General features: G+C 67.0%; 54 protein-coding genes (1 of these 54 running past the window's edge). 31 read left to right on the top strand and 23 right to left on the bottom strand.

The genetic code is table 11. The features are described from left to right. Positions 1-157 precede the first annotated feature (157 nt). Together ACX40P_RS09250 and ACX40P_RS09255 are read left to right on the top strand one after the other, a co-directional pair. Positions 158-481 (top strand): hypothetical protein, encoded by a 324-nt coding sequence (locus ACX40P_RS09250; RefSeq protein ID WP_459126052.1) that lies wholly within the window; start codon positions 158-160, stop codon positions 479-481. Further along, on the top strand, positions 460-798 hold the full coding sequence (locus tag ACX40P_RS09255; protein WP_459126053.1) for a hypothetical protein: 339 nt from the start codon (positions 460-462) through the stop codon (positions 796-798). Before ACX40P_RS09250 ends, ACX40P_RS09255 begins: the two co-directional genes overlap by 22 nt. Positions 799-834: 36 nt before the next feature. On the opposite strand, the gene ACX40P_RS09260 is transcribed toward ACX40P_RS09255, so the two are convergent. The 3 genes from ACX40P_RS09260 to ACX40P_RS09270 form a co-directional block, all read right to left on the bottom strand. Next, the gene (locus tag ACX40P_RS09260; RefSeq protein ID WP_459126054.1) at positions 835-1,329 is read right to left on the bottom strand and encodes an Imm8 family immunity protein; all 495 of its coding nucleotides are present in this window, start codon (positions 1,327-1,329) and stop codon (positions 835-837) included. Between the two features lie 590 nt (positions 1,330-1,919). Further along, a complete protein-coding gene (locus ACX40P_RS09265) occupies positions 1,920-2,318 on the bottom strand; it encodes a VOC family protein (protein ID WP_459126055.1) in 399 nt (132 codons plus the stop codon). A 183-nt stretch (positions 2,319-2,501) separates the two neighbouring features. Further along, positions 2,502-2,846: a hypothetical protein gene (locus ACX40P_RS09270; RefSeq protein WP_459126056.1), complete on the bottom strand. Its 345-nt coding sequence runs from the start codon at positions 2,844-2,846 to the stop codon at positions 2,502-2,504. A 166-nt stretch (positions 2,847-3,012) separates the two neighbouring features. On the opposite strand from ACX40P_RS09270, the gene ACX40P_RS09275 reads away from it, so the two are divergent. Beyond that, positions 3,013-3,246, top strand: coding sequence for a hypothetical protein (locus tag ACX40P_RS09275; protein WP_459126057.1), 234 nt, complete (start codon positions 3,013-3,015; stop codon positions 3,244-3,246). 1,547 nt (positions 3,247-4,793) lie between these two features. Here the strand turns inward: ACX40P_RS09275 and ACX40P_RS09280 are convergent. After that, positions 4,794-5,333, bottom strand: coding sequence for a PEPxxWA-CTERM sorting domain-containing protein (locus ACX40P_RS09280; protein WP_459126058.1), 540 nt, complete (start codon positions 5,331-5,333; stop codon positions 4,794-4,796). Positions 5,334-5,619: 286 nt separating this feature from the next. Here ACX40P_RS09280 and ACX40P_RS09285 point away from each other — a divergent pair, with 286 nt between their 5' ends. Continuing rightward, the gene (locus tag ACX40P_RS09285; RefSeq protein ID WP_459126059.1) at positions 5,620-5,805 is read left to right on the top strand and encodes a hypothetical protein; all 186 of its coding nucleotides are present in this window, start codon (positions 5,620-5,622) and stop codon (positions 5,803-5,805) included. A 615-nt stretch (positions 5,806-6,420) separates the two neighbouring features. On the opposite strand, the gene ACX40P_RS09290 is transcribed toward ACX40P_RS09285, so the two are convergent. The 3 genes from ACX40P_RS09290 to ACX40P_RS09300 are packed head-to-tail and all read right to left on the bottom strand — an operon-like array spanning position 6,421 to position 9,844. Beyond that, a complete protein-coding gene (locus tag ACX40P_RS09290; RefSeq protein WP_459126060.1) occupies positions 6,421-7,680 on the bottom strand; it encodes a DUF3526 domain-containing protein in 1,260 nt (419 codons plus the stop codon). After that, positions 7,677-9,116: an ABC transporter permease gene (locus tag ACX40P_RS09295; protein ID WP_459126061.1), complete on the bottom strand. Its 1,440-nt coding sequence runs from the start codon at positions 9,114-9,116 to the stop codon at positions 7,677-7,679. Before ACX40P_RS09295 ends, ACX40P_RS09290 begins: the two co-directional genes overlap by 4 nt. Continuing rightward, positions 9,113-9,844, bottom strand: a complete 732-nt coding sequence (locus ACX40P_RS09300; protein WP_459126062.1) for an ABC transporter ATP-binding protein — start codon at positions 9,842-9,844, stop codon at positions 9,113-9,115. Before ACX40P_RS09300 ends, ACX40P_RS09295 begins: the two co-directional genes overlap by 4 nt. A 154-nt stretch (positions 9,845-9,998) precedes the next feature. On the opposite strand from ACX40P_RS09300, the gene ACX40P_RS09305 reads away from it, so the two are divergent. Both ACX40P_RS09305 and ACX40P_RS09310 read left to right on the top strand, forming a co-directional pair. Beyond that, positions 9,999-12,137 (top strand): TonB-dependent siderophore receptor, encoded by a 2,139-nt coding sequence (locus ACX40P_RS09305; protein WP_459126063.1) that lies wholly within the window; start codon positions 9,999-10,001, stop codon positions 12,135-12,137. Next, on the top strand, positions 12,134-12,256 hold the full coding sequence (locus ACX40P_RS09310) for a hypothetical protein (protein WP_459126064.1): 123 nt from the start codon (positions 12,134-12,136) through the stop codon (positions 12,254-12,256). The genes ACX40P_RS09305 and ACX40P_RS09310 overlap by 4 nt, the downstream gene beginning before the upstream one ends. An 84-nt stretch (positions 12,257-12,340) precedes the next feature. Here the strand turns inward: ACX40P_RS09310 and cas2 are convergent, their stop codons facing one another. The 4 genes from cas2 to ACX40P_RS09330 all read right to left on the bottom strand — a co-directional run bounded on the left by cas2 (position 12,341) and on the right by ACX40P_RS09330 (position 17,044). Continuing rightward, positions 12,341-12,685, bottom strand: a complete 345-nt coding sequence (gene cas2, locus ACX40P_RS09315) for a CRISPR-associated endonuclease Cas2 (RefSeq protein WP_459126065.1) — start codon at positions 12,683-12,685, stop codon at positions 12,341-12,343. A 7-nt stretch (positions 12,686-12,692) separates the two neighbouring features. Beyond that, positions 12,693-13,616: a type II CRISPR-associated endonuclease Cas1 gene (cas1, locus tag ACX40P_RS09320; protein ID WP_459126066.1), complete on the bottom strand. Its 924-nt coding sequence runs from the start codon at positions 13,614-13,616 to the stop codon at positions 12,693-12,695. 2 nt (positions 13,617-13,618) lie between these two features. Next, on the bottom strand, positions 13,619-14,143 hold the full coding sequence (locus tag ACX40P_RS09325) for a hypothetical protein (protein ID WP_459126067.1): 525 nt from the start codon (positions 14,141-14,143) through the stop codon (positions 13,619-13,621). A 276-nt stretch (positions 14,144-14,419) separates the two neighbouring features. Beyond that, positions 14,420-17,044 (bottom strand): class I SAM-dependent DNA methyltransferase, encoded by a 2,625-nt coding sequence (locus tag ACX40P_RS09330; protein ID WP_459126068.1) that lies wholly within the window; start codon positions 17,042-17,044, stop codon positions 14,420-14,422. A gap of 6 nt (positions 17,045-17,050) precedes the next feature. On the opposite strand from ACX40P_RS09330, the gene ACX40P_RS09335 reads away from it, so the two are divergent. Continuing rightward, positions 17,051-17,359: a hypothetical protein gene (locus ACX40P_RS09335; RefSeq protein WP_459126069.1), complete on the top strand. Its 309-nt coding sequence runs from the start codon at positions 17,051-17,053 to the stop codon at positions 17,357-17,359. Positions 17,360-17,580: 221 nt separating this feature from the next. Here ACX40P_RS09335 and ACX40P_RS09340 read toward each other — a convergent pair whose 3' ends face one another. Then, positions 17,581-20,448: a M16 family metallopeptidase gene (locus ACX40P_RS09340; protein ID WP_459126070.1), complete on the bottom strand. Its 2,868-nt coding sequence runs from the start codon at positions 20,446-20,448 to the stop codon at positions 17,581-17,583. A 132-nt stretch (positions 20,449-20,580) separates the two neighbouring features. Between ACX40P_RS09340 and ACX40P_RS09345 the strand changes: the two genes are divergently transcribed. From ACX40P_RS09345 to ACX40P_RS09385, 9 genes are all read left to right on the top strand, one after another. Continuing rightward, on the top strand, positions 20,581-21,408 hold the full coding sequence (locus ACX40P_RS09345; RefSeq protein ID WP_459126071.1) for an exonuclease domain-containing protein: 828 nt from the start codon (positions 20,581-20,583) through the stop codon (positions 21,406-21,408). Positions 21,409-21,527: 119 nt separating this feature from the next. After that, on the top strand, positions 21,528-22,607 hold the full coding sequence (locus tag ACX40P_RS09350; protein WP_459126072.1) for a metallophosphoesterase: 1,080 nt from the start codon (positions 21,528-21,530) through the stop codon (positions 22,605-22,607). 110 nt (positions 22,608-22,717) lie between these two features. Further along, complete coding sequence (locus tag ACX40P_RS09355) at positions 22,718-23,779, top strand: SDR family oxidoreductase (RefSeq protein ID WP_459126073.1); 1,062 nt, start codon at positions 22,718-22,720, stop codon at positions 23,777-23,779. Between the two features lie 86 nt (positions 23,780-23,865). Then, complete coding sequence (locus ACX40P_RS09360) at positions 23,866-25,080, top strand: DUF899 family protein (RefSeq protein WP_459126074.1); 1,215 nt, start codon at positions 23,866-23,868, stop codon at positions 25,078-25,080. After that, complete coding sequence (nhaA, locus tag ACX40P_RS09365; RefSeq protein WP_459126075.1) at positions 25,028-26,185, top strand: Na+/H+ antiporter NhaA; 1,158 nt, start codon at positions 25,028-25,030, stop codon at positions 26,183-26,185. The genes ACX40P_RS09360 and nhaA overlap by 53 nt, the downstream gene beginning before the upstream one ends. Before the next feature lie 114 nt (positions 26,186-26,299). Beyond that, entirely contained in the window at positions 26,300-27,424 is a 1,125-nt protein-coding gene (locus tag ACX40P_RS09370) for an extracellular catalytic domain type 1 short-chain-length polyhydroxyalkanoate depolymerase (RefSeq protein ID WP_459126076.1), read from the top strand. Between the two features lie 122 nt (positions 27,425-27,546). Continuing rightward, positions 27,547-28,266 carry a FadR/GntR family transcriptional regulator gene (locus ACX40P_RS09375; protein WP_459126077.1) on the top strand — a complete coding sequence of 240 codons (720 nt, stop codon included), beginning with the start codon at positions 27,547-27,549 and terminating at the stop codon, positions 28,264-28,266. Positions 28,267-28,412: 146 nt separating this feature from the next. Beyond that, positions 28,413-29,546: a glycoside hydrolase family 88/105 protein gene (locus ACX40P_RS09380; RefSeq protein ID WP_459126078.1), complete on the top strand. Its 1,134-nt coding sequence runs from the start codon at positions 28,413-28,415 to the stop codon at positions 29,544-29,546. A 69-nt stretch (positions 29,547-29,615) separates the two neighbouring features. Continuing rightward, positions 29,616-30,953: a BNR repeat-containing protein gene (locus tag ACX40P_RS09385; RefSeq protein WP_459126079.1), complete on the top strand. Its 1,338-nt coding sequence runs from the start codon at positions 29,616-29,618 to the stop codon at positions 30,951-30,953. Positions 30,954-30,983: 30 nt separating this feature from the next. On the opposite strand, the gene ACX40P_RS09390 is transcribed toward ACX40P_RS09385, so the two are convergent. From ACX40P_RS09390 to ACX40P_RS09400, 3 genes are read right to left on the bottom strand one after another with little or no spacing between them, the layout of a single operon-like run. Beyond that, entirely contained in the window at positions 30,984-31,769 is a 786-nt protein-coding gene (locus ACX40P_RS09390; protein ID WP_459126080.1) for an energy transducer TonB, read from the bottom strand. 48 nt (positions 31,770-31,817) lie between these two features. Continuing rightward, positions 31,818-32,015, bottom strand: a complete 198-nt coding sequence (locus tag ACX40P_RS09395) for a hypothetical protein (protein WP_459126081.1) — start codon at positions 32,013-32,015, stop codon at positions 31,818-31,820. After that, positions 32,015-32,326, bottom strand: a complete 312-nt coding sequence (locus ACX40P_RS09400; RefSeq protein ID WP_459126082.1) for a hypothetical protein — start codon at positions 32,324-32,326, stop codon at positions 32,015-32,017. The genes ACX40P_RS09395 and ACX40P_RS09400 overlap by 1 nt, the downstream gene beginning before the upstream one ends. A 104-nt stretch (positions 32,327-32,430) precedes the next feature. On the opposite strand from ACX40P_RS09400, the gene ACX40P_RS09405 reads away from it, so the two are divergent. The 4 genes from ACX40P_RS09405 (at position 32,431) to metH (ending at position 38,189) form a co-directional block, all read left to right on the top strand. Further along, complete coding sequence (locus ACX40P_RS09405; protein ID WP_459126083.1) at positions 32,431-33,423, top strand: ArsR/SmtB family transcription factor; 993 nt, start codon at positions 32,431-32,433, stop codon at positions 33,421-33,423. Next, entirely contained in the window at positions 33,420-34,340 is a 921-nt protein-coding gene (gene metF / locus ACX40P_RS09410) for a methylenetetrahydrofolate reductase [NAD(P)H] (protein WP_459126084.1), read from the top strand. The genes ACX40P_RS09405 and metF overlap by 4 nt, the downstream gene beginning before the upstream one ends. Next, a complete protein-coding gene (locus ACX40P_RS09415) occupies positions 34,337-35,383 on the top strand; it encodes a homocysteine S-methyltransferase family protein (RefSeq protein ID WP_459126085.1) in 1,047 nt (348 codons plus the stop codon). The genes metF and ACX40P_RS09415 overlap by 4 nt, the downstream gene beginning before the upstream one ends. A gap of 139 nt (positions 35,384-35,522) precedes the next feature. Further along, positions 35,523-38,189 (top strand): methionine synthase, encoded by a 2,667-nt coding sequence (gene metH, locus ACX40P_RS09420; RefSeq protein WP_459126086.1) that lies wholly within the window; start codon positions 35,523-35,525, stop codon positions 38,187-38,189. 195 nt (positions 38,190-38,384) lie between these two features. Here the strand turns inward: metH and ACX40P_RS09425 are convergent, their stop codons facing one another. Beyond that, positions 38,385-39,119, bottom strand: a complete 735-nt coding sequence (locus tag ACX40P_RS09425) for a Crp/Fnr family transcriptional regulator (protein WP_459126087.1) — start codon at positions 39,117-39,119, stop codon at positions 38,385-38,387. 126 nt (positions 39,120-39,245) lie between these two features. Between ACX40P_RS09425 and murA the strand changes: the two genes are divergently transcribed. Next, positions 39,246-40,529, top strand: a complete 1,284-nt coding sequence (murA, locus tag ACX40P_RS09430; RefSeq protein WP_459126088.1) for a UDP-N-acetylglucosamine 1-carboxyvinyltransferase — start codon at positions 39,246-39,248, stop codon at positions 40,527-40,529. Further along, on the top strand, positions 40,529-42,265 hold the full coding sequence (locus ACX40P_RS09435) for a bifunctional metallophosphatase/5'-nucleotidase (RefSeq protein ID WP_459126089.1): 1,737 nt from the start codon (positions 40,529-40,531) through the stop codon (positions 42,263-42,265). Before murA ends, ACX40P_RS09435 begins: the two co-directional genes overlap by 1 nt. A 119-nt stretch (positions 42,266-42,384) precedes the next feature. On the opposite strand, the gene ACX40P_RS09440 is transcribed toward ACX40P_RS09435, so the two are convergent. After that, positions 42,385-43,710 carry a cystathionine gamma-synthase family protein gene (locus tag ACX40P_RS09440; RefSeq protein WP_459126090.1) on the bottom strand — a complete coding sequence of 442 codons (1,326 nt, stop codon included), beginning with the start codon at positions 43,708-43,710 and terminating at the stop codon, positions 42,385-42,387. 329 nt (positions 43,711-44,039) lie between these two features. On the opposite strand from ACX40P_RS09440, the gene ACX40P_RS09445 reads away from it, so the two are divergent. Together ACX40P_RS09445 and ACX40P_RS09450 are read left to right on the top strand one after the other, a co-directional pair. Then, positions 44,040-44,468, top strand: a complete 429-nt coding sequence (locus ACX40P_RS09445) for a hypothetical protein (RefSeq protein ID WP_459126091.1) — start codon at positions 44,040-44,042, stop codon at positions 44,466-44,468. Positions 44,469-44,583: 115 nt separating this feature from the next. Further along, positions 44,584-45,003, top strand: coding sequence for a hypothetical protein (locus ACX40P_RS09450; RefSeq protein WP_459126092.1), 420 nt, complete (start codon positions 44,584-44,586; stop codon positions 45,001-45,003). 42 nt (positions 45,004-45,045) lie between these two features. On the opposite strand, the gene pgeF is transcribed toward ACX40P_RS09450, so the two are convergent. The 4 genes from pgeF to lgt are packed head-to-tail and all read right to left on the bottom strand — an operon-like array spanning position 45,046 to position 48,236. Then, the gene (pgeF, locus tag ACX40P_RS09455; RefSeq protein WP_459126093.1) at positions 45,046-45,807 is read right to left on the bottom strand and encodes a peptidoglycan editing factor PgeF; all 762 of its coding nucleotides are present in this window, start codon (positions 45,805-45,807) and stop codon (positions 45,046-45,048) included. After that, entirely contained in the window at positions 45,804-46,319 is a 516-nt protein-coding gene (locus ACX40P_RS09460; RefSeq protein WP_459126094.1) for a GNAT family N-acetyltransferase, read from the bottom strand. Before ACX40P_RS09460 ends, pgeF begins: the two co-directional genes overlap by 4 nt. Beyond that, entirely contained in the window at positions 46,316-47,353 is a 1,038-nt protein-coding gene (locus tag ACX40P_RS09465; RefSeq protein ID WP_459126095.1) for a class I SAM-dependent methyltransferase, read from the bottom strand. The genes ACX40P_RS09460 and ACX40P_RS09465 overlap by 4 nt, the downstream gene beginning before the upstream one ends. A gap of 4 nt (positions 47,354-47,357) precedes the next feature. Further along, the gene (lgt, locus tag ACX40P_RS09470; RefSeq protein ID WP_459126096.1) at positions 47,358-48,236 is read right to left on the bottom strand and encodes a prolipoprotein diacylglyceryl transferase; all 879 of its coding nucleotides are present in this window, start codon (positions 48,234-48,236) and stop codon (positions 47,358-47,360) included. A gap of 95 nt (positions 48,237-48,331) precedes the next feature. On the opposite strand from lgt, the gene ACX40P_RS09475 reads away from it, so the two are divergent. The 3 genes from ACX40P_RS09475 to phbB are packed head-to-tail and all read left to right on the top strand — an operon-like array spanning position 48,332 to position 52,278. After that, positions 48,332-50,494: a xanthine dehydrogenase family protein molybdopterin-binding subunit gene (locus ACX40P_RS09475; RefSeq protein ID WP_459126097.1), complete on the top strand. Its 2,163-nt coding sequence runs from the start codon at positions 48,332-48,334 to the stop codon at positions 50,492-50,494. A 20-nt stretch (positions 50,495-50,514) separates the two neighbouring features. Then, positions 50,515-51,522: a ferrochelatase gene (gene hemH / locus ACX40P_RS09480; protein WP_459126642.1), complete on the top strand. Its 1,008-nt coding sequence runs from the start codon at positions 50,515-50,517 to the stop codon at positions 51,520-51,522. A 33-nt stretch (positions 51,523-51,555) separates the two neighbouring features. Further along, a complete protein-coding gene (gene phbB / locus ACX40P_RS09485; RefSeq protein WP_459126098.1) occupies positions 51,556-52,278 on the top strand; it encodes an acetoacetyl-CoA reductase in 723 nt (240 codons plus the stop codon). 573 nt (positions 52,279-52,851) lie between these two features. On the opposite strand, the gene ACX40P_RS09490 is transcribed toward phbB, so the two are convergent. Next, positions 52,852-53,232, bottom strand: coding sequence for a glycine zipper 2TM domain-containing protein (locus ACX40P_RS09490; RefSeq protein ID WP_459126099.1), 381 nt, complete (start codon positions 53,230-53,232; stop codon positions 52,852-52,854). 167 nt (positions 53,233-53,399) lie between these two features. On the opposite strand from ACX40P_RS09490, the gene ACX40P_RS09495 reads away from it, so the two are divergent. Further along, positions 53,400-54,371, top strand: a complete 972-nt coding sequence (locus ACX40P_RS09495; RefSeq protein ID WP_459126100.1) for an esterase-like activity of phytase family protein — start codon at positions 53,400-53,402, stop codon at positions 54,369-54,371. Positions 54,372-54,553: 182 nt separating this feature from the next. Here ACX40P_RS09495 and rpmB read toward each other — a convergent pair whose 3' ends face one another. After that, entirely contained in the window at positions 54,554-54,850 is a 297-nt protein-coding gene (rpmB, locus tag ACX40P_RS09500; protein WP_459126101.1) for a 50S ribosomal protein L28, read from the bottom strand. Between the two features lie 163 nt (positions 54,851-55,013). On the opposite strand from rpmB, the gene ACX40P_RS09505 reads away from it, so the two are divergent. The 3 genes in view from ACX40P_RS09505 to ACX40P_RS09515 are tightly spaced (at most 41 nt apart) and all read left to right on the top strand, a layout consistent with a single transcriptional unit that may run on beyond the window. Then, positions 55,014-55,241: a hypothetical protein gene (locus tag ACX40P_RS09505; protein ID WP_459126102.1), complete on the top strand. Its 228-nt coding sequence runs from the start codon at positions 55,014-55,016 to the stop codon at positions 55,239-55,241. Further along, complete coding sequence (locus ACX40P_RS09510) at positions 55,238-55,420, top strand: YqaE/Pmp3 family membrane protein (protein ID WP_459126103.1); 183 nt, start codon at positions 55,238-55,240, stop codon at positions 55,418-55,420. The genes ACX40P_RS09505 and ACX40P_RS09510 overlap by 4 nt, the downstream gene beginning before the upstream one ends. Before the next feature lie 41 nt (positions 55,421-55,461). Then, on the top strand, positions 55,462-55,697 hold the 5' portion of the coding sequence (locus ACX40P_RS09515; protein WP_459126643.1) for a nucleoside deaminase. It continues 193 nt past the right edge of the window; only the first 236 of its 429 coding nucleotides appear in the window; it begins with the start codon at positions 55,462-55,464; the stop codon falls past the right edge of the window.

Genomic DNA, 55,697 nt, shown 5'->3' on the forward strand with positions numbered 1-55,697 from the left:
GTGAGCCGGGACAATGCAGACATGCCGCCGTTGTAGCGTTCAACGGAACGTCCGCAATTGGGCGTTAGCGTTCGTTCGCCGAACGGCGGAGCAAAACGTCGCAGTCAGCTGAGAAGCTAACATTGCGCCAGACACTCAGACGGGGCAGCATCAAAGCATGGATCACCCGGAAGCGCAGTTCATCGTCGAGGTCACGGCGGACGATGAGATTATCTGCCGCGCAGCCAAGCGGCAGGATCAGTGCATTAGGATGACTGATCTTGCTTCGGTCTATGTCGAGACAAACGACAGCGGACCTTGGGGAGCGGACGTTTGGTGGCTGCTGAACGACGCCGCCGAACAGACATGCGTGGCGTTCCCGCAGCTGGCGACCGGCGAGGAGGCAGTCCTCAAACGGTTGCGACGGCTCCCAGGCTTTGAGGTGCGGGGTATGAATTCGGGCGAGAGCGCCCGGTTCATGTGCTGGCCGACGCCCGCATGACGATCGACAAAGCCGCGTTGTTTGAAGCAACGAGGGCGCTCTGGCCGCACAGTGTCCGGGTGAGCGATCCGAACGAGGCCCATGAGATATACCGGGCACTCGAGCACGCTTTTCCGCAGGATGACGACTGGCGGCAGCTGGCGCTGTGGTCCTTTCACCAAGCGCTGGGCGGCTATGAAAAGTGTGCTATCGCAAAAGGACTGCCGCGCGTTGATCCGTGCGATGTCACGTTCGCCGAGTTTGATAGGTGGATGCGTTGGAACCTGAACGGAGACGACTGCTGGTTGGACCGGCGAGCGGAATACGAGAGCGCTTAATTCCACTGAACGTGAGCATGTGGTGAAAGCGCACATTCAAGGGCGGTAGTCGTCAAACTCCCAATGTGACCAGCGTGCCAGCTTGCCGGCGACCGTGGGCCAGTCGTCTCCCGACGCCTGAGCTACGCGCGTGCGGACGTAGTCCTCAATGCGGCAAGGATCGTAACGCCGCGCTATGAGCAGGAACCGTCCGCTGATAATCGCCCGGCCATCTAGTTCCGCCGCCAGCCACTCCGGCGAACACACATCGAAGTCGAAGGACTCCTCGCCCGGCAAACCTGCTGGGCCAACCAGCGCTCGAAGGGAGACACAGAAGGCAACACCCTCCGGTCGCACGCTGTCGAGTGGCTCGTGATCAATCGTCATCAAGGCTCGAAGTGCAGCGTTCATCCTACCTTGTCGTGGCATTCGGGAATGTCCGCAACTGGGCGTTTGCCGCCTGTGCGCTTTTGGACTGGCGGAATTGAGGTCGGAACGACCAGAAATGGTGGTAAGCGGACATTCGCGACGACCGGGCCACCAATGTCGCATTCTGGCGCAAGGCGGAGGCAGCTGCGTAGCTTACAATCCCGCTTGCGGCTTGACGTATGGGCTACCTAGCGGGCGCATTTGGAAAAATTGGTGGTTTGTCACCCAACGCATCGCGCAGGCGAAAGCACCTGACGGCCTAGGCGGCCCTTCAGGTAGGGCCAAGATCACCATGTTGATCCCCGACTGTGAAACAACCGGCGGCCTAATGTATCCGCACTTCCGCGCGGCGGATGCGAGTTCAGAGACGTGCGCCTTAGAGCCTACGAATGAGACCGATGGCGGCAAAGGGTTTGTAAGAGGGTCGGCTAAAGCGATCAACAGTGCGAATATTAGCATTCGGGCTTCTCCACGGCTCCCCGTTCAGAAGCACCATTATTTCGCGTGGAAAACAAGACGTAGGCAGGTAGGATGCGCATATTCCGCCATATTCGCAACCTCTCCAATGTCCGCTATTGGGGCGTTAGGGGTTGGTCCGGTGTTGGCATCGCCGGCCAGGCCCGCAACCGACCGACAATGGGTGGAAAGCGGACACTCGCGCGATCGCAAAATCCGGGTCCGCTAGGATCAAAAGCGGACCCGTGTCGGACAGATCAGGCAGGAAAATGAATTCCGCATAGTTTGTTGCCATCTGGGTCGCGAAAATAGGCAAGTTCGACTGTCCCCAGCGATGCCGTGTTACGCGGGCCGGGCGGGGCTTCGATCGAGGTGCCGCCGTTGGCGACTGCGGTATCATAAAGCTGCTTCACTTGTTCAGGCGAGTTGCACGAAAAGGCGACGGTACTGCCGTTGGCGACGCTCGCCGGTTCGTCGTTAATCGGCTGGCTGACGATGAAGTTGGTTCCGTTGCCATTATTATAGATCAGCCGTGTATGGCCGCTGTCGGCGATGTTCCGCGCCCCTTCGCCTGCCCCCAAAGTGGCGAGCACCGTGTCGTAGAAGCGCTTCGACCGTTCAATGTCGTTCGATCCGACCATGGTGTGAAAAAGCATGCGGGCTCTCCTTGAGGCTGATCGACTTCCGATCGCCACTAGCCTTCTCACCTAACCGGCCCGTAGGACGCGGTCACCCCCGGGTCGTCGAAATGTCCGCAATTGGGGCGTTAGCGGACGTCTGTCTCGGCTTGGCTGGGCTGGTCAGCGGGCTCTTTCTCGACGGCATCCCTCGGGTGCCAATCAGTACATTGGGACTGCACACTCCAAAAACTCTATCAACCGACTTACCGGATTGTATTGAACTTGAATAGCACGGCAGTTTTCTGCCGCAACTGCTGGATAATCATGAAACAGCACCCAGCGTCGATGGCCAGGCTGCAAGTCAGCTAAAGCGGGACACGGGACGTTTTGTGTTCTGCCATCATGTTGAATCACCGTACATCCGTAATCGGCAGGTCGCTTTTCTTCGATCTCGGTCGTGTACGCGCCATGCACCTTCCCGTCTTGCTCAGTATAATATCGAGCATATTTGGAAAGCGGCAGCGAGCCATCGGGCATCACGAGCTTTGCCTCTATTTCGTCCATCAGCCTTCGCTGCCGATTCTCTTCTGGAGAGGTGCAGGCGGCAAAGGGTACAAATAAAAGTAGGCTAGCGAACCTCATGCAGCGATGCGTCCCACAAGTCTGCTATGTCCGCAATTGGGCGTTAGCGAACATTGGCGACAACGCTTGATGGTGACATGATCGACGCATGTGCAACCGCTATCGCATGTCGGCCGGGCAAGTCGATCTCGCGCGTCGTTATGGCATCGAAGTGCCGTACCCGCCCGACTTAAGCATCCCCCCAACAGAACTGTTCCCGAAGACGCTGTCGTGGGTGGTGCGAGCGCTGAATGGCGCGCGCATCCTCGACACGATGGCCTGGGGCGTGCCGACGCAGGTGCCGGGCAAGCGGATCGACAAGATAATGCTATTGATGCAATAATAGATGTGCCAGTTGTTGATACTGCACCGTACGATAACTGAATGAGTGAACTTTAAGGAGAAGTTCAATGTTTGCATCTTTGTTTTTAGCGGCGCAGGCTATTTCGACGAGTGGAGCGTTCTTTTTTTCTCCGTATATTGTCGTCGACGTCGGGAGAAACATGGAGAGAGCGTTCGGCGCCGTTGTGTCTGAGCTGAAAGTTTGCGACGATGGGGCTATTAGATGTTTGGATGGTCGCTATGTAAGATTGGCTTGGCCATCTTCAGCTTCGACTTTGAGGGTTGGCGATCGCTTTTCGGCAGGAAAGATCACTAGTGAGGTGATCGGTATGTACAGCGATAGGCGACACTTACATGTTCGACCTGTCTATGTTCTATATACCCCTGCTGTTCGTAACGTGGTGTACGGGGTGTCAGATGGTTGCCTGGTCTCGATTATTATACAAACCGGTGAATCTGGAACGATTCTCGATATTGTCAGATCTAAAGATTTTTTTAGGAAGGTATCTGATGGAAAAGTTGATAGTTCCGTTGCGGTTATAAATCGCTTAGTTTCTTTCTCGGCTCCTGGCGGATGCGCTAACTGATCGGATTTGTTATAGTAAGTTGAGAGAGTTGCCGGTCAGCCGAGCTACCTTTTAGTTTGCTGATTGGGGTTGGCTTATGACGCTCACTGAGCGGGACCGAACTCACGTCGGCCCTTATATTCCTGGTACTTTGCCGAATTGTGGCGTATAACGTGGTACCACTCTGTTTCTGCGCGCAAGGTGCCGATTGCATTGACGCCGGGCAAGGTCGAGTTGGGCGTTTAGGATCCGTAGGTCCTTCACTGGCCGCACACTGGCGAAGACGCCGCGCCGATGGTCCGCTCGACTGTAGACCTCGCCTTCCTGCAGCTGGTCACTAGATCGAATGTCCGCAAAGTTAGGTTATGTGCACCTTGGACCCAGCCAGTGGGATTGCCGCAATTCGCCATTTAAGATGCAATAGAGTACCACCGTATAGCACGAGCGCGGAGCGATGGTGGCAGTGATACGAGCGAGGCGGCTTCGCGGGGCGCAGGACCCGCAGGAATGTAGGTATCGCGCAGGTCCGATAATGCGACAGACCCAGCCCAAAGTGCGTTCGCAAGGAAGCATTCGATTGTTGAAGCTAGTGCAACTTGGGAGGTCTTTGGGTAAGGCGAAGGAAGGATTGCGGCATTATGGCTAAGTACCTGATTTAAAACAAAAGACTTCGCGTGGTCAGAGGCCTTCGTAATGCGGGGGTCACAGGTTCGAGTCCTGTAGGCGGCACCATCATTTTACAGCAGACACGGCGAAAACGGACTGGCGAACCTTCGTCATGACGTTGCAGTAGAGCTGCGGGTTACGCCGGACGATGCGGCGCTCTATTTTCGCAAGAAGGCGACGGGCTTCAAGGGAAGCGGCTCTCGACGCGCCTGTACGCGGCAACGAGTCCGTGATCGACGAGTCGGGCGCCTGACAAGGCGAAGCCGCCGACCTTTCGATCGACGGCTTTCTTAACCCAACTCGAAGGGTGCCCCAATCAGGCGAAGCGGATACGCGTCGTGACAGTCGAGCGACGACGCATTGCGAAGCCGATACCGCCGAAGCCGAGCATCATCATCGCCCAGGTCGCAGGCTCGGGAACGGCGGTGGTCACCGCAGCGACCGGTGTAAACGTCAGACCCGCAAAGCCATCCAATGAAAGTGCGTATCGGCCAGTATTGTAGTTATACAGCTGCGACGCATTGCCGTTGTTGGCGTTGTTGAGGTCGATATAGGTGCCGAAGGTGGTCTGGGTCGAAAATCCAAGATTGGCGGCCGTGACGATGCCTGCATTGGAAACAGTGAACGCGTTATTGGTGACGGAAATCGCATTGGTCAGCAAATTCTTGTTCAGCGAGCCGGTATCGATGGTGCCGCTCGGTGCGCTGACAATGTAGATCTCGGACGCCGCGACGTTCGTGCCGGTCGTGTTGAAGATCAGCTTGCCGTTCACGATGCCGGGCGCGGTGCCGTAGGTGCCGTTGAACGAAAAGTTCACCGTGACGGCGGCAGCTGCGCTGTTGGCGACCGTGAACATGCCACTCGCGGCCAGCGCCGCGATAAGAAACTTCTTCATTTGGAAAACCCCCCAAGGCGTCGCGATTGTCGCTCGCCGTTGGCCCGTTCGTTAACGTGTCATTCACCGTAAACCAGTGTTACTCCTTACAATTATCAATTATTTCGAAGTGTACGTCGTTCTAGCAGCTCAATGGCGTGCCCAGCCTGGTCACCGGCATCCGACAAAGAGCGCGCTGTGTCTCAGATCGGGACAGGCCCGCTGCCAACTGTCGGAACTACGCCGCCTGCCGGCTCTTGAGCCGCCCATGCTCGACGACAACGAAAAGAACGCCGCGTTCGTCACGGCGCGGGAGATGGTGGACAGACATGGGCGCCGGGCACGGCAGCTTGTCGTGGATGAGATCGTGCGGGCCATAAAGGATCACGACATCGACAAAGCCAAGCGCTGGGACGTCGTCGCGCAAAAGGTCGATCGGCTGCTCGCGGCCTGAGCCGGTGCCGCGGCGCACCCGAGCCAGCATCGACACAAATACACCCCACCAGCGGTTCGGAGGCGCCGCGACGATTATCCGTTTACAGGCAACGCGTTAACGCATCCGCTACGCTGTCGCGGTGATCGTTACGTCGGGGGGGTGCGGTGGCCCTCAAAGTCCCAGCGGCTCGATCAGCAACTCAGGCTCCCGCGTCGACAGCTCGTACTTACAGCGCGCACCCTGTCCGATGCGGGTGTTCATCCGGAGCAAGCCCTCCACCGGCTGAATGGAACACGGCAAGGCTGGCAGGTAGATCAGCCGGTGACACCATCGGCACTCGTTACCTCCCGCTGCGCCGGGCGGTGTTGTCCAAGGCAGGCTCTCGTCCCGATACGCCATTCGCTCTCTCCCCCAGGCCGCCTTGCGCGGTCGGTGGTAATACGCGCGAAACGGCTTGGCGGGGCCGTAGGATCGACAGCAATGCAGCTATCGCGCAGGTCCGATCATGCGCCAAGTTCAGCTAAAGGCGCGGTCGCTGGGAAGCCCAGCAGCGGCGCTGCCCTTTCGTCATCTGCAAGCTCGGTGACCGACGGAACAGCGTGGTGGCTCACCGCCCGCGCCGCAACCAGCCCATCATTCCTTTTCCGGTGCGAACCGCGGTGCCTTTGCGAAGTCGGCGGCGGCGAAGGGGCGGTCGGCGAACAGATAGCCATAGTAGAACTGACGCAGGCTGCGGTGGAACGCGCGGATGCGGTCGCGATAGGCGAGCTGCGCATGGAGGTCGGTGTCCGCGAGGCGGGTCAGTGCCGCCTGCACGCCGACAGGTGGCAACAGCCAGCCCAGCCTCTCCGCCGCTTCGGCGCGCCGCTCCAGCCCCGCGCGATAGGCGGCGACCTGCGGCGCGACGGCGGCGTCGCCATTCTGATGGAAGGCGAAGTACCATTTGTAATGGAACGTCGCGGGCAGCGGCGCCGACGTCGCCCATGCCGGATTGGCGGCGTAGAAGCGCCGCATCGTGTCCTCGCGCGGGATGTCCCAGGCGCGGTTTACCGTCTCGCGCTGGGCGAGCGCGATCTCTGCGCCCTGCACGATCGGCACCGCGCGGTTGATCGCGATATGGGCGAGGGTCGGCACGACGAGCATGATCGTCAGCCACGCGGCGGCGAGCGTCGCGGCATTGGCGACCGAACTCCAGCCGAGCCGCGCGACGATCGTCGCAAGCGCGATCCAGAACATGGAGTATGCGCCGGCGATCAGCAGCACGAGACCGATGGTCCCGGCGCCGACATTCGATAGCAATGCCCCGACCGAAAAGGGCAATCCCGTCGCCGCGATCAGCAGGGCGAGACGCAACGCCGCGCGCCGCCGCATCACCGCGCCGGCGCCGCCGGGCAGCGCGCCCAGCATCCGCGCACGGCCCGCCTCGCGCTCTCCGGAGACGAGATCGTGGAACAGCGCGATCACGAACAGCGGCAGCAGGAAGACGAGCACGAACGAAAAGTCGAAGCGGCCGGGCAGGGCCAGTTCCGGGTTGAAGGTGTCGCCGTCGTAGATTTGCGCCTCCAGCCCCAATGCGCGCACCCGCAGGATGTACGGCGAGACGTCGCGCATCCCGAGCGCCGCGAAGGCGAGCGGCGACGGCGCATCCCAGGTCGGGTGGAAGGTGTAATAGGCGGCGCTGCCCGCATCCTTCTTCTCGTCGACCCATTGGGCGATGGCGGCGACGTCCTCCGCCTGTGCCGGCGCGATCTGCGCGATGGCGGCGCGCTGGCGAGCCACCTCCGCCATGCCTGTCACGACCGCCGTGGCGCTGAGCACCGCCAGCAGCACCAGCGCGGCGACCGCGAGGCGGCTGCGGCGAAGCAGCAGCCATTCGTAACGCCAGCGGATCATCGGCGATCTCCCAGACGACGGGTCGCGAGCGTCAGCGCGGCCGATGCGACGAGCAGCCACAGCAGGATCACGCCGAAGCCCGGCAGTGCGGCAAGCGCCAGTGTCGGTCCGTCCGCCGCGACGAAGGCGAAGCGCGGCATCGCGGTCCAGTTGGTGGCATCGACCCGCTTGCGCCGGTCTGCGCCCGGATCCGCCGACGTGTCGTCGGCATAGCGCACACTATCGGCCTGCAGCCGGTTGAGCCGCTGCACCAGATCGTAGCGATAGGACTCCGCCTGATCGAGGAAGCGGCGGTGCCCGGCAAGATCGGTGCCCGCCGCCGCCATCGACAGCGCGCGGAGCGCGATTGCGGGGCTGACGATGCCGGCGATATCGACCAGTGCCGTCTGGCGTCCCTGCGCGGCGAAGCTGTCGCGGGCGTAAGAGTCGAACAGACCGGAGGTGATCCGCTCACCCTCCACGGCCAGCAGCCCCTTGTAGTTGACCGGCAGGTCTTCGATCCGGCTGACCCCGTACCGCGCCAGCGTCGCGCGTTTGAAGGCGGCGAAGGTGGGATCGTCCGCGTTGTGACTGTCGCCCAGCCGGCGCAGATCGCGGGCGATGGCGACATCGGTTTGCAGACGGTTGGCCAGCGGCACCGCTGCGCCAGCGACATCGGGGGCCACCCGCGGCAACAGCACCACGGTCGCCGACCACAGCGCGAGCAGCACCAACAGCGCGTCGCGCGAGCGCTTTGCCCGCGTCGAGACGAGCACCACCAGCACCGCCCACAGCGCAAGATAGGCGGCGTAGCCCGCGGCGATTGCCAGCATCGGCAACAAGCCCGCGCCGGGCTGGCCGGCGATCAGCGCGAACCCGGTCATCGCTGGCAGCCCGACCAGCGCGGCGACGAGCGCGAGTGCGGCGAGCTTGCCGCGCACGATCGCACCGCGGCTGGCGCCTTGCACCAGCAACGGTCGCAGCGTGCCGCGTTCCCGCTCGCGCGCGACCGCGCCGAAGCCGAGGAAGATCAGCAGCAACGGCGCCACCGACTGGAGCACGAACGCCGGAGTGAGCTGGCCGAAGCGGACCAGCAGCGAGCTTTGCTGGACGTCGCCGAAATTGGCGGTGTTCTGACGATGCCCCTCCAGGAACATGCTGCTGCCGGTGAACGCGTCGACGCCGGGATCGAAGGCAGCGAGCGGCCCCAGTGGCCGATAGATGAAGTGGCCGTAGTGGACGACGCGGTGCGGATGGCGGTCCGGCTGCGCATCGAACGCGGCGGTCGCCGCCGCCTGCTGGCGCATGCGCGCGTCCGCGATCGCGCGCTGGTTGCTCCAGGCGGTCAGCGCGGCGACCAACGTCAGCACCACCAGCAGCACGATCGCGACCGCGGCGACGCGGTTGCGCGCCATCAGCCGCAGTTCGTCCATCGCGACGAGGCGCGTGGCGCTCATGCCGCCACCTCGCCTGCGAACCGCGCGTGAAGCGCGCGCACGTCGAACCGCTCTGGCCCTGTCGCCACCGTCTCGTCGACGATGCGGCCTCCGTCGAGGAAGCCGATCCGGTCCGCGAGGTTGGCGGCGGAGAGCAGGTCGTGGGTGACCATCAGCACCGCCGTCCCGCGGTCGCGCACCTGGTGGAGCAGGCGGTGGAAGTCCGCGGTCGCGGCCGGATCAAGCCCCGACGTTGGCTCGTCGAGCAGCAGCACCGGCACCGCGCGCAGCAGCGCGACCGCGATCGCCACCTTCTGCCGCATCCCCTTGGAATAGCCCGACAGACGGCGGTCCCACGCCTCGCGCTGGAGCCCGACGGCAGCCAATGCTTCGCCGATCGCGGCATGGTCGTGGATTTCGCCCGAGAGCGCGAGGAGGTAGTCGGCGTTCTCCCTGCCGGTCAGATGGTCGTAAAGCGCGACATTCTCCGGCAGGTAGGCGATACGCCGCCGGGCCCGATCGGGATCGGCGGCGGGATCGATGCCGTCGACCGCGACGACGCCATGGTCCGCCGCGACGAAGCCGAGCAGCACCGACAGCGTGGTCGACTTGCCCGCACCGTTGCCACCGAGCAGCGCATAGATCTCGCCGGGCGCGATCGTCAGCGAGAGCGCACGCAGCACTGTCTGCGCGCCGTACGAGACGCCGACGGTGTCGAGCAGGATCGCGGACGCGACGGTAGATGACATGGATATCCTCAGGTGATTGCAGCGGAGCACGGGTCTTGAAACCGATCGACCGCAAAAGGTCAATAGATATGTTGTAACATTTCATTGACTCGCTACTTCATTGCAGTCAGTGGCGTGCAACATTGCATCATTGGTGCTGTCCAATCGGGGGATCATGCTTTCATCATTCGCACGCCTGCTGGCGGCGGCGGCGGCGCTGTGTGGCGTGCCGGCCGCTGCGCTCGCCCAGACTGTGCCGGGCGGCGGCCCGGCGGCTGACGATGTCACCGCTCCATCGACGGAGGCCTCGGCCTCGGACGAAATCTTCGTCACCGGCGCGCGGGCTGCCAGCGCCAGCATCAACGGGCTGGTCGTCGATCCGCTGCTGCTGCCGCAGAACGTCCGCCTGCTCGACGACGCGCTGATCTCCGACGCCGGCTTTACCGACCTTTCGCAGCTGTTCGATCTCGCGGGCGGCATGGCGCGCCAGAACAGCTTCGGCGGCGCGTGGGAGGCCTATGCGATCCGCGGCTTCTCTGGCGATATCAATCAGGGCCCCGATCTGCTCGTCAATCGCTTCACCGCCAACCGCGGCTTCAACGCGCGGCGCGATGTCGCGACGGTGGAAGGCTTCCAAGTGCTGAAAGGGCCCGCGTCCGCCCTGTCCGGAAAGGGCGAGCCGGGCGGATCGATCAACGTCGTCACCAAGGCACCGCTCGACCGTTTCCACGCGGGTGGCGAGCTAGCCTATGCGAGCTTCGCCACCGGGCGCGGCACCTTCGACGTCGGCGGACCCATAACCGCCGGACTGAGCGCGCGCGTGATCGGCGTCTATCAGGCCGGCGACAGCTTTCGCGACCATGTGAAGAACGACCGATTGCTGATCGCGCCATCGGTCGCGTGGCGGCTGACCGACTCGCTGCGGCTGCTGTACCAGCTGGAATACAACCTCGTGCACTTCACCCACGATCGCGGCCTCGTCGCGGTCGACGGCAATGGCAAGGCGCTCCCGCGGTCGCGCTTCCTGGGCGAGCCGAACGACGGCCTGATGACCCAGCGCACGGCGCAACATCAGGCGACACTCTACGCGACCCTCGCGCCCGACGTGACGCTGGAAGCGGGCGTCCAGTATCGCGACGGTCGCCTGTCGGGACAGTCGACGCACAACAGCCTGCTCGTCGGTACGAAGCTGCGCCGCCAGCTGCGCATCCACGACTACGATTGGCAGGATACGTCCGCGCGGCTGGAGCTGAGCGCGCGGCCGACCACCCTCGGCATCGATCATCAGCTGCGTATCGGTACCGACGCCTATCACTATGACCAGCGCCGCATCTTCTATCGCTTCAGCCCGACCGCGGCGAACCCCTATGCGATCGATGTGTTCGATCCGGTCTATGGCCAGCCCAAGCCGGTCGCCACGCTGAACCAGAACCTGCTGGAGAAGCTCGACGGGCAGAGCGTCTATGCGCAGGATTTGCTGACCCTAGGGCGCCGCGTGTCGCTGTTGCTCGGCGTGCGCCACGACTGGGTGCAGCAGGATGTCGTCAATTACCGCACCGGGGTCACGTCGCGACAGACGCCGCAGTCGACGAACCCGCGCGCCGCGCTGACGATCGCGCCGATCGAGCAGCTGTCGCTCTACGCCAGCTGGGGGCGCTCGTTCCGCTTCAACCAGGGCACCGATGCCGCCGGCCGCGCCTTCGATCCGGAGCGCGGGCAAACGTGGGAGGGCGGCGTCAAATACGCGCTGTTCGGGAAGCGGCTGACGGGCGCCGTGTCGCTGTTCCGGATCGACAAGGCCAATGTCCTCATCAACGATCCCGTTCCCGCCAACAGCGGCTTCTCGATCGCCGCGGGGCAGGCGCGGAGCGAAGGCGTCGAGGCGGACGCGAACCTCGCGCTCGGCCGGCGGCTGACGCTTACCGTGGTCTACGCCTATACCGACGCGCGGATGACGCGGAATGCGAGCCAGCCGGCGCTGGTCGGCAATTCCCTGCTCAACATCCCGCGGCACAGCGGCGCGCTCCACGCCTTCTGGCGCTCACGCGGCGACGAGGCCGGCTCGGTCGGCCTGGGCGGCGGCATCACCTATGTCGGCAGCCGGCCCGGCGACGATGCGGTGCCGGGCTTCCGCCTGCGCGGCTACGTCACCGGCCGCGCCAACCTATCGTACCGGCTGACCCCCGGCGTCACCGCGCATCTGGACGTCGAGAACATCGCCAACGCCTATTACCTCGACAGTTCGTTCAGCACGGTGTGGATCACCCCCGGCGCGTCGCGGACAATCCGCGGGCGCATCGCGCTGGCGCTGTGAGGCGGTTCGCCGGAGCGCTGTTCGCCGCCGGCGCCGCGTGGAGCGACCCGGCGGCGGCGCAGCGCCCGCAGGAGGACACGGTGCGCGTCGAGCGACTGCCGCTGGACCACGGTGTCTGATGGTCTATTCTGGATCTGCGGTTATCTCGTTGAATGGAAAACGAGATAACCGCATCCTATCGCATCCATAACAACCGCGAATCATCAAAACAGCGCGAGCTGGGCGGGGTTTCTGCGCTGACGTCGGCGGCGCTGGCCTGAGAAGCGGACGATGTTTTCATACTGCTTGTCGGTAAACGTGAGGATGTGGACGTCGCCGCGATCGGGTAGGTGCGCCGCGATTCGTCGCTGGTCCGCTTCGAACTGCTCTTTCCCGTTGCAGAAGCGGGCGTAGACCGAAAACTGGCTCTTCTCGAAGCCCTCGTCGAGCAGGAACTCGCGAAACTTCGTCGCTGCGCGGGCCTGCTCCTGCGTCATCACGGGCAGATTGAACATCACGAAGATCCACATCAGGCGGTATCCGCTGAGCTGCGTCGTGCCGAACCGCATCGCCGGGTCACGCCAACAGGGCGTCCAGCCCGGCCAATTCGATCGGCGAGGGCTGGGTGGGCAGCACCAGGTCGGCGGCGCGCCCGCTTTGGAAACTTGCCGCAAGGGTCTGTGCCGCACGGCCTGCGGCGGCGGCGACCGTGGTGGTGCCGTTCTCCCCGGCGAGATCGACCGCGATCATCCCGGCATAGGCGCGCTTCGCCTCGGGGGTGACGGTGTCGATCCCGCGCGCGAGCAGCCGGATCGTGAGCGCGTCGGCGAGAGGGCGGAATGGTTCGATCAGATCATCGGCCAGTGCGAAGGCGTTGCCGCGGTTGGCATGATGGACGCCGATCGAGGGATGAAGACCGGCAGCGACGACCGCCCGGGCGCACAGGCTGCGCAGAATCGCATAGCCGTAGTTGAGCATCGCGTTGGCGCCGGCGGCGTCGCGATCGCGGCGGAAATCCGCCCCCATCAACAGCGGCCAGTAGCGCCGGGCCGCCTGCGCCTCGACATTGTCGGGATCGCCCGACCCGACCCGGCGGGCGAGCAGGTCGAAGGCGTCCGCCGGACGACCGTTGGCGGCGAGCACCGCGGCCTGCCAGCGGATCTTGGCGACGACCAGCCGCCGCCAGAGCTGCTTGGCGAGGGGACGGCAAGCTTTCCATTGCGCGCTCATCCGGCCGTTCTGCGCGTGGTGGCCGTCGAGCGGCAGGCACACCGCGACCGGCGCGTGATTGCTGCCGCACAGCAGCAGGATCGCACCACGCTCCGCCAGCGCCACGACCAGGTTGGTCGACCAGGTGACGCCGTGCGCGTGGACGATCACCGCGGCGATGTCGTCGAGCGGGACGCGGCCGACCTCCTCGAGCTGGTGCGACACGATCAGGAAGCCGCGATAGGCGGACAGGTGACGATCGTCGGTGGCGATATCGACGATCCGGTCCATTCCTATCCGGCGGGGTTCGGTCGCGTCCTGCGCACCGCGGTGCGCGCCGGAAAGCCGGGATCGCGGACGCGACCGAGCGGATCGACGTCCACCTTCCGCGCGCGCCACGCCTTCAGCGTATTGGGTGACGGATAGAGATATTTGAACGGATCACCCTTGTCGGCGTCGCGTGCCTTGAGCGCGCCGGCTTCGTTCGGGGCGGCGACGGCGAACTGCTTTTCGGAGAATTTGACGATCCGAACCAGCTCGCGATCCCCGGCGACGCGTTCGATCGCGAGGATGTCGTCGCGGTGCAGGCGCATCATGCATTTGGCGGCCGGATGCGGCCGCGCGCGCTCCCCGGGCTGATGCGCATCGAACATCGACACGACGTCGGATCTCCATTTGCCGTCCGGCATCTGCCAGACATCGTACCTGTAGTTGGAATCGCCCTTGTAGCCCTTGTAGATGCGTCTGTTTCGGTCGCGGATCGGGATGACGTTCAGCGGCTCGCGAGCCCATGGCGACGATGCGTTCGGGATCGCCATCGGCATTCAACGCCACCGCCGCCCAGCCGAGCGAGTTGGTCCCAAGATCGATACCGAGCCGCCAGCGCATTGTCATTCTCCCCTGCGGTCGATCGTCGATGTGCCGGGCATCGTCGTCAATCCTCATCCATACCGGGCCGGTGCGATCGGGCATTGACGATCTCCGGCGTCGCGCACAGAATAGGCTTTCAGAGACCGTGGTCTGGCGACTAACAAGTGGCTAGTCCGCACCAAATAAGGCCAGCGCCACGGCGCTGGCCTTTGGTTTCCGCTACCTCACGCCACCCGCCGCAGCCGATAGCCGCCCCCCTCCACGGCGACATGCCCGAGGCGCGCCAGCGCGGTCAGTGTTGCCTCGATACGTGGCACGAGCCGGCCGGCGCGATCGTAGCGGGCGGCGATCGCGCCGGCGGTCAGGGTGTCGCCGCTGCGCAGGTCGGCGAGCACGGCGGCGGTCTGGCCGATCGCGTCGCGGGGGAAGGCGGGTTTTCGCGCGCGGGGCTGCACCAGCGGCGCTTCGATCTGCTCCGCGCGGGCGGTCGCGAGCGTCTCGATCCCGGCGCGGGCGAGCTGATAGTCGGGACGCAGCCAGCGGACCGTGCCGCGCCGCTCTTCGTCCGCCCGTTCGGCATTCAGCGCGACGAGGCGCGCGATCATCGCCTCGTCCGTCAATTCGGCCGGCCAGCCATAGGCGGCCAGCACCGCAGCATCGATCTGGCGGTGGAGTTCGGCGATCACGTCGACCCGCCCGCGCCGCCGCTGGTCCTGCCCGACCATGTCGAGGGTCGCGTTCGACGCCACCTGATCGCGCAGATTGTAGAGCGTGGTAAGCGTCAGGTCGCCGTGTTCGGCCAGCACCGCCTTGCGATGATCGTCGAGCTCCTCGGCGAGATCGGCGATGCGCGACCGGTCCGAAGCGGTCGCATCCGGCAGCGGGAAAGGGTCGAAAACCTGCGACTTCGAATAGCGTGGGCGTTCCTCCAGCGTGCCGCCGGCGACGGCCGACCAGAGGCCGTGTGGACGGGAACTGAGCACGCCCAACGCAAAGGCGTCGTCGCTCGCCACGCAGACGAGCATGTTGTCGGGCAGGATCGACGCGTCGAGGAACTGGAAGACTCGGTGCTTCGCGGTCTCGATCGTAGCGATGTAGCGTGACAGGCCGGCGAGCGCGGGACGTAACACCGTTCGCGGCTTGCCGAATATCCACCAGCTATCGAGATAGGCTTGGGCGTCCTGGGTCGGCGAACGGTCGAATTGATGTTGGCGGTCGGGTTTCACGGTGCGCAGAAGGTGGCCGTACACTTCGGGAAATCGCTGTCGTACGTCGCGTTCGTCCAATCCGAACAGGTCGATGACCATCAGACCGCGCGCCCTTCCGGCTAGATCGCGACCGTTGCGATAGGGGCGGATATGCCGTTCCAATCCCGCACGCGTGCCGAGGCCGAGGTGTGTTGCCTCGGCCAGACTGACGAGGAAGCCGGCGCCGTGCAGCGACATGCCGCGCGAACTCAGCCCGGAATTGGCGCGAAGCGGTCGCAGGTTTGTGACATCGGCGCCCACGGTCAGATCGGCATGGATCGAACCCGTCGCGGCGCTCAGCGCGATGTGGGGCTGGTCGCTGTCCAGCGCCGCCTCCGACGTCACCGCGTAGACGGTGCCTTCGCCCGCGCCCGGCGCGACCACCGTCATCGCGATGCGGACGGCCGCGGCGTCGGGCTCTGCCTTCGTCCAGGGATGGTCGCCGATCGCCATCGCCAGATGGACCGGTGCCGCCGCATCGAGATGGCGGGCGATCACGCGGCGGCTGAACGTCTGCGTGATCGAATTGGTAGTGACGAAGCCGAACCGCTTCAGCCGCGTGCCCCGCTCGGTCAGCAGTTCGGCGGCCCGGTTCCACCAGAACATCACCAGGTCGGCCGAGCGGTTGACCCGCGGATGGGTCTTCCACAACGCCTTGGTATAGCCCTCGCCAAGCCGGGCGCGCAAATCCTTGCCGCCGATGAAGGGCGGGTTGCCGACGATATAGTCCGCCTCGGGCCAATCGGCGCGCCGCACCGTTCCGCCATCGTCCGTCATCAGCAGCGCGTCCTGCGTGCGGATGTTGCCGAAACGGCGCAGGACCGGATCGGCGATCGCGCCGCCGCCCTTCAGATGCCACTGGAGATAGCCGATCCACAGCACCAGTTCGGCGATGGCGGCTGCGCGCGGATTGATCTCGATCCCCAGGAAATTGCCCGGATCGACGGTGCGGTCGTTGAGCGCGAGCGCTTCCTCGCCGCCCAGCGCCGCCAATGTCTCCAACACTTCGCCCTCGAGCTGCTTCATCAGTTCGAGCGCGACATAGAGGAAATTGCCGGTGCCACACGCCGGGTCGAGTACCCGCGTGGCGGCCAGCCGGCCCTGAAAGTCGCGCACCGCGGCGATTGCCGCGGGCAAATTGTCGGTCCGCTCGCGCTCGACCGTGCCGAGCACGACGCTCTCCCATTCGGTGCGCAGCGGTGCGATGATCGTCGCGACCACCAGCCGTTCGACATAGGCGCGCGGCGTGTAGTGCGCCCCCAGCCGACGACGCTCTCCGGCGTCGAGCGCCTGTTCGAGCAGCGCGCCGAAGATCGCCGGTTCGACATCGGTCCACAGGTGCCGGGCGGCGGCATGGAGTTCGCCGATCTCTTCGCGGGCGAGCGGTAGCGCGGCGGCATCCGCGAACAGCCCGCCGTTGAAATGGCGCACGTCGTAGCGCAGCGCGGTCGAATAGCCGCCGCTCGCCATTGCGCGCCACAGCTCCTCCAGCATCGGCGCGAAGCCGCGCGGATCGTCGATCGCGTCGCGCAGCATCGCCGTGAAGCTGCCGGTGCGCAGCAGGCGGACGTCCTCGGCGAACATCGTGAACAGGCAGCGCATCAGGAAATGCGCGACGGCTTCCGCGGCATGGCCGCGCTTCTCCAGCGCCTTGCTGACGGTCGCCAGGCGCGTGGCGATGTCGCGCGTGACCTCGGCCGAGCGTCGGGCGGGGTCCAGGCCGTGCGGGTCCAGCCAGACGGCGCACAGACGCGCGCGAACCGCGGGATCGTGCAGGTCGTCGAGATAGATCCGGAAGCCCGCACGATCCGGGAACTGGCGGTAATTCTTTCCCTGCCCGGAGAAGTCGGCGAAGAATTCCAGACAATGGCCGACGTCGCAGACGATCAGGAAGGGCGGCCAGCCACGTCACGGTGACGGGACGCGGGGCGGACTGCGCGCCGGCCAGCGACGGCAGGGTCAGGGCGGCGAGGAACAGCGAACGTGACGGCAGGGGCAATACGGCATCCTCCAACGACGGGCGTCGGCCGCCCCGGCACCGTTCAAACGGGTTGCACCCCGCGTGGCAAGCGCGTGTTTGAACACTGGCGGTACCTCGTTGCGCCGCTATCCTCTGTTGCAGGCAACCGCCCTGGCCATCATCGCGCCGCTTTGGGTACCAGCGCCGGATTGCCGAGATCGATCGCATCGGCGCGGATCAGTTCGAGGTCGGGGCGGATCGCGCGGAGGCGGTCGACGAACAGTTTCGCATCGCCGACCACTACGATGTTGGCGTTCGCGCCCGCCACGCCCGACTGCGCCGCCGCCATCGCGCCGGCCGGGGTGACCGCATCGATCCGGGCGGTGAGGCGCGCCGCCTCGCTGGCGGGCAGGCCCTGCTGGATCAGGCTGGCGATCGTGAGACCAAGGCCGCGGCTGGTCTCGGCGGAGCGGCTGAGCCCGCCGGACAGGAACGTCTTGCGCTTGTCGACCGTCGCCGCATCCAGCGGCTCGCGGCCGAGCCGGTCGAGCTCGGCAAGGAATATCTGCACGACTTCGGGCGCGCTCTCGTTCTTGGTCTGCGTGGTCGCGGTAAGCAGACCGTCGTCGGCGCGCGCGGTCACGGCGCTGTAGGCGCCGTAGGACAGCGCCCGTTTGACGCGAACCTCCTGGAACAGCCGGCCGTTCGAGCCGGCGCCGAGCACCGCATTCGCGACCTGCAGATCGAACCAGCGCGGATCGGCGCGATCGACGCCACGCACCGCCGCGGCGACGGCGGCCTGGCCCGCGCCGGGCATGTCGATCACCACCAGCCGGGGCTTCGACGGCTGGCCGGCGCGTGCGACGGGAAGCGCGGGCGGGGTGCCGGTGACGCGCCAGTCGCCGAACAGCTGTTCGCCCAGCTGGCGGGCGGCGGCAGGATCGATCCCGCCGGTGACGACCAGCGTCGCCAGCTCCGGCCGCCACCAGCGGGCATGCGCGGCGGCGAGTTCGTCGCGCGTGATCGCCGCGACGCTCGTTGGCGTCGTCACCGCGCCATAGGGGGCGGCGCCATAGCTGATCGGCTGGAGCGCCATGCCCGCGAGCGCACCCGGGTTCTTGAGCGCGACCTGCAAGCCGTCCAGCGCCTGACGACGGCGGCGTTCGACCTCATCGGCGGGGATGGAGGCGTTGCGCACCACGTCGGCCAACACCGCGCCGGCCTGCGCCAGCGTGGCGACGGGGCCGGTGACGCTGACGACGGTGCCGTCGGGGCCGGCCTGCGCATCAAGTCGGGCACCGAGCGCCTCGATCTGCGCAGCGATCTGCTCGGCGGTGCGGGTCTTCGTCCCCTGCGTCGCCACATCGGCAAGCAGCGCGGCGAGGCCGGCGCGGTCGCGCGGATCGGTCGCGCCGCCGCCCTTCAACACCAGCGCCATCGTCGCGACCGGCACCGCGCCGGTGCGCGCGGCGACGACGCCCAGGCCGTTGGCGAGCTTGCCCTCGACGATCGCGGGCGGCGTGACCGGCAATGCGGTGCCCGGTGGCGGCGGTGCCTGACGGCTGCTCTCGGGCGCCAGCGCGAGCGGGGGGCGGGTCGCGGCGGGGACCGAGGCCCATGTCGGCATCGGTATCGGGTTCGTCCAGCTGTCTGCCGCTCCGGTCGGCCGCTGCTTTTCGTCGAGGTAGCGGATGTCGACCCGCGCTTCCGGCTTCAGATACAGGCGCGCCACGCGCTGCACGTCGGCGGCGGTGACCTTGCCGACCCGCTCCAGCCGGCGGTCGAGCGCGCGCGGGTCGCCGGTGCGGACCAGCGCCTCGCCGATCGCGAAGGCGCGGCCGTCGAACGTCTCGCGCTCGCGCAGCGCGGCGGCGAGGATCTCGTTCTTCGCTTCGGCCAGTTCGGCGGCGGTGATCGGCTCGTCGCGGATGCGCGCGATCTCGGCGGCGAGCGCCGGCTCGGCCTCGGCGACGGTGTGGCCGCTCGCCAGTGTCACGCTTGGCGCGAAGAAGCCGCCGTCCTCGACGTCCTGCAGCTGGACGCCGACCGAAGCCGCGATCTGGCTGCCGCGCACCAGCGCCTTGTACAGCCGGGAGTTGTCGCCGCTCGACAGCACCGCATCGAGCACTTGCAGCGCGGCGAGATCGGGATGCGCGGCACCGGGAATGCGCCAGGATGACGTGACCATCGCCAGCGGCACGTTGGGCGCATAGGCGGTGACGGTGCGCGGCGTGGTGCGCGCCGCCTCGGTCGCGGTGATCTTCAATGGGATCGGGTTCGTCCGGCGCGGGATGGCGGCGAAATAGCGGTCGACCAAAGTATCGAGCTGTCGCGGGTCGAAGTTGCCCGAGACGATCAGCGTGGCGGTATCGGGGCCGTAGAAGGCTTCGTGAAATGCACGGGCGTCACCTAACGTCGCGGCATCGAGCTGTTCCAGGCTGCCGATCCCGGAGCGGCGCATCGGCAACGTGTCGTAGCTGTTCTCGTCCAGCACCAGCCGCAACCGGCCATAGGGCGGGGCGAGCACGCGCTGGCGGAATTCCTCCTTCACGACGTTGCGCTCGGTTTCGAACACCTGCTCGTCGACCACCGGGCGCGCCATGCGCTCGGCATGGGTCCACAGCATCGTCTCGAGATACTGGGCCGGCACGATCTCGTAATAGTTGGTGCGATCGAACCAGGTCGACGCGTTGCGCTGACCGCCGACATCCTCGGTCAGCTTGTTGATCGCATTGTAGGGCATGTTGACGGTCTTGCGCGACAGGATGTGCTCGAAGAGATGCGCAAAGCCCGAGCGGCCCTGCGGGTCGTGCTTGGAACCGACATCGTACCAGACCTGCGTCGTGACGTTCGGGGTCGAGGTGTCGCGGATGGCGATCACGCGCAGCCCGTTGGCGAGCGTCCGCTCGGTGAAGGCGACCGGCGGCACGACGATCGCCGCCGCGCCGGCGGCGGGGGCACTCGCGCGGCGCTGCGCGATGGCGGGTGCCAGCATGGTGCCGGCCAGCAGGGCGGTGATGCCGATGTGGCGCAGAATGAGGGACATCGCGGGAATCCTAAACCAAGCAGATCGAACGGCATAGCAAGCGGGTTGCCGCCGCGCCGTCAAGGACGATGCACGACGATGCGTCATGCGAAGGCTGTCCGAACGCACGTGGAAGCTGATAGGGGCATCGCGATGACGATAAGCGCCGACCTGCCCGATTTCGTGGTGATCGATGTCGAGACCGCCTGCGCGCGCGTCAGCAGCATCTGTCAGGTCGGGATCGTCGGGTTTCGCGACGGCCGCGAGGTCTTCGCCTGGGAGACGCTGCTCGATCCGTGCGACGAGTTCCACGCGATGAACACCCACATTCACGGCATCGCCGCGCATCATGTCGTCGGGCAGCCGACGTTCGCGCATGTCCATTACGAGATCGACCGGCATCTGGCTGGCCGAGTGACAGTGGCGCATTCCTATTTCGACAAAGGCGCGCTGGCCGCCGCGTGCAGGGTCCATGATCGCGCGATGATCGAGACGACGTGGCTCGACAGCGTGCGCGTGGCGAAGCGGGCGTGGCCGGACCTCGCCAATCACAAGCTGGGCGGGCTGGCGCGGTATCTCGGCATTCCGCATCGCCACCACGATGCGCTAAGCGACGCTCGCGCAGCGGGTTGGGTGATCGTGAAGGCGATCGACCATACCGGCCTGTCGCTCGCCGACTGGATGGCGCCGCCGCGCAAGGCGGGGCCGGCACCGCGTGCGGCGCCCGACGGGCTGTTGCGGGGCGAGCGCGTGGTGATCGTCGGCGAGCCGCGCGACGGGCCGCTGGCCCATGCCGTCGCCGGGCGCGGCGGTGTCGTCCGCTCGGCGGTCGGCAGCACGACGACGATGGTGGTGCTCGCCAATGCCGGGCCGCTGGTGCGGAACGATCCGCAGCTACGCAAGGCGCAGGCGGCGCGACTGGGCGGTCAGCCGATCAGGATCGTCGCCGCAGAGGCATTGGTGGGAATGCCGGCGACATGAAAGACGGCGGCGGAGCTTTGTCGATGCCGGGGGTTTGGAGCATGTCCACCGCGCGCCTGCGACCCTGATTTCGGAGACGAACGATCTTCCATCTGTTTTTCAGCCTGCCCGGTCTGCTGGTGATCGCCCGGTTCATCTGGCCGCTCAGCCTGCCGACATCGGTGAAGATCGTGCTTGCGATCGCGGTGCTGGTGGCGTCGCAATATCATCTGTGGAGCCGGCTGTCGTCGGGGTCGGTCTTCTCGCCCGAGTTTCCCTTCGCGGTCGTCGTGCTGTTCAACTGGGCGTTCGGCACGGTCGTGTTGCTGGCGGTGCTGCAACTGGCGCTCGATATCGGCACGCTGCTGGCGATGATCGTCCACCGCGGCGCCGCGCCGCCCGATGGCGTTCGCTACCTGATCGGCGCTACGGCAGCGCTGTTGGCGGCGGTGGGCGTGTTCCAGGCGGTGCGGGTGCCGCCGGTGAAGGACATCGAGGTCCGGATCGCCGGACTGCCGCCGCAGTTCGATGGCTATACGCTGATCCAGCTGACCGATCTCCATATCAGCCGTTTGTTTCCGCAGCGCTGGACGCGCGCGGTGGTGGATCGCTCCAACGCGCTGGCGCCCGACCTGATCGTCGTCACGGGCGACTTCATCGACGGTACGCTCGATAGACGACGCGGTGACGTCGAGCCGCTGCGCGACCTTCAAGCGCGCGACGGCGTGCTCTTCATTCCGGGCAATCACGAATATTTCTTCGGGTACGACGCGTGGATGCGGCACCTGTCCGCCATGGGCATGCGCGCGCTGGAGAACCGGCATGCGATCGTCGAGCGCGGGCAGGGGCGGCTGGTGATCGCCGGGGTCACCGACCTGACCGCGCCCGGCACCGGTCATTCCGGCCCCGATCTGGCGGCGGCACTGCGCGGGGCACCGGCGGGTGTGCCGATCATTCTGCTCGATCATCAGCCGAAGAATGCGCGTGCCGCCGATCCTTACGGTGTCGCGCTGCAACTGTCCGGCCATACGCACGGCGGCATGATCCGCGGCCTCGACCGCATCGTCGCGCGCGCCAACGGCGGCTTCGTCTCGGGCCGCTATCAGGTAGGCGCAATGCAGCTCTACGTGAACAACGGGACCGCGCTGTGGCCCGGTTTCGCGCTGCGGCTGGGCCGCCCGTCCGAGCTGACGCGGATCACGCTGCGACCCGGACCATAGAGTGTATCGTCACGGCCGACGGCAAGGGAGGGACATTTGCGTGCCGACGCTCGTTCCCGGTCTGCCGAAGCAATCGGTGACATCTCCCAGAAATCGATCGGAATAGTACAATGGCGAAGACAGCTCTGGTCGTGGGTGCCAGCGGCATCGTCGGCAGCGCGACGGCGGCCCTGCTGGTCGAACAGGGCTGGACGGTGTTCGGCCTTGCCCGCCGACCGACCGCGCAGGCCGGCGTGTTGCCGGTAGTTGTCGATCTGCAGGATACCGCCGGCACCGCGCAGGCGCTCGCCGCCATCGATCCGGACGCGGTGTTCATCACGACCTGGCTGCGTCAGGACAGCGAGGCCGAGAACATCCGCGTCAATGCCGGCATGGTTCGCAATTTGCTCGACGGACTGCCCCGACCAACCGGGCCGCGGCACGTGGCGCTGGTCACCGGGCTGAAGCATTACCTCGGTCCATTCGAGGCCTATGGGCAGGGCACGCTGCCGCAGACGCCGTTCCGCGAGGAGCAGGGTCGGCTGGATATCGAGAACTTCTATTATGCGCAGGAGGACGAGGTGTTCGCGGCCGCCGCGCGTGACGGCTTCAGCTGGAGCGTCCATCGTCCGCACACGGTGATCGGCATGGCGGTTGGCAACGCGATGAACATGGGTACGACGCTGGCGGTCTATGCGACGCTGTGCCGTGAGACCGGGCGGCCGTTCACCTTCCCGGGATCGGTCGCGCAGTGGAACGGGCTGACCGACATGACCGACGCCGGGCAGCTCGCGCGCCATCTGCTGTGGGCGACCGAAACCGATGCCGCGCACGATCAGGCGTTTAACGTCGTCAACGGCGACATCTTCCGCTGGCAGTGGATGTGGGGCCGGATCGCCGACTGGTTCGGGATCGAGGCGGCGCCGTTCGATGGCGTCGTCCGGCCGCTCGAACAGCAGATGGCTGAGGACGCCGCGACGTGGCGCGAGCTGGCGGTGCGCGAAGGACTGGCCGAATCCGATCTGAGCCGTCTCGCATCGCCCTGGCACACCGATGCCGACCTCGGCCGCCCGATCGAGGTGGTCACCGACATGTCGAAAAGCCGCCGCCTCGGCTTCACGCGGTATCAGCCGACCGACGACGCCTTCTTCGCGCTGTTCGAACGACTGCGGAGCGAGCGCCTCATCCCCTGATGCGCTCGGCCGCTGGCGTACAGAAACGGTCCGCGCCGACGATCGTTGAACGATCCGGACGATGGACTGCGTGAAGGAGAGGCACATTGGCCGCCGATGCGTTGGAACCCGCGGCGGCGCTGGCTGCGCTGCGCACACCGATATTTCCGGGCGAGACGCCAGCTTATGCCGAGGCGCGACGCCACCTGCTGGCGTCGGAAATCGAGGCCCGGCGGGTGCTGACCGCGCTGGCGGACGAACGCCGGGCGCTGCCGCCCGGTCCGATCGTCGACAAGGACTATCGTTTTCGCGATGGCGCGGGACGGGAGATGAGGGTGGCCGATCTGTTCGATGGCCGGCAGACGCTGATTACCTATTTCTGGATGTACGGCCCCGAACGTGACCGGCCGTGTCCGATGTGTACCGATACGCTCGCCGGACTGAACAGTGTGGCAGTGAATGTCGAGCAGCGTGCGGCGCTCAAGATTCTGGGCCGCAGCCCGGTGCCGCGGCAGGTCGCCTTCGCGCGGAAGGGTGGCTGGGACCACCTGACCTTCATCGAGACGATCGGCGATGCCTACGCCATCGATACCCAGGCGCTGACGCCCGACGGCGACGAATATCCGTCGTTCATCGTCTACCAACGCCACGGCGAAGACGTGCGCGTGTTTTACGCGGCGGAGATGCCCAAGGACGCCGCCGATCCGGAGCAGGATCCGCGTGGCGCCACCGACCTGTCGCCGCTCTGGAACATCCTCGATCATACGCCGGAGGGGCGGGCACGGATTGGTATCCGAAGCTGGAATATTGAAGCGACAGCCGTGGGCTTGCTGCGTTGGAACGCGGCGTGCCGCGGAGGGTTGATAGGCCAGACACCCCCGTCAACAAATCGAGGAGCGAGCCATGAGCATCGAAGGCAAGATCAAGGAAGCAGCCGGTTTCGTGAAGGAAGAGGCGTTCGAGCACGGCGATTCGCCCGAGAGCCAGAAGAAGGCGCAGGAAGGCCGCGACCTGCGCAACGAGGGCCGGATCGAGGACGGCAAGGCGCCGAAGACGACCGAGCCGGGCACCGGCGCCGAGTAAATCGGTTTCGAACGAATGACGAGGGCGTCGCCTGTACGGGCGGCGCCCTTTTCGTTGCCTTGGCGCCGGGCGCTGTCGCCGCGGGTCGCAAGGCGCCACAGGATAGCGCTTGCGCCGTGTCCGTCGTGCAGGCCTATACGCGGACAGGGTCGCCGAACGGGCTGACGGATACACGCTCGGAGATACATGCAGACCCGCACGGCACAGCACCCCCGCAGCGCGATCCGCCGCTTCCTTGACGCGCAGTCGTCGGGGGGGATCGTGCTGATGGCCGCGGCGGTGATCGCGCTGGTCATCGCCAATTCGCCGGCGGGGCCGGGTTACGACGCGCTGCTGCATATCGGCATCGGGCCGCTGTCGCTGGGGCACTGGATCAACGACGGTCTGATGGCGGTGTTCTTCCTGCTGGTCGGGCTGGAGATCAAGCGCGAGATGCTCGTCGGCGAGCTGTCGAGCTGGCGGCGACGGGCGCTGCCGGGGATGGCTGCGGCGGGCGGGATGCTGGTGCCGGCGCTGGTGTATCTGGCGTTCAATCCCGGACCAGCGGCGGTCGGCTGGGCGATCCCGGCGGCGACCGACATCGCCTTCGCATTGGGGGTGATCGCGCTGCTGGGAACACGCGTGCCGGTGTCGCTGCGCGTGTTCCTGGCGGCGCTGGCGATCATCGACGATCTGGGCGCGGTCGCGATCATCGCATTGTTCTATACCGCGCAACTGTCGGTGCCCGCGCTGGCCGGCGCAGCTATAGCGGTCGCGGTGCTCGCCGCGATGAACCGGTTCGGCGTGCGGCGGCTGTCGCCTTATCTGATCGTCGGTGCGATCCTGTGGGTGTTCGTGTTGCGATCGGGGGTGCATGCCACGCTGGCCGGAGTGATGCTGGCGTTCGCGATCCCGATGGCGCGGGGCGAGGGCGAGCCGCGCAGTCCGCTGCACCGGCTGGAGCACGCGCTGCATCTGCCGGTCGCCTTCCTGATCCTGCCGGTGTTCGGCCTCGCCAATGCCGCGGTGCCGGTGCTCGGCCTGCCACTTGGTGCGCTGACGGCGCCGGTGACGCTGGGGGTCGCCGCCGGCCTGTCGCTGGGGAAGGTCGTCGGTGTGTTCGGCAGTGCCGCGATCGCCATCAAGCTGGGCGTGGCGGACCGGCCGGCGGGGGCGGGCCGGGCGCAGATGTTCGGCGTGGCGATGCTGTGCGGGATCGGCTTCACGATGAGCATTTTCATCACCTTGCTGGCCTTTCCTGCAGACCCCCTTCTGCAGGCACAGGCCAAGGTCGGCGTGCTCGCCGGATCGCTCGTCGCCGGCGCGATCGGCTACGGCATTCTACGGTTTTCGCGGGCGTCGTGAGGGCCGTGGGCATCGGCGCTGCCTTGCGAACGTCACACTCGATACTTATCTATTGTGCGCTGCAACATGATGTCGACCGGCTTGGCGTCGCGGTGTCACGATAAGGATACCCGAATGCGCAGGATTTCAGACACGATCACCCGCCTGACGGCGATGCGCGGCATGAGCGCGATGGCAGGCGGGATGGGCGACAGCGGACGGCTGACGCCACTCGAGGATTTCGGGTCCAATCCCGGCGCGCTCAACGCGCATGTCTATCTGCCGCCCGCGCTGGCCGAGGAGGCGCCGCTGGTCGTCGTCCTGCACGGCTGCACCCAGACGGCGGCGGGTTATGATGCCGGCGCGGGCTGGTCGGAGATGGCCGACCGTCACGGCTTCGCGGTGCTGTTTCCGGAACAGACGCGACAGAACAATGCGAACCTGTGCTTCAACTGGTTCGAAGCCGGCGACATCCGCCGCGGGGCGGGGGAGGCCCTGTCGATCCGTCAGATGATCGCCGCCGTCGTCGATGCGCAGGCGATCGATCCGGCGCGGGTGTTCGTGACCGGCCTGTCGGCAGGCGGCGCGATGGCGTCGGTGACGCTCGCCACCTATCCGGAAGTGTTCGCCGGCGGGGCGATCATCGCCGGTCTGTCCTACGGCATCGCCGGATCGATCCCGCAGGCGCTGGACCGGATGCGCGGTCACGGCCTTCCGGGTGCCGACGACCTGTCCGCACTCGTGCGTCGCGCGTCGGATCACGACGGCCCGTGGCCGACCATCTCGGTCTGGCACGGCAGCGGCGATGCGACCGTTAGCCAGAGCAATGCCGACGCCATCATCGCGCAGTGGCGCGCGTTACACGGGGTGGGCGCCGCACCGGACCTGGTGGAGACGATCGACGGCTATCCGCGCCGGACGTGGCGCGGTGCGGATGGTCGCGCGGTGATCGAGGATTACCGCATCACCGGCATGGGACATGGCACGCCGCTTAACGTGGGCGGCGACAATGGCTGCGGTCGCGCCGGGCCCCACATGCTCGACGTCGATATCTCGTCGACGCAGCGCATCTGCGGTTTCTGGGGGATTGCCGAAACAGGCGACGATCGCCGCACCGTCGTATCGAGCGCTCCGGCCACAAAGGCGTCTGCGCCCGAGCCCGATCGCCGCCCGCGCCCGATGCCAGCGCCTGCCCGCGCGCCCGCGGGCGTCGGCCGGATCATCGACGATGCGCTCCGTGCCGCCGGATTGATGCGCTGAAGATGAATTACCGCCGTTTTGGCACCAGTCAAATGCTTATAAACAAAGTATAATAATATAACCGTTGCCAAGCATGCTCTCGTTCGCGACAGTGGCCGATACGTACAAATGGGGGAATTGGTATGGCGAAGGTAGCTTCGCTGACCGACGCATTGTTCGCGAAGCTTCAGTCGCAGATCCTGTCGGGTGATCTCTCCCCCGGCGAACGGTTGCCGACGCAGAAGCAGATCGCAGTGGATGAAGACGTCAGCCGCACCGTGGTACGCGAGGCGGTCGCTCGGTTGGAGGCGCAGGGCCTTGCCGAAGCGCGTCAGGGCTCCGGCGTGTTCGTGGCGGCGGGTGCGCATTATCATGCGTTTCAGGTGACGCGCGAGGAATTGGCCGAACTGGCCGATGTCGTGAAGCTGCTGGAAACGCGGCTGGCGATCGAGGCGGAGATGGCGGCGTTCGCCGCGTCGCGTCGGACGATGGACGATGTCAATGCGATCCGCGCCGCGCTGCGCGCGATCGATGCGGCGAACGAGGATCCCGGGGCCGCGGCACAGGCCGACATGCGTTTCCACCTCGCCATCGCGAAGGCGACGCACAACGATTATTTCGTGCGGCTGATCGACTTCCTCGGCATGCGGCTGGTGCCGCCGCGCACCCTGTTCCTGCGGGACGAATCGCCCGAGGCACATCAGGGCTATATCGACCGCGTGCGCGAGGAGCATGAGGCAATCGTCGAGGCAATCGTGCGGATGGACGCCACGCGCGCGCGCGATGCCGCGCGGCATCACATGGAGGAAAGCCTCAGCCGCCACATGGACCTGAACGAAAGCGCGCAGGTCGCAAAGCCTTGAAATGGCGATGGCGGGCGATTGACCGCCGGGTAAGTCGTACGATAACCGACTGGTTGCCGGGCTGATTCGTCGATCGGTGCTTCGCGCGGGGCTTCGCACGACGGTGAGACGTCGCGGGGAACCGTGATATCCCAGGAGACTATTCGATGATCGCCCGCTTCTTCGCCGCCGTCGCACTGGTCGCCGCGCCCGCCGTGTCCTTTGCGCAAGCGCCGAGCGCGCCGATCGCGTCCGCGGTGAAGCTGGCCGACTGGCAGCTCGCGCGGATGGGCGATCCGTCGCATGTCAGCCGCGCGACGGGCGAGACGAAGAAGCCGCGCGCGTGGGAGCAGGCGGTGTTCTGGGTCGGCATGACCGCGCTCGCCGACGCCGGCGCGCCGCCGCGTATCCGCGAGGCGATCCTGGCGATGGGCCGGGCGAATGGCTGGCGACCGGGCGACAGCACCTACTTCGCCGACGACCATGCGATCACGCAAAGCTACCTTTGGGCCGCGCGCAACGGCGCGGGCAAGGACGCGATCCAGCCGACCCAGGCGGCGTTCGACCGGGTGGTCGATGTGCCGGCGGTCACCACGCTTGCCTTCGTCGTGCCGCCGGGCGGCTACAGCCGCACCGAATGCCTAACGCGGTGGTGCTGGTGCGATGCGTTGTTCATGGCACCGCCTGCCTTCATCGAGCTTAGCCGCCAGACGGGGAACCCCAAATACCGCGATTTCGCGCTGAAGGAATTTTGGGCGACGACCGACTTCCTGTTCGATCCGGTCGAGAAGCTCTATTATCGCGACAGCCGCTTCTTCGATCGGCGCGATGCGAAGCAGCGCAAGCAGTTCTGGGCGCGCGGCAACGGCTGGGTCTTCGGCGGCCTCGCCCGCATCATCCCGATGCTGCCGCCGCGCAGTCCGTACCGTTTGCGGCTGGAGGGGCTGTTCCGCGACATGGCCGCCAAGTTGAAGGCGACGCAGAAGCCCGACGGCTATTGGGCGCCGTCGATCCTGGCAGCGGAGGAGTCGCCGCCGGAATCGAGCGGGACCGGCTTCAACACCTATGGCCTTGCCTGGGGCATCAACGCGGGATTGCTGCCGCGGGCGGAGTACGAACCCGCGGTGCGGCGCGGCTGGGCGGCGCTGGAACGTGCGATCCAGCGCGATGGGCGGCTGGGCTGGGTGCAGCAGGTCAGCGACCGGCCGGAAGCGGTTGCAGCGCAGGACACGCAATATTACGGTGTCGGCGCCTATCTGCTCGCCGCCACGCAGGTCGCCGCACTCGATCGCCGCCGCTGAACGGGCGAAGCGGGGCTCACGCACCTAACCCGTGATTGCCGACGCGATCGCTTCGACAGGATCCCAAAAATGCGAACGCGGTGTGCAGGATCGATCGGTGTTCTCCGCGCGGCGTGGGTATCGGGCGCGCTGCTCGCATCGTCGATATCGCCTGTAGCGGCACAGACGCCTGCCAAGACCGCGACCGTCTCCGCCATCGACCGTGTCTGGTCGGGGCATAGCGTTGGGTTCGCGCTCGTCGTGACGAAGGAGCGCATCTTTGCCGGCTATTATGACGCGAACCGGCAGCTGACAGTGGCGTCGCGACCGCGGCGGTTTGCGGCATGGGTCTATCACAAGCTGGACAGCTGGGTGGGGTGGGACAGCCACAACTACATCGCGATGGCGGTGGATTCGGTGGGGCAGGTGCATGTCGCGGCGAACATGCACGGCGACCCGCTGGTCTATTACCGCACGACCGCGGCCGGCGACGTGCGGACGATGACGCGGCGGGCGGTGATGGTCGATCCACCCCGCGAGCAGCGGATGACGTATCCGATCTTCCTGCACGACGCGGCCGGGCGACTGATCTTCAAATATCGTGACGGATCGAGTGGCAACGGCAACGAGATCTACAACGTGCTCGACGCCGCCAGCGGGCAATGGGCGCCGCTGCTGTCGCAGCCGCTGGCGGACGGGGAGGGACGTCGCAACGCCTATTTCGTCGGGCCGGTCGCCGGGCCGGACGGGCGCTTCCACATCGCATGGGTCTGGCGCGAGACGCCGATGGCGGAGACCAACCACGACCTGTCCTATGCCCGTAGCCGCGACCTGGTGCATTGGGAACGCTCCGACGGCACCGCGCTGACGCTGCCGATCCGCCTGTCGAGCGCGGAGATCGTCGATGCCGTGCCGGTGCGCGGGGGCATGATCAACAACAACACCTTGGTCGGCTTCGATCAGGCCGGACGCGTGCTGATCGCCTATCACAAGTTCGATGCCGCCGGGCAGACGCAGATCTATCTGGCGCGGCGGGAGGGCAATCGGTGGCGGATCGCGCAGGCCAGCGACTGGCGCGACTTCCGCTGGGACTTCCGCGGCGGCGGATCGCTCGACAGCCGGCTGGTGCTGAAAGCGCCGGTCGCCGATGGTCCGAACCGTATCCGCCTGTCGCTGATTCGCGACGGTAAGCCGATCGACCTGCTGCTAGATACCACGACACTGGCGCGGGTCGAGGAGCGATCGGCGGTGACGCTGGCCGCCACGCTCGCCACGGCGATGCCGCCGCCGGCGGGCATGGGGATCGAGACGGTCGAGGATGCCGGCGGATCGGGCATCGCTCTGGCCTGGGCAACGCGACCGCCGCAGCGCGACCGGCCGAGCGGCGACATTCCGGCGCCGACGATATTGTATCTTATCGATCGATAACTGCCGGCAATCGGGTCGCGTAAGGTGACTTCACCAACCTAAACGGCGGCGTTGCGCCACCGCAGGCTCTGCGAAATCCGCGGCAGTCATCTCGTTTACCCACTCGTGGCTTTCGACTATGTCGGCAGCGACCGGACGGCCGGCGCTGTCACGCGAGGGTCGAAAGCGGAAGCGCTGGGTGATGAGGCGGCAGGTGGTGGCGTCGAGGAGGGGGACGCCGCTGGATCGGGTGATGCGACAGTTGCCGACGCGGCCCGAGGGCAGCACAGTATAACGTACGCCGACGCGGCCGCCGTCGCTCGTCTCCCGTAAAGCATCCGGAAAATCGCGGTCACTCATCCGACCACCGGTCCAGTGCGGCGGGGTTTCGTCCCCGCCGCCGCCATCGCCGTCGCCGCCCATGCCGCTGCCGGTGCCGTCACCGATACCGCCGGCCCCGGTGCCCGGGCCGGGAATGTCCGCGGCGCCTTGGGTCGATCGACTGCCGATGCCGGAATCGGGAGCGGTAACGACGGGAGGGGGCACGGTAATTTCGACCGGCGGCGGCGCCACGATCTCGGTCGCCTGCGATCGCAGATTGGGCGGGGCGGCTGCACCTTCGGGTCGGCGCGACGGGCTGGGGCGCTTTTCGACCGGAGGCTGCTTCACGACGGGCGCGGGCGGGGTGAGGTCGAACATTGCCAGGCCGGGCTGGTCGGATCGCGAGAATTGGACGGCAAGTCCGGCGATGAGCGCAACCAGCAGGGCGCCAAGCAACACGGCCGCAATCACCGCGGCACCGATGCGATCGCGCTTCGACGGGGCGTACCGGATCATCACGATATGGATATTGGCGAGGCCGGCATGAACGCCGGCTGTGCCGCATCAGCGGGTCGTTCGGGCGCTCGCATTTACACCGATCGCGTTCGCGTCGACGGCGCCGTCGTTCAGCATCACGGCGGCGTCGCTGATGTCCTGCGCCTCGTCGGGGGTGAGCCCGGAAGGCTCGCTATCGTCCGCCGAACCGCATGCCGACAACAGCAGCAGCGGCGCGGCGGCGCCGACGAAGCGCAGGAGGTTCATCAGTCGCGCATCGAGTTACCCGCCGCGACAAGCGTGTTGCCCGTCGCGTCGACCGCACGATCGGCGGCGTTGGCGGTGGCATCGCCGGCGCGATCCAGCGCACGGCCCGCGTCGTCCGCGGCGTTCTCGGCCGAGCGGACAGCATCGTCGGTTGCGGCGTCGACATCGCTGCCAGCCTCACGCATCGTCGCGTTCGCGTCGGCGGCCGTTGCATCGACGTCGTTCGCCATGGAATCCTGCGTCTTCTCGCTGCAGGCGGCCAGGCCAAAGGCGGCGGCGAGCGCGAGCGGCAGAATGATTGTCTTCTTCATGAGTGGTCTCCCTTCCTGTGAAGCGGCTGTAACGCCGTCACAACGAAAAGGGTGCAAAGTGCAGCGATTGACCGCATATAAAGATATCTTTATATCTCTATTCCATGCACGCCGCCCTAGAGATTCTCCGCGCTTGCGCCGACATTACGCGGTTGCGCATCCTGTCGCTGCTGCGGGCAATGGAATTGTCGGTCGGCGAGCTGGCGCAGGTGCTGGGGCAGAGCCAGCCGCGGGTCAGCCGGCATGTGAAGATACTGGCCGATGCCGGGCTTGTCGAGCGGCGTAAGGAGGGCAGCTGGGTCTTCGTTGCACTCGGCCATTGCGATCGGGTGACACCGGTGTTCGACGCGCTGGCGGCATGGACCTCGGCCGACGACGCGGACTGGACGACGGCGGACAGCGCGCGGCTAGCGGCGGTGCGCGCCGACCGCGCGACCGCGGCGGCGCAGTGGTTCGAGGCGCATGCGCCGGAGTGGGATGCGATCCGGTCGCTGCATGTCGCCGACGAGGAGGTCGAGGCGGCGATGCGCCGCGTGCTGGGGGCCGGAGAACAGAGCGGTGGCGATCTGGGCCGGCTGATCGATATCGGTACGGGCACGGGGCGCATGCTGGAGTTGTTCGCGCCGCACGCGCAGGCGGCGCTCGGCATCGACCGCTCGTCAGAGATGCTGCGCATGGCGCGCGCGAAGCTGCAGGGGCAGGCGAACACCGACCTGCGTCAGGCGGACCTGTACGCGCTGCCGATGCGCGATGCGGAGGCGAACGTCGCGATCCTGCACCATGTGCTGCACTTCGCGCAGCAGCCCGGCGCAGCGATCGCCGAGGCCGCGCGGGTGCTGGCGGCGGGGGGGCGGCTGCTGATCGCCGACTTCGCGAGCCACGACCGCGAAGAGCTGCGGTCGCGCGAAGGTCACATCAGATTAGGGTTTTCGGACGATCATATGCTCGGCTGGTTCGGTGCGGCAGGCCTCGCCCCCGATCGGATCGAGACGCTGGAGGGTAGCGAATTGACGGTGAAACTGTGGCTGGCGCGCAAGCTGCCCGCGAGCGATGTCGATGGCCCGGTGCGGGCCGTGGCCGGGGTGCGGGCAGCGTGAGCGCGCCCTCGATTGACGGCGGCGCGTTCCGTTGTGCCGACGTGCCGGGTGACGTCGCGGTCAGCTTCGAATTCTTTCCACCGAAGACCGAGACGGCCGAGGCCAATCTGTGGGAAGCGGTGCGGACGCTGGAGACGCTCGCGCCGCGCTTCGCGTCGATGACCTATGGTGCGGGCGGGACGACGCGTGACCGGACGCTGGCGAGCGTCGCCCGGCTTGCGAACGAAACGTCGATCCCGGCCGCCGCGCACCTGACCTGCGTCGAGGCGACGCGGGAAGAGATCGATGCCGTCGCCGAGCAATATTGGGCGTCGGGCGTGCGCCACATCGTCGCGCTGCGCGGCGATCCGCCGACGGCGGGCGCGAAGTTCGTGTCGCCCGCGGGCGGCTATGCCAATGCGGCGGCGCTGGTGGAGGGGCTGCTGAAGCTGCACCCGTTCGAGATTTCGGTCGCGGCCTATCCCGAATGCCATCCGGACTCCGCGCATGCGGCGGCCGACCTCGACAATCTGAAGCGCAAGCTGGATGCCGGGGCGACCCGCGCGCTGACGCAGTTCTTCTTCGAGCCCGAGACCTTCCTGCGCTTCCGCGACGCGGCGGCGGCGGCGGGAATCAGGGCGGAGATCGTGCCGGGCATCATGCCGGTCACCAACGTCGCCAGCGTCAAGCGCATGTCGGCGATGTGCGGGACGGCGGTGCCCGACTGGCTGGCGCATCTGTTCGACGGGATGGACGAACAGCCCGGCGCACGCCAGCTGGTCGCCGCGACCGTCGCCGCCGAACTGTGCCGCCGCCTGTACGACGGCGGCGAGCGCGCCTTCCACTTCTACACGCTCAACCGGGCGGACATCAGCTATGCGTTGTGCCGGATGCTCGGCGTCCGCCCCACGGCCCCTGCACAGGAGAAGGCGGCATGACGGCCCGCGAGCGACTGAACGCCGAAGCGGCGAAGCGCATCCTCATCACCGACGGTGCCTTCGGCACCGAAATCCAGAACTGGAAGCTGTCGGAGGCCGACTACGCGGGCACGCTGGGGCTGGGTCACGACCAGAAGGGCAACAACGACATCCTGGCGATCACGAAGCCCGAGGTGCCGGAGACGATCACCCGCGCCTATCTGGATTCGGGGTCGGACATCGTGTCGACCAACACCTTTTCCGCCAACCTCATCAGCCAGGCCGATTACGGCGCCGAGGCGCTGGTACGCGACATCAATGTCGAGAGCGCGAAGATCGCGCGTCGTCTGGCGGACGAATATGCGGCGAAGGACGGCCGTCCGCGCTTCGTCGCCGGGGCGATCGGCCCGACCAACAAGACGCTGTCGCTGAGCCCCGACGTCAACGATCCCGGTTTCCGCGAGATCGACTTCGACTATCTGACCGGCGTCTACCGCGAGCAGACCGATGCTCTGCTGGACGGCGGGGCGGACTTCATCCTGATCGAGACGGTGTTCGACACGCTGAATGCGAAGGCCGGCGTGATGGCGGCGATCCAGGCCGGTGCGGCGCGCGGGGTCGATGTGCCGATCATGCTGTCCATGACGCTGACCGACCTGTCGGGGCGCAACCTGTCGGGGCATACGGTCGAGGCGTTCTGGCATGCGGTGCGCCATGCGAAGCCGGTCACGATCGGGCTGAACTGTTCGTTCGGCGCCGAGCAGCTGCGCCCGCACGTGAAGACGCTGTCGGCGATCTGCGACACGCTCATCATGGTGTATCCGAATGCTGGCCTGCCCAACGAACTGGGCGCGTATGACGAGATGCCGGTGACGACCGCCGGGCTGGTGCGCGAATGGGCGGATGCGGGGCAGGTCAACATCCTCGGCGGCTGCTGCGGATCGACGCCGGCGCATATCAAGGCGATCGCGGACACCGTCCGCGGCCTGCCGCCGCGGGTGCCGGTGACGCCGCCGGTGCGGACGCGGCTGGCGGGACTCGAGCCGTTCACGATGGCGGCGTGAAGTTGATCCTCCCCGGCACGGGGAGGGGGACCGCGCGCGAAGCGCGTGGTGGAGGGGGCTCTCCACCAGTGATAGACTTTGTGGAGAGCCCCCTCCACCATGCTTCGCATGGTCCCCCTCCCCGTTCCGGGGAGGATTTATGAAGAGTGCCATGACCACCACCTCCTCGACCAACTTCGTCAACATCGGTGAGCGCACCAACGTCACCGGCTCGGCCCGCTTCAAGAAGCTGGTGATGGCGGGCGACTATGCCGCGGCGGTCGAGGTGGCGTTGCAGCAGGTCGAGGCGGGGGCGCAGGTGCTCGACGTCAACATGGACGAGGGGCTGCTCGATGCGCACCACGCCATGACGACGTTCCTGAAGCTGATCCAGGCCGAGCCCGACATCGCGCGCATCCCGGTGATGGTCGACAGTTCGAAATGGGACGTGATCGAGGCCGGGCTGAAGTGCGTCAGCGGCAAGCCGATCGTCAATTCGATCAGCATGAAGGAGGGCGAGGCGCAGTTCCTCGACCACGCCCGCAAGTGCATGGCGTACGGCGCCGCGGTCGTCGTCATGGCGTTCGACGAGGTCGGACAGGCGGATACGAAGGAGCGCAAGGTCGAGATCTGCGAGCGCGCCTACAAGCTGCTGACCGGGATGGGCTTTCCACCCGAGGATATCATCTTCGATCCCAACGTGTTCGCGGTGGCGACGGGGATCGAGGAGCACAACAACTACGGCGTCGACTTCATCGAGGCGTGCCGGGAGATCAAGGCACGCTGCCCGCACGTCCATATCTCGGGCGGCCTGTCGAACCTGTCGTTCAGCTTCCGCGGCAACGAGCCGGTGCGGAAAGCGATGCACAGCGTGTTCCTGTACCACGCCATCCCCGCCGGCATGGACATGGCGATCGTCAACGCAGGGCAGCTCGACGTTTACGATCAGATCGATCCGGAGCTGCGCACCGCGGTCGAGGATGTGGTGCTCAACCGCGATCCCGAAGCGGGCGACCGGCTGGTCGCGCTGGCCGAGAAATATCGAGGCACCGATGCGGTGGCGGAGAAGGCGGCGGCGGAATGGCGCAGCCTGCCGGTCACCAAGCGGCTGGAATATGCGCTGGTGAAGGGGATCGACGCGCACGTTGTCGACGATACCGAGGAGTGCCGTCTTGCCTTCGCCCGCCCGATCGAGGTGATCGAAGGGCCGCTGATGGACGGGATGAACGTCGTCGGCGACCTGTTCGGGTCGGGTAAGATGTTCCTGCCGCAGGTCGTCAAATCGGCGCGCGTGATGAAGAAGGCGGTCGCCCATCTGCTCCCCTATATCGAGGCGGCGAAGGAGCCGGGCGCGAAGGGCAAGGGCAAGGTCATCATGGCGACCGTAAAGGGCGACGTGCATGACATCGGCAAGAACATCGTCGGCGTCGTCCTGCAGTGCAACGGCTTCGAGGTGATTGATCTCGGCGTCATGGTGCCGTGGTCGAAGATCCTGGAGGCGGCGAATGAGAACGAGGCCGATATGATCGGCCTGTCGGGCCTCATCACCCCGTCGCTGGACGAGATGGTGACCGTCGCCGAGGAGATGAAGCGCGCGAAGATGACGATGCCGCTGCTGATCGGCGGCGCGACGACGTCGAAGGTGCACACTGCGCTGCGCATCGCCCCCGCCTATGACGGGCCGGTCGTGCATGTGCTCGACGCCAGCCGCGCGGTCGGCGTGGCGACGACCCTGGTGTCCGACACGATCCGCGACGACTTCGTGACGAAGACCGCCGACGAGTATGAGGCGGTGCGCGTGTCGCGCGCCAACAAGGGCCAGAACGAGCTGCTGCCGATCGCCAAGGCGCGGGCGAATCCGTTTGTCGCCGACATGTCGCTGAAGCCCGACGCACCGAATCAGCCGGGTGTCCATGTCTTCCGAGACTGGGATCTGGCGTCGCTGCGCGACTATATCGACTGGACGCCGTTCTTTCGAGCCTGGGAGCTGGCGGGCAATTATCCGGCGATCCTGGACGACGAAGTGGTTGGCGAAAGTGCGCGCTCGCTGTTCGCGGATGCGACCGCGATGCTGGACCGCATCATCGACGAGAAATGGCTGACTGCTCGCGGCGTCGCCGGGCTGTGGCCGTGCGCGCGCTACGAGGACGATGTCGTCGTCGACCTGAAGGGCGATTTCAACGCGGAGGAACTGCGCGGCTTCGACATGCTCGGGCTGGTCGAGGGCACCGACATCGTCCGCCTGCCGTTCCTGCGCCAGCAGATCGTGAAGCGCGAGGGTCGGCCGAACATGTGCCTGTCCGACTTCATCGACGAGAAGGGCGACTGGATCGGCGCGTTCGCGGTGTCGATCCACGGTATCGAACCCCATCTGGCGCGCTTCAAGGCGGCGATCGACGACTATTCGGACATATTGCTGAAGGCACTGGCCGACCGGCTGGCCGAGGCGATGGCCGAGGCGCTGCACCGCCACGTCCGCACCGAGCTGTGGGGTTATGCGCCGGACGAGCAGCTCGACAACAATGCCCTGATCCGCGAGCAATATCGCGGCATCCGCCCGGCGCCGGGCTATCCGGCGTGCCCGGAGCACAGTTTGAAGATCCAGCTGTTCGAGATGCTGGACGCGCATCACGCGACCGGCATCAGCCTGACCGAAAGCTTCGCGATGCTGCCGACCGCGGCGGTCAGCGGCTTCTACTTCGGCCATCCCCAGGCGGAGTATTTCGGCGTGGCGCGGATCGGCGAGGACCAGTTGGCCGAATATGCGGTGCGGCGCGGGATCGAGCCGGCACTGGCGGAACGCTATCTGCGGCCGAATTTGAGCTGAGGGCAGGCGCCCCTATCGGGCAAATCTATCCCACCCGTTCGTGCTGAGCGAAGTCGAAGCACCTTGTGGAGAGCTGGCCTTCGACTTCGCTCAGGCCGAGCGGTTTGGATTGGGGAGCACGTCGGTCACGCCCTATAGTGCATCGTCCGACCAGCAGGCGGTGCTTCGACTTCGCTCAGCACGACGGTTGGGTCTTTACCGCGCCGCCGGCAGCCAGCCGAGCTCCAGTGCCGCATAGCGATCGACATAGTTCGCCGCGCGCACCAGCGCCGGTTCGTCGACGATCGTGGTGCGTCCCGCCTCGCGCCGGATCATGCCGTTTTCCTCCAGCTGGCGTAGCATGCGGTTGACATGGACGGAGGTAAGGCCGGTCGCGTCGCCGATCTCCTCCTGCGTCAGGCCGAGCGTGAAGGTGTCGGTGATCGAGCGATCGGTGGCGCGCAGGCGGTTGCGGATGTCGATCAGCAGCGCCGCCACCCGTGCCTTGGCCGACGTACGTCCCAGCGCGGCGAGACGATCGGTCAGCGCGACGCGCTCGACTTGGTTCATCGCGACGATCATCGCCGCAAGCCGCGGATGATCGACGAACAACTGGCTCAACGCCGCCTTTTCGAACGGGCAGACGGTGCAGTCGGTCAGTGCAGCGACAGTTTCGGGCGAATGGGCATAGATGATGCCCGACAAGCCAATGATATCGCCGGGAAAAAGGAAGCGCAGGATCTGGCGGCTGCCATCGTCGAGCAGAACGTAGCTCATCATCAGGCCGCGGCGCAAAACATGCAATTCGCCGCTAGGCTCGTTTTCCCGGTGTAGAACGGCACCGCGGCGCAGGTCGCGCCGACGTTCCTCGAGCCGCACGAGCGCGTTCCGCTCGGCGGTCGTCAAGTCTATCCGGTCGCCCAAAACATCGGCGAAACAACTCCCAGACACGTACGCTTTTCCCCCGGTATCGATGTCTTGAAAGCAGGGCGCTGGAATCTCTGCATTAAAGTCGATCAACCGGGGAATGCGTTTCGGCGGCTTGGCGCGGCGAAGCTGCACCGATAGAAGCCGGGAATGGACCGTATCCTCATCCGTGGCGGCAACCCGCTGAAGGGCCGCATCGCCATCTCCGGCGCGAAGAATTCCGCGCTGACGCTGATGCCGTGCGCATTACTGACCGACGAGCCGCTGACGCTGCGAAACCTGCCGCGGCTGGCTGATGTCGACGGCTTTGGGCATCTGCTCAACCAGTTGGGCGCCTCCACCGCGATCGAGGGCACGCGGCCCGAGGATTTCGGGCGGGTGATGACGATCCGTGCCGGGCGGCTGACCTCGACCGAGGCGCCGTACGACATCGTCCGCAAGATGCGCGCGTCGATCCTGGTGCTGGGCCCGATCCTGGCGCGCCAGGGCGAGGCGCGGGTGTCGCTGCCCGGCGGCTGCGCGATCGGCAACCGGCCGATCGACCTCCACCTGAAGGTGCTGGAGGCGTTGGGCGCGGATCTGGAGACGAGCGCGGGCTATGTGACCGCGCGGGCGAAGACCGGGCGGCTGTCTGGTGGCAGCTTCCGTTTCCCGGTGGTGTCGGTCGGCGCGACCGAGAACGCGCTGATGGCCGCGGCCACCGCGAAGGGCACCAGCGTGCTCGAGAATGCGGCGCGTGAGCCGGAGATCGTCGACCTGTGCAACCTGCTGGTCGCGATGGGCGCGTCGATCGACGGGATCGGTACGGAGACGCTGACGATCGAGGGGCGCGACCGGCTCCACGGCGCGACCTATGCGGTGATGCCCGACCGGATCGAGGCGGGCAGCTATGCCTGCGCGGTCGCGGTGACGGGCGGCGACATCGTGCTGGCCGGGGCGGACGCGCATGCCATGCGCGCGACGCTCGGCGCGCTGACCGAGGCCGGCGTGACGGTCGAGGACGGGCGCGACGGCATCCGCGTGGCCTCCGACGGGCGGCTGGGGCCGCTCACCCTGTCGACCGCGCCCTATCCGGGCTTCGCCACCGACATGCAGGCGCAGTTCATGGCTATGCTGTGCAAGGCCGAGGGCGCCAGCATGCTGACCGAGACGATCTTCGAAAACCGCTACATGCACGTTCCCGAACTGGCGCGGATGGGCGCGGACATCACGGTTTCGGGACGATCCGCGGTGGTGCGCGGGGTCGAGCGGCTGGCGGGTGCGCCGGTGATGGCGACCGACCTGCGCGCGTCGATGAGCCTCATCATCGCAGGCCTGGCCGCCGAGGGCGAGACGAGCGTAGCGCGGGTCTATCATCTCGACCGCGGGTACGAGCGGCTGGAGGAGAAACTGAGCGCGGTCGGCGCGGATATCGAGCGGGTCGGCGACGGCTGATGCGCAGGTTGCTGTGCGTCATTGCGCTGGCGGGCGCGCTGGGGGCGTGTGCGCCACGCGTGGGCGTGCGCGGGCCGGTCGAAGTCGGCATCGTCGCGATCAACGACTTCCATGGCAATCTCCAGCCGCCTAAGCTGGCGGTGGTGACGCCGTCGGGCGACGTGCCGGCGGGCGGGGCGGCGTATCTCGCCAGCGCGATCGCCGAGCTGAAACGCGGTCACCCCAACGCTATCACGGTGTCGGCGGGCGACCTGACCAGCGCCAGCCCGCTGGTCTCGTCGATCTTTCTCGACGAGCCGTCGGTCGCTGCGATGAACCTGATCGGGCTCGATCTGAACGCGGTCGGCAATCACGAATTCGACCGCGGCACTGCCGAGTTGCAGCGGTTGCAGGACGGCGGCTGCGCGAAGCATACGGCGCGCACGCCGTGTGCGATCGAGCCGTTCGTGGGGGCGCGCTTTCGTTATCTGGCCGGCAATACGATCACGCCGTCGGGCGGCAGCCTGATGCCCGGTACAGCGCTTCACAGCTTCGGCAGCGGTGCGGGCAAGGTCACGATCGGTTTCATCGGCCTGACGACGCGCACCACCGACACGCTGGTCAACCCGACCGCGATCCAAGGCCTGACTTTCGCCGACGAGGCGGAGACGGCGAACCGGCTGGTGCCCGCGTTGAAGGCGGCAGGCGCGGATGCGATCGTGCTGCTGGTGCACGAGGGCGGCTACCCGAAGCCCGAGGTCGATCCCAACGCCTGCGACGGCCTGAGCGGGCCGATCGTCGAGATCGCCGCCCGGCTGGACCCGGCGATCAGCGTCGTCGTGTCGGGGCATACCCACAAGGCCTATATCTGCGACCGGCCGCGTGGGGGCGCGGGCAGTGCGCCGATCCTGCTGACGAGCGCGGCGCGGTACGGCACGGTCGTGACCGACATCACGCTGACGTTCGATCCCGCCAGCCGGCGGCTGGTCGGGCGGTCGGCACGCAACGTGGTCGTGCAAGGCGAGGGGTTCGCCGACAGCACCGGCAAGGCGGTGGCGGTGACGCCCGCGCTGCCGCGCTTTGCCGCCGAGCCGCGGGTCGCGGCGTTGACGCAGCGGTATGCCGCGGCGGTCGCCACGCTGTCGAAGCGGCCGGTCGGGCGGGTCACCGAGCCGCTGGCGCAAAAGCCGCCCGAGGGTGGGTATGCGGCGAAGATCATCGACTTGGTCGCCGATGCCCAGCTGGCGGCGACGCGGCGGCAGGGGGTGCAGGTTAGCTTCATGAACCCGACCGGCATCCGCGCGGCGCTGACCCCGGCGGCGGACGGGACGGTGACGTTCGGCGACCTGTATGCGGTGCAGCCGTTCGGTAATGTGCTGATGGTCCGGGAATATAGCGGGCGCGAGTTGCTCGCCATCCTGGAGCAGCAGTTCGCTCGGGAGAGCGGGAAGGAGATGATCCTCGGCGTTTCCGGCATGACCTATGCCTTCGACCGCAGCCGGCCGGCGGGGGCGCGCATTCTCGATCCGCGGGTCGGTGGCAAGCCGCTCGACCCGGCGGCGACGTACCGGGTCGTGGCGAGCAACTTCCTCATCAACGGCGGGGACGAATTCCCGGCGTTCCGCGTCGGGCGCGGGACCGATGACGGCGGCGAGGATCTGGCGGCGCTGGAGGCGTATATCGCCGCCCGGTCGCCGCTGGTGCCGCCGGCGGCGGACCGGATCACGGATCGCACGCCGGCGGGGTGGAAGCGCTGATCTTCCGTTCGCACTGAGCTTGTCGAAGTGCTGTCCTTCTTTCCGACGAAGAAAGGACAGGGCTTCGACAGGCTCAGCCCGAACGGGGGAGGGGTCACACTACTTTTCCCCTCCCCCCCTCAGATCGCGTCCAGAGCCGCGGCGAAGTCGGCGATCAGGTCGTCGGCATCCTCCACGCCGATCGAGATGCGGACCAGCGAATCGGTGATGCCGAGCGCGTCCTTGCGCTCCTGCGCCACCGACAGGTGGGTCATGCCGGCGGGGTGGGAGGCGAGCGTCTCGGTGCCGCCGAGGCTGACGGCGAGCTTGGCGATCTTGAGATGGTCGAGGAAGGCGAACGCCTCCGTCTCGCCGCCCTTCAGATAGAGCGAGAAGGTCGAGCCCGCGCCGTCGCAGTGGCGGCGGTAGATGTCGGCCTGCCGCACGTCGCCCTGCTCCTCGAGGAAGCCGAGATAGCCGACGCGGTCGACCTTCGGATGCCCCTGCAAGAAGGTGCAGACCTTCAGCGCATTCTCGCCCGCGCGGCTCATGCGCAGTTCCAGCGTCTCGAGACTGCGCAACAGCATCCACGCGGTGTGCGGGTCGCAGATCGTGCCGATGGTGTTGCGCATCAGGCGGATGGTGTTGATCCGGTCCTTCGACCCCAGCACCCCGCCCGCGACCAGATCGCTGTGCCCGCCGGCATATTTGGTGAGCGAATAGACGACGATGTCGGCGCCCTGCCGCATCGGCTGCGCCCACAGCGGACCGAGGAAAGTGTTGTCGATGGCGATCGGTGGCTTCACCTCCAGGTCGGCGAAGATCGCGTCGCGCGAGGCGGCGACCGCCTCGACATCGACCAGCGCGTTGGTCGGGTTGGCGGGGCTTTCGAGATAGACGAGCGCGACGTCGCCGGTCTCGCGCGCCTTCTTCATGACGACGTCGATCTCCTCACGGGTCGCGCCGGCCGGGAAATCGAGCCACTTCACCCCGAACTTGCCGAGGATGCGCGCGATCAGCGTCTCGGTCGCGGCATAGAGCGGGCCGGAATGGACGATGGTGTCGCCGGGCTTGACCATCGCGAGGAACAGTGTGGCGATGGCGGACATGCCGGAGGAAAAGGCGAGCGCATCCTCCGCCTCTTCCCACAGTGCCAGGCGATCCTCGAGGATCTCCTGATTGGGGCCGTTGAAGCGCGAATAGACGAGCCCCTCGGCGCCGCCGGGCCGCTTGCCGGTCACGCCCTCGAAATGGCGCTTGCCCGCAGCGGCATTGGGGAAGACGAATGTTGAGGTGAGAAAGATCGGCGGCTTGAGTGAGCCTTCCGAGAGCATCGGATCATAGCCGTGACCCATCATCATCGTCGACGGCTTCAGCTTGCGCCCGCCGATGGTCTTGGGGCCGGCATCGCCCTTGCCGCGCGGGGCGGGGGCGCCGGTCAGGCCCGCTTCGGTCTTGTCGGTCATCACACTCTCCAGATCATCAGCGCCGATGATAGCGGCAAGATGGTATCAATGGAAACCACCCAGGTGCCCGAAGGCGGCGAAGGTTCCGGGAAAGCGACCCATCTCGGAACTTTCCGCCCGGGCGGGCGGGTCACGGGCGGACGATGGTCGAAGTGTCGCCGGTGGTGAGCATGCGGCGAGTATAGGCACGGGGCGGCCGTGTAGGACAGCCCATATGGAACGCCGGTTACTGCCAGTCCGTCGATGAGAGTTTTGCTTGGCGTGTCGGAATGTTGCTCAAATGTTCTTGCCGCATAGAGTGCGGGGCTGCATGATCGACATATCGAGCAATGAACAACGTCGCGCCTTTTGAACCTCGCTGCGGACGGGTCGGTTGCCATCGACTGAAGGCGGCGATGGGATCGAGCACAAATTCAATCCATGGCACGATCCCCAGACCGGACGTTTCACGTTCGTCGGTGCCGGGCAGCATCATGGCCAGTGGGGTGGCGGTGGGTTTCGCGGCGGACGCGACGCGTTTCCGGTATTTTGACGGTAGCCGCGGCACCTGCTCGGTCTCGTACGGCGCAGCGGCAGGCCGGTGGATCGGAGCGACGGGCGAGCGACGACGGCGGCCATTACATCGCGGCACGCTTCAACGCCCGACCGAGGCGTTCAATCATTTTGCGCAGGATGCCACTTTCAACCGGGGCCGCTATCGCTCGCTCGAGGATGAATGGGCAAGGGACAAACGTGCCGGAAGGACGGTGGCGGTGTAGATCGTTCCGCAGTTCAGCGGCTATTCCGTTCGGCCCTCGACGATCGACGTGTGGTGGACGGTTGATGGTCGAATAAAGAGCCAGCAATTTCCCAACAAGCGATTGGAGAAGCGCCGTGGCGAAAACTGAATCGGAAGAATTGCTGGCCGAGATTGGCGGATTGTTGATGGAGGATCATGATTATCGGGTGGAGCCCACACTGCTCTACGCACAACTCGATCATAACTTCACTGGGCAATCGATTTTCAAGGAAGTTGGTAATCAGTTACTTTTTCGGTGGCCGATGAATGAGCGTATGACATATGCACTTCTCGAATTGTGGGAAGTGCAGGATGGACAGGTCCGATGGTCGGAGTTGGAATATGTGTTGCGTGACGGTCGGTTCGACGCCGCGTATTTTTATCCGGACGAAATCGATCCACAGGAAGATGTGATCGAACGCCGCGAGCGTTCGCTGCAGCGGCATTTCGGAGACAAGCCGATCGTCTATCCACCTTTTCCCGAGGAGGACGAACTTCAGAGCTACGGCATGTAAGCTATGTTTATCGGGTGTCGGGCGCGGAGTTTTCGTTCTGTTTCACCCCGCCGCGATGATCGCGATCTGGCGGCCGGCGTCGCCTTCGGCGCGGTTGGTGGCGCGGCGGTAGCTGAAGAAGGCGTCTTCGTCGGCATAGGTGTCGCGGCCGAGCAGTTCGATGCGGCGGAGGCCCGCGGCGGCGAGGCGGTGGGCGACATAGCCCTCCAGATTGAAGCGGCTGTGGCCCGGTGCGGCGTCGGCGAAGAAGCGGTCGCTGGCCGCGTCCTCGGTCAGGAAGCGGGTGCGGAAGGCGTCGTCGACCTCGTAGCTCGCCTGCGCGATGCAAGGGCCGACCGCGGCGACGATGCGGCTGCGGTCGGCGCCGAGCGCTTCCATCGCGATCAGCGTGGTGTCGGTGACGCCGGCCAGCGCGCCCTTCCACCCGGCATGCGCGGCGCCGACGACGCCGGCCTGGCGGTCGGCGAACAGCACCGGCGCGCAGTCGGCGGTGAGGATGCCGAGCGCGATGTCCGGGACGTCGGTCACCAGCGCATCGGCGCGGGGGCGATAGTCATCGTCGAACGGGGTGAGCACGGTCACGCATTCGGCGCCGTGGACCTGATAGAGGCCGGTCAGCCGCGCAGCCGGCGCGACCGCGGCGACGGCGCGGCGGCGGTTCTCGGCCACGCGGGCCGGATCGTCGTGCGAGCCGATGCCGGTGTTGAGGCTGGCATAGGCGCCGTCCGACACGCCGCCGCTGCGGCCTAGGAAGCCGTGCGGCACCCCCGCCAGCGCATCGGCGCGGAGTATGTCGATGCTCACAGCGCCAGCACCATCAGCCGGTCCTCGTCGATCTGGTCGCCGACGGGGAAGTCGAAGCGGCCGACATCGACGAAGCCGTAGCGGGCGTAGAAGGCCTTTGCCCGGTGGTTGTCGACGAAGACGCTGAGCGCGAGCGTGTCGGCGCCGCGCACCCGGGCGGTGGCGATGGTCCAGTCGAGCAGCGCCGGGCCGACGCCGTCGCCGTGATGGCCGGCGAGCACGTAGAGCTGGTAGAGCTCCAGCGCGTTGGCGTCTTCGGCCTGAGGGAAGGGGAGGGCGTTGGGGCCAAGCTTGGAGAAACCGATGATGCGGCCTTCGCTGGTCGCCAGCCGGACGGTGAAGGCGGGGTCGTCGAGCTGGCTGGGCAGGCCGTCCGCCCCAAACGCGCGGTCGAGGAAGGTGGCCAAGTCGGACGCGCGGTAGAGCGTGCCGAACGTCTCGGTGAACGCGCGGCGCGCCATCGCAGACAGCTCCGCCCCATCGCCGGGGACGGCATCGCGATAGGCGATCATGCGAAGCCTGCCGGGATCGGCCAGTCGGGGTGGGTGACCGCGATCACGCCGAACAGCTCGCCCATCTGGTCCGCGCCGACCAGCCGGTTGCGCGCGACGATGACGTCCTCGCCGCCCTTCACCGCCAACGTCGCCGCGCGCGCATCGATGCCGAGCGCGTCGAGGAAGCGCGCCTGGCTGACAGGACCGTGGACAGTCGCGCCCTCCGACCGGGCGGCTTCGGCCAGCGTCGCGAAATCGACATGGGCGGTCAGGTCTGCGTCTCCCGGATGTTCGAACGGGTTGGTGGGGGCGTGATCCTTCACCGCCTGCAACGTGTCGCCGATCGCCGGGCCTTCGTAGCCGTAATCGATCACCAGCGCGGCACCGCCCTGCCGCACCAGCTTGCGGGCGAGGACGCGCATCGTCGCGACGGCGGCGGGGGAGGTTTCGAGGATCGAGCCGTCGGGCGCGTCGCGCAGATCGGGCGGGATGATCGGATCGAACAGCGTGTTGCCGACGATGGGGAGGAACAGCGTATCCTGGCAGGCGACGAGCCGCTCGCGCCAGCCGTCCACCGTCTTCACCAGCTGGCGGATCGGCAGCGCGTCGAAGAATTCATTGGCGACGGCGACGAAGGGACGGTCGTCGGGCAGGCCGACGAGGTCCATGCACCATTCCGCACCGGGCAAGCGCTTCGCCTGTTCGGCACGCAGCACGGGCGAGGTTTCGACGAAGTGCACGGGCGGGTTCAGGCCGGCGGCGGCCATCGCGCGCAGGGCGTCGGCGGCCAGCGTGCCGCGACCGGGGCCGAGCTCGACATAGTCGATGTCTGGCGTGCCGGCGCGCGCGGCGAGGTCGGCGATCCAGGCGCCGATCAGCTCGCCGAACATCTGGCTGATCTCCGGCGCGGTGGTGAAGTCGCCGCGCGTGCCGAGCGGATCGCGCGTCGCGTAATAGTGCGCGTTCGCCCCGGCCATGTACTGTGACAGCGGGATCGCACCGCCCAGCGTGATGGCGCGGGCGAGCCGTTCGGGGAGCAGCGCCTCGCTCACGCTGTCACGCGATGCTCGGCCCACCCGCGATCGGCTCGACGCGGACGCGGCGGGCCTTGGCGGTCGCCATCAGATAGATGCCGCCTGCAATCATCGGCAGGCACAGGATCTGGCCCATGTGGATCGTGGTCGCGAGGAAAGTGCCGGCGAACTGCGCATCGGGTTCGCGGAAGAACTCCACGCCGAAGCGGAAGATGCCGTAGAAGAGGATGAACGCGCCGACGAGCTTGCCCGGCTGGTAGCGCGCCTGCGTGCGCCAGAAGAGGTATGCGAGGATGGCGAAGAGCACCGGGCCTTCGAGAAAGGCTTCGTACAGCTGGCTCGGGTGGCGGGCCGGCTCCAGACCGTACTGGACGGTGCGGTTGAAGATCACGCCCCATGCGACGTCGGTCGGCTTGCCCCATAGCTCCCCATTGGCGAAATTGGCGAGGCGGACGAGGCCGAGGCCGAACGGGGCGCAGCAGGCGACGTAATCGTGGATGCGCAGCCAGTTGAGCCCGTGCTTGCGCGCCAGCAGGATGATCGCGACCGTGGTGCCGATGACGCCGCCGTGGAACGACATGCCGCCGTCCCACAGCTTCAGCACCGACAGCGGCTCCAGCAGCATGTGCGGCGCGTAGAACAGCACGTAGCCGATGCGCCCGCCGAGGATGATGCCGAGCGTCGCGTAGAAGACCAGATCGTCGGCGTGACGCCGCGCCATCGGGGCGCCGGGCCGGTCGAGCAGCTTCAGCAGATACCACCAGCCGAGCATGATGCCGGCGATGTAGCCGAGCGAATACCATTTCAGCGTGAAGAAGCCGAGATCGAGCGCGACGGGGCCGATGCCGAGCTGGTCGTAGCGGATGTGGCCGGCGGCGTCGGCGAGCATGGGCAGCAGCAAGATGGTCGTTCCCGGACAAGTCTGTGTCGCGCATGCTCTAGCCCGGCGCGCGGGGCGGCGATAGAGCGAGGGCGTATGACCGGACGAACGCTCCCATGCAGATAAGCCGCCGCGCACTGTTCGCGGGCGGTGCGGCGATCGGATTGGTCGTCGCGTGGCGCGTCTGGCCGGAGGGCGACACCGTCGCGCTGGCGACGACCGACGGCGAGACCGCGTTCGGTGGCTGGATCAAGATCGGCGCGGACGGGCATATCGTCGTCGCGGTGCCGCAGTGCGAGCACGGGCAGGGCGTCTATACCGCGCTGCCGCAGATCGTCGCGGACGAGCTGGGCGCTGACTGGCGCACGGTGGGGGTGGAGGCGGCGCCGGTCGCGGATCGCTATGCCAACCCGCTGGCGGCGGGTGCGATGCTGGGGGCGGGCGACCGGCTGAGCCGTATCCTGCCCGCGGAAGCGCCGATGCTGACCGGCGCGTCGACCAGCGTGCGGATGTTCGAGGCGCCGCTGCGCCGCGCGGCGGCGATGACCCGCGCGTTGTTGTGCAAGGCGGCGGTGGCGCGCTGGGGCGGCGAATGGACCGCGTGCCGGACGGAAGCGGGCTTCGTCATCCTGGGTGCGAACCGCGCGCGCTTCGGCGAACTGGCGGCGGAGGCGGCGGGGCAGGTGATGCCGGCCGAACCGACGACGCGGATCGGCAGCGAGGGGCGGCTGACCGGCACGCGCGTGCCGCGGCTGGATGCGCCGCCGAAGGTCGACGGCGCGGCGAACTTCGCCGGCGACATCCGCCTGCCCGGCATGGTGTTCGCCAGCATACGGCAGGCGCCGGCGGGCGGGCGGCTGGCGGGGGTGGATCGCAAGGCGGCGGAAGGCGTGGCCGGTATGCTGCGTCTGGTCGAGACGCCGGGCTGGGTCGCGGCGGTCGCGGAGAACTGGTGGGCGGCGAACCGAGCGCTGACCGCGATCGCCCCGCGATTTGCGGCGCCAACCCCGCCGGTGACGAGTGCGAGCATCGAAGAGGCGCTGGCGGCGGCGCTGGCACGGCCGGGCGCGCGGATCGCCGGCGCGGGCGACGTCGCCGCCGCGACGACGGGGCCGGGGGTGGTCGAGGCGACCTATCGCACCGCGCCCGGCGTGCATGCGGCCATCGAGCCGGTGACCGCGACCGCGACGTACGAGGACGGCAAGCTGGTGCTGTGGATGGCGACGCAGGCGCCGGGCCTCGCCCGCGCAGCGGCGGCGCGGGGCGCTGGCGTGGTCGACGGCGCGGTGGTGCTGCATCCGATGATGGCGGGCGGATCGTTCGGCGCGAACGTCGAGGTGGCGGTGGCCGAACAGGCGGCGCGGCTGGCGGTCGCGCTCGGGCGACCGGTGCAGCTGACGTGGTCGCGCGCCGAAAGCCTGATCGCGACGCCGGTGCGTGCGCCGACGCTGGCGAAGATGCGCGCGCGGATCGGCGGCGGTGGCGCGATCCAGGGCTGGCATGCCGCCATCGCTGCACCCGATACGGGTCAGGAGCTGCGCGAACGGCTGGCCGGGCGCGGGGCGATCGTGGCGGGCGAGGGCGATGCGACCGCGATCGACGGCGCGGCGCCGGCCTATGGCCTGCCGCATTGGGCGGTCGATCACCACGCGGCGGACATCGGCACGCCGACCGGCTGGTTCCGCGGCGGCGCGCATGTGGCGACCTGCTTCGCCAACGAATGCTTCATCGACGAGCTGGCGCGCGCGGGCGGGGCCGAGCCTTTGTCCTATCGTATCGGCATGCTGGGCGGCACCCCGCGGCTGGCGCGGTGCCTGTCGACGGTCGCGGCGCTGGGGGGTTGGCAGGGTGGTATTCCTGGCAGCGGGCAGGGCATCGCGTGCCACGCGATGCGCGGCAGCTTCATCGCGCTGATGGTCGAGGGATCGCTCGGGGACGGAGCGGTGCCGCGAATCGAGCGGATGGTGGCGGCGGTCGATGTCGGCCGCACGATCAATCCCGATCTGGTGCGGCAGGCGATCGAGGGCGGGTTGATCTTCGGCATGGCGGCGGCGATCGGTGCGGTGACCGGGTTCGCGCATGGCATTCCGGACGTTCGCGGCTTCCGCGACCTCGCGCTGCCGCGCCTGTCGACCACGCCCGACATCACGGTCGAGATCGTCGAGAGCCAGGCGGAGCCGGGCGGCGCCAGCGAACTGGGCGTGCCCGTCGTCGCGCCCGCGCTCGCCAATGCGATCTTCGCCGCGTCCGGACGGCGGCTTCGGGCGTTGCCGCTGTGATGACCGACCCGACGAACCCGATGCCGATGCCCGCCGCGCATCCCGCCATTCCGAAACCAAAGGTGGGCGTGCTGCTCATCAATCTCGGCACGCCCGACGCGCCCGACGCCAGATCGGTGCGGCGGTATCTGAAGGAGTTCCTGTCGGACCGGCGCGTGGTCGAGATCCCGCAGCTGATCTGGCAGCCCATCCTGCGCGGCGCGGTGCTGACCACGCGGCCGAAGAAATCGGCGCATGCCTATGGCCTGGTCTGGCGCGAGGACGGGTCGCCGCTCGCGGCCTTCACGCGGTTGCAGGCGGCGGCGTTGAAGGATGCGTTCGGAGCCGGCGTGATCGTAGATTGGGCGATGCGCTATGGCCGGCCCGCCATCGCCGACCGCATCGCCGCGTTGAAGGCGGCGGGGTGTGAGCGCATCCTGCTGGCGCCGCTCTATCCGCAATATTGCGCAGCAACGACCGCGACAGCAAACGACAAGGCGTTCGAGGCGCTGTCGGCGATGCGCTGGCAACCGGCGCTCCGCACGCTGCCGCCCTATCACGACGATCCGGCCTATATCGGCGCGCTGAAGACGTCGGTGGAGGCGGGGCTGGCGGCGCTCGATTTCGTGCCGGACGCGCTCGTCACCAGCTTCCACGGCATGCCGCAGCGGACGCTGGAGCTGGGCGATCCCTATCACTGCCACTGCCGCAAGACCGCGCGCCTGCTGGGCGAGGCGCTGGGGCGTGACGTCACCGTTACCTTCCAGTCGCGGTTCGGGCGGGCGAAGTGGCTGGAGCCAGCGACCGACACGGCGCTGGAGGCGATGCCGGGGCGCGGCGTGAAGAAGGTGGCGATCGTCGCACCGGGCTTTTCCGCCGACTGTCTGGAAACGCTGGAAGAACTCAGCATCCGCGGGCGCGAAAGCTTTATCGGCGCCGGCGGCACGCATTTCGCCTATCTTCCGTGCCTGAACGACAGTGCCGCCGGCAATGAAATGTTGCGCAGCATTTTGGCGCGAGAGCTTGCCGGCTGGGTGGACCTTCCCTAGCGTCACCCCCGAAGACTAACGGGAGAGAGATGCATGGCACGGGTAGCGATCGTCACGGGCGGAACACGCGGTATCGGCGAGGCGATCAGCCTGGCGCTGAAGGATCTCGGCATGACCGTAGCCGCCAATTACGCGGGCAACGACGAGCGCGCGCGCGAATTCACCGAGCGGACGGGGATCAAGGCGTACAAGTGGGACGTCGCCGACTATGACGCGTGTCAGGCCGGGGTGCAGCAGGTGGCGGACGAACTCGGCCCGGTCGACGTCGTCGTCAACAACGCCGGCATCACGCGTGACGGCACGATTCTGAAGATGACCTACCAGATGTGGAAGGAGGTCATGGACACCAATCTCGGCGGTTGCTTCAACATGGCCAAGGCGGTGTTCCCCGGCATGCGCGAGCGCAAATGGGGGCGGATCGTCAACATCGGTTCGATCAACGGACAGGCCGGGCAGTACGGCCAGGTCAACTATGCTGCGGCGAAATCGGGCATCCACGGCTTCACCAAGGCGCTGGCGCAGGAAGGTGCGCGCGCGGGCGTGACCGTGAACGCGATCGCGCCGGGCTATATCGATACCGACATGGTCGCCGCGGTGCCGGCCGACGTGCTGGAGAAGATCGTCGCGAAGATCCCGGTCGGGCGGCTGGGTCAGGCGAGCGAGATCGCGCGGGGTGTGGCGTTCCTGTGTTCGGAGGAGGGTGGGTTCGTTACCGGGTCGACGCTGTCGATCAATGGCGGGCAGCATATGTACTGACGGGCGAAGGGGCGACGGCGTTCGCCCCGATGCGCGCTGCCAAGGCAGCCGCGCAGCGCCCGGCACGGCCGGCGGCGCTATAGCGCCGTCCGACGACGCGGGATTTACTCCCGCGTCGGGGCCGGTTGTAGCGTCACCCACGGGCCGCTTGGTCTGCGAGTCCGCGGTAAGAAAAAGTGCAGTGCTTCGACAGGCTCACCACGAACGGTTTTCGGGGGCGCGCTCGTGCCCCGGCGCCTCCGCCGCGGGCAAAGCCCGCGTCGTCGGACGGGCCTGACGGCCCGCCGGCCGGTCGTGGCGCTGGGCATTGCCCATCGGCGCCGTCGCTTCGCCGACGCGCCTGCGCCATAACGCAACGGGCCGGACCCTCTTTCGAGGAACCGGCCCGCGCCCCCGATACGCAACAGGGGAGGGTTTCCCCCGCCGATACGCCACCGGACGGGGAAAGCTGGTGTTCTGTTCTGCTCGGGTCAGCAGCGGTACAGCCGCTGTCGACGGTCGGGCCGTCCGGCCCGCCGGCCGGCTCGCGCTATTCGCTAACGCGAACCGGCGCCGTCGCGGTGCCGACGCGCCTTAGCGCGAACGGGCGCAGCCGCGGGGCGGGTCGGACTTGTCGATCGCGCGCCCGGCGATCGCGCCGATCGCACCGCCCAGGATCGCGCCGAGCGTACGGTCGCCGCCGCGGCCGGCGATCGTGTGGCCGGCAAGACCACCGGCGATCGCGCCGATCGCGGTGCCGCCGTCGCCGTCCTTGCACCCGTTGAAGTTGCGATCCCGGTTGCTGTAGTAGCGGCGATCCTGCCCGCGATAGTCGCGGTAACCACGGTCACCATAACCATCGTCATAGCGCGAATAGCCACGATCATAGCGCTGGGCCATCGCCGGCGTCGCCGGGATCAGTGCGGTGGCGCCCATCGCGAACGCGGCGCCGGCAAGGGTCAGTTTCTTAAGCATCGTAACGTCTCCTTCGACTTTGTTCTCGTTCGGCGGCGGGGCTTCACGCCGTCCGTCGACAAGACACTGATTCGCACAAACCCGGTGGCGTGACGCTGAATGCGTTCGTTATCGTTCGTTCAGCGAAACCGCTTTGCCTGCCGACGGGTGCGGGTAAGAGGCGGGCGGTGCGCGCCGTCCTCATCATCGTCCTCGTCCTGCTGCTCGTGCCGACCTGGTCGGGTGACGAGCGGTTGCCGCTGTACGACGGGACGCCGACCGTGCGGGTCGAGCGCGTCGCACTGGATGCCGACGATCCCGCGCGCGACCGGGTGGGGCGGCTGCGCTATCTGGGCGGCGTCCACCTGACGAGCGACGATCCCGCGTTCGGCGGCTTCTCCGCCATGTCGATCGTGGGGGACCGGTTCACGCTGCTGGGCGACGGCGGGCTGCTCTACGCCTTCACGATGGGGGACGATTGGCGACCGCGCGACGAGCGGTTCCTCGCGCTGCCGGGTGGGCCGGGCTCCGGGTGGATGAAGCAGGACCGCGACAGCGAATCGATGGCGGTCGATCCGACGACGGGACAAATTTGGGTAGGGTTCGAGCGGGCGAACGCGATCTGGCGCTATGCGCCGGACTTCGCGCGGCCTGAGCGGTCGGTGCAGCTGGCGGCGATGCGCGACTGGCCGGAGAACGGCGGGGCGGAGACGATGGTGCGCCTGTCGGACGGGCGCTTCGTGGTGCTGGCCGAGACAGCGCGGGTGACGGGCGGTGGACGGCAGGCGCTGATGCTGAGCGGCGATCCGACGCTGGCGGGTATGCGGGTAACACGCTTCGCCTATATACCGCCGGAGGGGTATAAGGCGGTGGATGCGGCGGAACTGCCGGATGGGCGGTTGCTGGTGCTGAACCGAAGGTTGTCGTTTGGTGACGGGTGGACGACGATCGTCTCGGTGCTCGACCTGGCCGCGGTTCGCGAGGGGGCAAGGGTGGGCTCACAGCCGATCGCGCGGCTGGCGGCGCCGGTGCTGCATGACAATTTCGAAGGTATCGCGGTGGTGCGCGAGGGCGGGGCGACGATCGTGTGGATGGTCAGCGACGCCAATGGGCTGGAGCCGTGGCAGCGGACGTTGTTGCTGAAGTTTCGGTTGGAGTAGCGGTCGGTCGCCGAATTCGTTCGAGCTGAGCTTGTCGAAGGGCTGTCGAGGCCAGGCCCTTCGACTCCGCTCAGGGCGAACGGGGTGGAGTGGCTCTGCTGCACACCACGCAAGCGAAACGCCGCGCCGGTGGAGACCGGCACGGCGTTTCGTTTTAAACCGCGTGGGAAGCGTAGCGCGGCTTACGCCGCCTGCGCGCTCGCCAGCTTCTTGCGGACGTCGCGCTTCAGGCGACGGGCGCGCAGCGACAGATCCTCGTCGCTGACCTTCATCAGCCAGTTGTCGAGGCCGCCGTTGTGCTCGACCGAGCGCAGGCCGTGCGTCGACACGCGCAGGCGCACGCTGGTGCCCAGCGCGTCCGAGATCAGCGTGACGTTCTGCAGGTTCGGCAGGAACGTGCGCTTGGTCTTGTTGTTCGCGTGGGAAACGTTGTTACCCACCTGCCGGCCCTTGCCGGTCAGTTCGCAGATGCGCGACATGATGCAATCCTGATTCGCCAGTGGGCCGAATACCGGCCCGGAAAGGCCGCGCCCCTACCGCGTGCTGCCCACGGCGTCAACCGATTCACCGTTTCGACCTATGCAACCGCCGCCGTGCATGCGCGTTGGTTTCGCAATCGATTCGATTTTGTGGAGTGGGGTTATGCGCGCGATTCTGGTTCTTCTCGGCCTGGCGGCCATCGTCCTCGTCATCCTGATGTCGCTCGGCATGGTGTCGATCGGCGGCGGCAGCCTGCCCAAGGTCAGCGTCCAGTCGGGCACGGCGCCCAAGGTCGATGTCGGCACGATCGACGTGGGCACCGTCAACAAGACGGTGCAGGTGCCCGTCGTCGAGGTCAAGAAGGCCGACAACGCCACGACGCAGCCGTGAGCGTCAGTCCCGTCCAGATCGTCGCCGCCGTCCTGCTGCCGCCGCTCGGCGTCTTCCTGAAGCGTGGCGGCGGGCGGGACTTCTGGATCGCGGTGGTGCTGACCTTGGTCGGGTGGCTGCCGGGCGTTGTCTTCGCGCTGTGGAGCGTGTTGCGTTCCGAGGCGGTGACGGCGCGTTGATCGGGCGGTAAGGGGCGGCGATGTTCACGCTGCCCCCGCCGATGCGCGCCGCGCTGGATGCCGCCCGTGCCGCGGCGGCGGCAGGCGAGGTGCCGGTCGGCGCGGTGGTGACGCTGGACGGCGCGATCGTCGCGACCAGTGCGAATGCGCCGCGCGCGCTGCACGATCCGACCGCGCATGCCGAGATGCTGGCGATCAGAGCCGCCGCGCGTGAACTGGGGCGTGAGCGGCTGAGCGACTGCGACCTGTGGGTGACGCTGGAGCCATGCGCGATGTG

This window comes from Sphingomonas sp. RS2018, assembly GCF_054489605.1.

Excerpts from the sequence above, each read along its gene's own strand:
- ACX40P_RS09250 (WP_459126052.1), top strand. The coding sequence starts at position 158 with ATGGATCACCCGGAAGCGCAGTTCATCGTCGAGGTCACGGCGGACGAT.
- ACX40P_RS09260 (WP_459126054.1), bottom strand. The coding sequence starts at position 1,329 with ATGCGACATTGGTGGCCCGGTCGTCGCGAATGTCCGCTTACCACCATT.
- ACX40P_RS09265 (WP_459126055.1), bottom strand. The coding sequence starts at position 2,318 with ATGCTTTTTCACACCATGGTCGGATCGAACGACATTGAACGGTCGAAG.
- ACX40P_RS09270 (WP_459126056.1), bottom strand. The coding sequence starts at position 2,846 with ATGGACGAAATAGAGGCAAAGCTCGTGATGCCCGATGGCTCGCTGCCG.
- ACX40P_RS09275 (WP_459126057.1), top strand. The coding sequence starts at position 3,013 with ATGTGCAACCGCTATCGCATGTCGGCCGGGCAAGTCGATCTCGCGCGT.
- ACX40P_RS09280 (WP_459126058.1), bottom strand. The coding sequence starts at position 5,333 with ATGTTCACGGTCGCCAACAGCGCAGCTGCCGCCGTCACGGTGAACTTT.
- ACX40P_RS09285 (WP_459126059.1), top strand. The coding sequence starts at position 5,620 with ATGCTCGACGACAACGAAAAGAACGCCGCGTTCGTCACGGCGCGGGAG.
- ACX40P_RS09290 (WP_459126060.1), bottom strand. The coding sequence starts at position 7,680 with ATGATCCGCTGGCGTTACGAATGGCTGCTGCTTCGCCGCAGCCGCCTC.
- ACX40P_RS09295 (WP_459126061.1), bottom strand. The coding sequence starts at position 9,116 with ATGAGCGCCACGCGCCTCGTCGCGATGGACGAACTGCGGCTGATGGCG.
- ACX40P_RS09300 (WP_459126062.1), bottom strand. The coding sequence starts at position 9,844 with ATGTCATCTACCGTCGCGTCCGCGATCCTGCTCGACACCGTCGGCGTC.
- ACX40P_RS09305 (WP_459126063.1), top strand. The coding sequence starts at position 9,999 with ATGCTTTCATCATTCGCACGCCTGCTGGCGGCGGCGGCGGCGCTGTGT.
- cas2 (WP_459126065.1), bottom strand. The coding sequence starts at position 12,685 with ATGCGGTTCGGCACGACGCAGCTCAGCGGATACCGCCTGATGTGGATC.
- cas1 (WP_459126066.1), bottom strand. The coding sequence starts at position 13,616 with ATGGACCGGATCGTCGATATCGCCACCGACGATCGTCACCTGTCCGCC.
- ACX40P_RS09325 (WP_459126067.1), bottom strand. The coding sequence starts at position 14,143 with ATGGCGATCCCGAACGCATCGTCGCCATGGGCTCGCGAGCCGCTGAAC.
- ACX40P_RS09330 (WP_459126068.1), bottom strand. The coding sequence starts at position 17,044 with ATGCGCTGCCTGTTCACGATGTTCGCCGAGGACGTCCGCCTGCTGCGC.
- ACX40P_RS09335 (WP_459126069.1), top strand. The coding sequence starts at position 17,051 with ATGCGCGACGGCTTCCGCGGCATGGCCGCGCTTCTCCAGCGCCTTGCT.
- ACX40P_RS09340 (WP_459126070.1), bottom strand. The coding sequence starts at position 20,448 with ATGTCCCTCATTCTGCGCCACATCGGCATCACCGCCCTGCTGGCCGGC.
- ACX40P_RS09345 (WP_459126071.1), top strand. The coding sequence starts at position 20,581 with ATGACGATAAGCGCCGACCTGCCCGATTTCGTGGTGATCGATGTCGAG.
- ACX40P_RS09355 (WP_459126073.1), top strand. The coding sequence starts at position 22,718 with ATGGCGAAGACAGCTCTGGTCGTGGGTGCCAGCGGCATCGTCGGCAGC.
- nhaA (WP_459126075.1), top strand. The coding sequence starts at position 25,028 with ATGCAGACCCGCACGGCACAGCACCCCCGCAGCGCGATCCGCCGCTTC.
- ACX40P_RS09370 (WP_459126076.1), top strand. The coding sequence starts at position 26,300 with ATGCGCAGGATTTCAGACACGATCACCCGCCTGACGGCGATGCGCGGC.
- ACX40P_RS09375 (WP_459126077.1), top strand. The coding sequence starts at position 27,547 with ATGGCGAAGGTAGCTTCGCTGACCGACGCATTGTTCGCGAAGCTTCAG.
- ACX40P_RS09380 (WP_459126078.1), top strand. The coding sequence starts at position 28,413 with ATGATCGCCCGCTTCTTCGCCGCCGTCGCACTGGTCGCCGCGCCCGCC.
- ACX40P_RS09385 (WP_459126079.1), top strand. The coding sequence starts at position 29,616 with ATGCGAACGCGGTGTGCAGGATCGATCGGTGTTCTCCGCGCGGCGTGG.
- ACX40P_RS09390 (WP_459126080.1), bottom strand. The coding sequence starts at position 31,769 with ATGATCCGGTACGCCCCGTCGAAGCGCGATCGCATCGGTGCCGCGGTG.
- ACX40P_RS09395 (WP_459126081.1), bottom strand. The coding sequence starts at position 32,015 with ATGAACCTCCTGCGCTTCGTCGGCGCCGCCGCGCCGCTGCTGCTGTTG.
- ACX40P_RS09400 (WP_459126082.1), bottom strand. The coding sequence starts at position 32,326 with ATGAAGAAGACAATCATTCTGCCGCTCGCGCTCGCCGCCGCCTTTGGC.
- ACX40P_RS09405 (WP_459126083.1), top strand. The coding sequence starts at position 32,431 with ATGCACGCCGCCCTAGAGATTCTCCGCGCTTGCGCCGACATTACGCGG.
- ACX40P_RS09415 (WP_459126085.1), top strand. The coding sequence starts at position 34,337 with ATGACGGCCCGCGAGCGACTGAACGCCGAAGCGGCGAAGCGCATCCTC.
- metH (WP_459126086.1), top strand. The coding sequence starts at position 35,523 with ATGAAGAGTGCCATGACCACCACCTCCTCGACCAACTTCGTCAACATC.
- murA (WP_459126088.1), top strand. The coding sequence starts at position 39,246 with ATGGACCGTATCCTCATCCGTGGCGGCAACCCGCTGAAGGGCCGCATC.
- ACX40P_RS09435 (WP_459126089.1), top strand. The coding sequence starts at position 40,529 with ATGCGCAGGTTGCTGTGCGTCATTGCGCTGGCGGGCGCGCTGGGGGCG.
- ACX40P_RS09440 (WP_459126090.1), bottom strand. The coding sequence starts at position 43,710 with ATGACCGACAAGACCGAAGCGGGCCTGACCGGCGCCCCCGCCCCGCGC.
- ACX40P_RS09445 (WP_459126091.1), top strand. The coding sequence starts at position 44,040 with ATGAACAACGTCGCGCCTTTTGAACCTCGCTGCGGACGGGTCGGTTGC.
- ACX40P_RS09460 (WP_459126094.1), bottom strand. The coding sequence starts at position 46,319 with ATGATCGCCTATCGCGATGCCGTCCCCGGCGATGGGGCGGAGCTGTCT.
- ACX40P_RS09475 (WP_459126097.1), top strand. The coding sequence starts at position 48,332 with ATGCAGATAAGCCGCCGCGCACTGTTCGCGGGCGGTGCGGCGATCGGA.
- hemH (WP_459126642.1), top strand. The coding sequence starts at position 50,515 with ATGCCGATGCCCGCCGCGCATCCCGCCATTCCGAAACCAAAGGTGGGC.
- phbB (WP_459126098.1), top strand. The coding sequence starts at position 51,556 with ATGGCACGGGTAGCGATCGTCACGGGCGGAACACGCGGTATCGGCGAG.
- ACX40P_RS09490 (WP_459126099.1), bottom strand. The coding sequence starts at position 53,232 with ATGCTTAAGAAACTGACCCTTGCCGGCGCCGCGTTCGCGATGGGCGCC.
- rpmB (WP_459126101.1), bottom strand. The coding sequence starts at position 54,850 with ATGTCGCGCATCTGCGAACTGACCGGCAAGGGCCGGCAGGTGGGTAAC.
- ACX40P_RS09505 (WP_459126102.1), top strand. The coding sequence starts at position 55,014 with ATGCGCGCGATTCTGGTTCTTCTCGGCCTGGCGGCCATCGTCCTCGTC.